The following is a 56,731-nucleotide window of genomic DNA, read 5'->3' as shown; positions in this document are numbered from 1 at the left end:
TCGGCGTAGGTGCGGGGGTCGCCGGCCGCCTCCAGGTCGGCCGGGCGCCCGTCGAGGGAGCCGAGGAGCTGGACCAGCGACAGCCGGGTCCGCCCCGCGAGCCGGCGCAGGATGGTGGTCTCGAACGACATGAGCGACACCCGCGCCCACGGGTGGTCGAGGCCGTGGCGCGCGAGCTCGCGCAGGAGGGGGACGTCGAGCGGCAGCCCGATCGCGTCGTGGTGGGCGGCGTGCTTGAGCTCGAGCAGCACCCCGACGGCACGTCCGCGCCGGGCTGACTCGGCGCCGACCATCGCCAGCACCTCGGTGAGGGTCGCCACCCCCTCGGCTCCGTCGTACGCCGCACTGGCGGGCCGGGTCAGCGGCATCCGCTCACGGGCGGTGAGCGTCTTGAGCTCGCGGAGCGTGAGGTCGTGGACGAACCACCCGTCCTGCTCCTCCCCGTCGACGACGGCGGTGCGGCGGAGGTGGGCGAGCTCGGGGCGACCCGCGACGTCGGTGGTCGCACTGAGCTCGAGGTCGTGACGGGCCACCAGCACCCCGTCACGGGTGGAGACGAGGTCCAGCTCGATGTCGTCGGCGCCCATCCGGATCGCGGTCCGGTAGGCGTCGATGGTGTGCTCGGGACGGTGCCCGCTGGCGCCGCGGTGCGCAACCACGGCGGGCGTGAGGACCAACGACGGGGCCATCTCGAGCGCCTCGCGGGTCACCGTCATGGCACCACCGTGACGGGCGCTCGGGACCGGACGGTGACGCGGACGTGAATGGCGCATGATGGCCGCGTGACACTCCCGCGCTTCCCGACCCTGACCTCCCTGCCGGCCGCCGACCACCACGCGCTGGTGGCGGCCCCCGTCGCAGCGGCCCTCGCCGGCTGGGCCGGGGCGAGCGAGGTCGCGGTGGTCGACATCGACCCCGACCTGGCCGACACGGCGGCGATGAGCGAGGCCTACGACATCCCGATGACGGCCAGCGGCAACTGCGTCGTGGTCGCCGGGAGCCGCGCCGGCGACGAGCGGATCGCCGCCTGCGTGGTCCGCGCCGACACGCGCGCCGACGTCAACACGCTCGTGCGCAAGATGCTCGACGTCCGCAAGGCGTCCTTCCTGCCGATGGACCGGGCCGTGGAGGAGACCGGGATGGAGCACGGCGGCATCACCCCTGTCGGGCTGCCGTCGGGGTGGCGGGTGCTGGTCCACGACGCGCTCCTCGACGAGCCCGTCGTCGTGCTCGGCAGCGGCGTACGCCGCTCGAAGCTGCTGGTGCCCGGCCGGCTGCTGGCCGAGCTGCCCGGGGCCGAGGTCGTGGTGGGCCTCGGCCGCTGAGGGCATGGCCCCGCGCGCTCGGGGTACGGACAGCGGTCAGCAGACCGTCACCCCCGTCCCCGGAGGAACCATGTCCCAGAACACGAACACCCTGTCCCGCTCGCTCCACGACGTCGGCCTCGCTGCGTGGTTCGGCGGCACCCTGGCCAACGCGACCGCTCTCAACCCCGCCGCGGCCCAGGCCGACTCCCCGAGCGGCACCGGCGCGGTGGCCAACGTCGGCTGGGACCGCTGGACCCCGGTGAATGCCGCGGCCATCGCGGCGCACCTCATCGGGAGCATCGGCATGCTCGGCTCCGACGCGGGCCGCGTGGCCGCCCAGAAGGGTGCGATGCGCACCACGATGATCAAGACCGGCCTCACCGCCGCGGCGCTCGGCGTGACGGCCTACAGCCGCGTGCTCGGCAAGCGCGTGTCGGCGCACACGGAGGTGCCTGCGGAGTCCGGCACCGAGCCCTCGTCCGGCACGCCGAGCGACGTCGCCGCGGCCCAGCGCCAGCTCAGCCTGCTGCAGTGGGCGGTCCCGGCGCTCACCGGCGCCCTCGTCGTGATCAGCGCGCAGGCCGGCGAGGAGCAGCGCCCGACCACCGTGCTCGACGGCATCGCCGCCCGGATCCCGGGCCTGCACGGATGACAGACGCCCGGCTCGTCCCCGTCCGCACGCCTCGCGACTCCGAGGGCGTCGTGGTCGTGCTGCACGGCGGGGCGAGCCGGGGCGAGCGCGCGATGGTGAGCCCGACCCAGCTGTCGGTGCTGCGGATGGTGCCGATCGCGCGGCGCATCGCCCGCGCCGGTCGGTCGCGGCTGGCCGTCCACCGGCTGCTCAACTCCCACCGAGGGTGGGACTCGCAGACGACGCCGGTGATGGACCTGGCATGGGCGCTCGACCGGGTCGCCGAGCAGCACGGCGACGTGCCGGTCGCCCTCGTGGGCCACTCGCTCGGCGGACGGGCCGCACTGCTGGGCGGCGACGCCCCGCAGGTCCGTTCGGTGGTCGCGCTCAACCCGTGGGTGCTGCCGAGCGACCGGGTCGACCTGGCCGGTAGGCAGGTGCTGGTGGTGCACGGCACGGACGACCGCATCGCGCTCCCGTCCCGGTCCGCCGGGCTGGCACGACGCCTGGGGCGCGACGCGACTGTCGGCCACGTCTCGGTGCCCGGTGGACGCCACGCGATGCTGCGCCACGGCCGCACCTTCGAGACGTACGCCGCCGACTTCGTCACCGCGACCCTGCTCGGCGCCGAGCCCCGCACCCGCGCCGTGGCGGAGGTCCTCGCCGGGGCCTCGTCCGTGGACGGCTGACGGCTCGATAACCATTCGTCGGCGGGCCGTCGGCGAACCTAGGATCGGGCCAGTGAGGACCCTGCCCGTCGCCGACCCCGGGACGCCGGACCATCGCACCCCCGGCCGCTTCCTGTGGTGGCTGGCCCGTCAGCAGTGGCGCACCCTGCTGGGCGGGATGGCCTTCGGCATCGTGTGGATGTCGTGCCAGGCGGTCATGCCCGCCGTGCTGGGTCGTGCGATCGACCGTGGTGTGGCCGACAAGGACCAGCAGCAGCTCGTCCTCTGGGCCGGGGTGATGCTGCTCATCGGCCTGCTCCAGGCCGTCACGGGGATCATGCGCCACCGCTTCGCGGTGACCAACTGGCTGACCGCGTCCTACCGGATCGTGCAGCTGACCACCCGGCAGTCGGTGCGCCTCGGCGGCTCGCTGCCCCGCAAGGTCAGCACCGGCGAGGTGATCGCGATCGGCACCACCGACCTCTCCCACATCGGCAACGTGATGGACGTGACCGCCCGGTTCGCCGGCGCGATCGTCTCCTTCTTCCTCGTCTCCGCGATCCTGCTCAGCACCTCGGTCCAGCTCGGCCTGGTGGTGCTCATCGGCGTCCCGCTGCTCCTGCTGGTGATGGGCCCGCTCCTCAAGCCGCTGCAGGCGCGCAGCGCCACCGAGCGGCAGATGCGCTCGGACCTGTCCAACACCGGCACCGACATCGTCGGTGGCCTGCGCGTCCTGCGCGGGATCGGCGGCGAGGGCGTCTTCCTCGACCGCTACCGCCGCGAGTCGCAGGCCACGCGGACCGCCGCGGTCAACGTCGCCAAGCTCCAGTCGGTCCTCGACGCGCTCCAGGTCTTCCTGCCCGGCGTCTTCGTCGTGCTCGTGGTCTGGCTGGGCGCCCGCTCCGCGGTGGCGGGCGAGATCTCCGCCGGCGAGCTGGTCGCGTTCTACGGCTACTCCGCCTTCCTCATGCTGCCGCTGCGGACGGCGACCGAGTTCGCCAACAAGCTCATCCGCGGCCGCGTCGCCGCGTCGCGGGTGTGCCGGGTGATGGCACTCTTGCCCGACGTCGTGGAGCCGGTCACGCCCGCTGCTCCCCCGCCCGCGGGCTCGGAGCTGCACGACGCCCGCTCGGGCCTGAGGGTCCGGCCCGGGCAGATCACCGCGATCGTCTCCGAGCAGCCCGACGACTCGGCCCTGCTCGCCGACCGGCTCGGGCTCTGCGCGGCCGAGCAGGACGACGAGGTCTCCCTCGGCGGCGTGCCGCTCACCTCCCTGCGCCACGCCCACGTCCGCGAGCGGATCATGGTCTCCGACACCGGGGCTGCCCTCTTCGCCGGCCGGCTGGCCGACCGCATCGACGAGCGCGGCAACGGCGACGTCGAGAAGGCGCTCTTCACCGCTTCCGCCGAGGACATCCTCGAGGCTCTGCCCGAGGGCCTCGACTCCGTCGTCACCGAGAAGGGCCGCTCCTTCTCCGGCGGCCAGCGCCAGCGCCTGGTCCTGGCCCGCGCCCTCGCCGCCGACCCGGAGGTCCTCGTGCTCGTCGAGCCGACGAGCGCCGTCGACGCCCACACCGAGGCGAGGATCGCCGACCGGCTGCGGGCGCACCGTGAGGGCCGCACGACCGTGGTCACCACCGTCAGCCCCCTGCTGCTGGACGCCGTCGACGAGGTGGCCTTCCTCGTCGACGGCCGGGTCGTCGCGGTCGGCACCCACACCGAGCTGCTCACCGAGGTCGCGGCCTACCGCCGCGTCGTCGTACGTGACGTGGAGGCGGCGGTATGAGCGAGCGCAGCGAGCTCATCATCCAGAGCTGTGCGTCATGTGCCTCATGCGCGCACGGAGCGAAGCGAGTACGCGTATGAGCGTGAGCACCCGCCTGCCGATCGCCGACGGCAGGGCCGTACGCCGCTACGTCGGCCAGGTCGCGCACCGGCACCCCCGCCTGCTGTGGACCGCGCTCGGCCTCCACGTGCTGGCCGCGCTGACCGCACTGGCCGCGCCCCGCCTGCTCGGCGACCTCGTCGAGTCGGTCGAGAACGGCACGACCCGCTCCCACGTCGACGAGATCGTGATGTGGCTGGCGATCTTCCTCGTCCTGCAGTCGGTGCTGACCCGCTACGCCCGCTACCGCTCCCAGGTGATGGGCGAGCTGGTGCTCGCCGAGCTCCGCGAGGACTTCGTCGCCAACACCCTGGCCCTGCCGGTCGGCACCGTCGAGGCGGCCGGGTCCGGTGACCTGCTGACCCGCACCGGCTCCGACATCGACCAGCTGGGGTGGTCGGTGCGGTGGGCCCTGCCCGAGTGGACCATCGCCGTCGTCTCGGCGCTCCTGATCTTCGCCGCCGCGCTGAGCGTCGGCTGGTGGGTGTTCCTCCCCTGCCTGCTCGCGATGCCGCCCCTGGTGGTCGGGCTTCGGTGGTACCTCGCCCGAGCCAAGGACGGCTACCTCGCCGAGACCGCGTCGTACTCCCAGATCACCACCACGCTGTCGGAGACCGTCGAGGGCTCGCGCACGGTGGAGGCGCTCGGCCTCGGCACGAAGCGGGTCGAGCTGGGAGACGACGACTGCGCGAAGTCCTTCGAGGCGGAGAAGTACACCCTGCGCCTGCGCACCGTCTTCTTCCCGAGCATGGAGCTGAGCTACCTCCTGCCCGTCGTCGGCACGCTGCTCTTCGGCGGCTGGCTCTACACCCGCGGCGAGGTCTCGCTGGCCGAGGTCACGACCGCGACGCTCTACGTCCAGATGCTCATCGACCCGGTCGACCGGATGGTGTCGATCCTCGACGAGCTCCAGCTCGGTGCCGCCTCCCTCGCCCGCCTCCTCGGCGTGGCGCAGGTGCCGGACGACCGCGAGGTCTCGGGGCGCACGCCGTCGTCGGAGAAGCTCGACGCGGACGACGTGCACTTCTCCTACGTCGAGGGGCGCGACGTGCTCCACGGCATCGACCTCGACGTCGGCGTGGGTGAGCGGATCGCGATGGTCGGCCCGTCAGGCGCGGGCAAGTCGACGCTGGGTCGCCTCCTGGCCGGCATCCATCCCCCGCGCACCGGCTCGGTGACGGTCGGCGACGTCGGCCTCGTCGAGCTGCCACTGGGCGACCTGCGCGGGCACGTCGCGCTCGTGACCCAGGAGCACCACGTCTTCGTCGGCACCCTGCGGGAGAACGTCGTGCTCGCCCGACCGGGGTCGTCGGACGACGCCGTACGCGCCGCGCTGGGCGCCGTCGACGCGCTCGAGTGGGTCGACCAGCTGCCCGCCGGGCTCGACACGGTCGTCGGCTCGGGTGGTCGGGCCCTGACTGCGGCCCAGGCCCAGCAGATCGCGCTGGCCCGGCTCGTGCTCGCCGACCCGCACACGCTGGTGCTCGACGAGGCGACGTCGCTCATCGACCCGCGCGCGGCACGGCACCTCGAGCGCTCGCTCGCGGCGGTGCTGGAGGGACGCACGGTCATCGCGATCGCGCACCGGCTCTTCTCCGCCCACGACGCCGATCGCGTCGCGGTGGTGGAGGACGGCGTGATCGCGGAGTTCGGCTCGCACGACGACCTCGTCGCCGCCGGCGGGTCCTACGCCGCGCTCTGGGAGTCGTGGCACGGGACGAGCTGACCCTTGCACCGTGACAGTTCCACTGTCACGATTGCTGGCATGCGCCTCGCCTCCCTCCTGATGTACGACGGCAACCCGCGCAAGGCGGCCGACGACGTGGTCGCCCTCGAGCGCGCCGGGCTCGACAGCGTGTGGGTCGCAGAGGCGTACGGCTTCGACTCCCCCACGCTGATGGGCTACCTGGCGGCGAAGACCGAGACGGTGCAGATCGGCTCGGGGATCCTCAACATCTACTCCCGCACCCCTGGTGCGCTCCTCCAGACCGCCGCCGGCCTCGACAACGTCAGCCAGGGACGCGCGATCCTCGGCCTGGGGGTGAGCGGACCGCAGGTGATCGAGGGCTTCCACGGCGTCCCGTACTCCAAGCCGATGGCGCGCACCGCGGAGGTCGTGGAGATCATCCGCAGCGGCCTGAAGCGCGAGCCCCTGGCGGCCGACGGCACGTTCCACCTGCCCCTGACCAAGGAGCACGGGGCGGTCACCGGGCTGGGCAAGCCGCTCAAGCTCCTCACCCGTCCCGAGCGCGACACCATCCCGATCTGGATCGCGGCGCTCGGCCCGAAGAACGTCGAGCAGACCGCCGAGATCGCCGACGGCTGGATCCCGCACCTGTTCCACCCCGAGAAGGCGCACCTGGTGTGGGGCGAAGCGCTGGCCGCGGGCAACGCCAAGCGCATCGACGGGCTCGCGCCCCTGCAGGTGATGGCCGGCGGCATGCTCGCGATCGGCGAGGGCGCGGAGACCAAGGCGCTGCTCGACTTCGCGCGGCCGGTCTTCGCCCTCTACGTCGGCGGGATGGGCGCGAAGGGCAAGAACTTCTACAACGACGTGGCCCGCGCCTACGGCTACGAGAAGGAGGCCGAGGAGATCCAGGACCTCTACCTCTCCGGCAAGAAGAAGGAGGCCGAGGCGCTCGTCCCCACCGAGTGGCTCGAGGCCGCCAACCTCGTCGGCCCGGCGTCGTACGTCAGGGAGCGGATCGCCGCCTTCGCCGAGGCCGGCGTCACCGACCTCAACATCACGCCCGTCGGCGAGGACCCCGCCGCCCTCGTCGCGCAGCTAAAGGAATGGGTGTCCTGACGCCGTGCACGCTCCGGGTCGCCACGACAACCTGCGCCGGATCCGCTCCCTCGACCCGGAGGTCGACCACGACGAGATCCTGCAGCTGACCGCGCGCCACGAGTTCCCCTGGGACTACGTCCAGGGCACCGGGATCGCCTTCATGCGCGACTACGGCATCCCCTCGATCGCGGAGCTGCTCGACCGGACGCGCGAGTTCGAGGACCACGGCGTCAAGCGCTACGACGACACCATCCTCATCGGCGACGAGGCCACGCTGGACGGCATCGACTCCCCGCGCTCGCACGCCGCGCTGCGCCGGCTCAACCGGATCCACGGGCACTACGACATCGCGGCAGAGGACTTCGCCTACGTCCTCGCGACGACGATCGTCGGCCCGGTCCGGTGGATCGAGGCCTACGGCTGGCGCCCGCTCGACCCCCACGAGCTCGCAGCGATCGCGAAGGTGACCACCCGCTTCGGCGAGCTGATGGGCCTCAAGGACCTGCCCACGACGTACGACGGCTACCTCGCGCTGCTGCTCGACCACGAGCGCCGCCGCTTCGCCCACACCCCGGCCGCCACCCGGCTGGCCGAGGCGTCGATCCGGATCGCCCGCGAGGTGTCCCCCGCGCCGATCCGTCCGCTGCTGCGACGCGTGACGATCGCCGTCATGGACGAGCCGCTGCGCGAGGCCCTCGGCCTGCCGCGCCAGCCGCAGTGGTTCGTCCGTGCGGTGCGCGCCGGGCTCCGGCTGCGGGGACGGCTGCTCCGGTTCGCGCCCCCGCGGCGCACGGCGTACGTCCACCGACCGACCACATACCCACACGGCCACCGGCTCGAGGACCTCGGACCGCTGGCGATGCTCGACCACCTGAACGCCCACCCGCACGGAGAGAGATCACATGCCTGAGCGCCCCAGCATCCTCGAGCAGGAGCACGAGGACTTCCGCGCCGTCGCGCGTGCCTTCTTCGAGAAGGAGGTCGCACCCCACCACGCCGCGTGGGAGGAGGCCGGCGTCGTCGACCGCGAGATCTGGCGCAGGGCGGGCGAGCGCGGCCTGCTGTGCTTCGACGTCGACGAGGCCTACGGCGGGCCGGGCATCAAGGACTTCCGCTACAACATGGTGCTCGCCGAGGAGTCCGCACGGGCCGGCGCCTCGGGGCCCGGCTTCGCCGTGCACACCGACATCATCGTCCCCTACATCTCCTCCCTCGGCACGCCCGAGCAGAAGGAGCGCTGGCTGCCCGGCTGCGTCTCCGGCGACCTCGTCACCGCCATCGCGATGACCGAGCCGGGCGCGGGATCAGACCTGCAGGGCATCCGTACGACGGCCGTCGACGCCGGCGACCACTACGTCCTCAACGGGTCGAAGACCTTCATCTCCAACGGCATCCTCTCCGACCTCGTCGTCGTGGTCTGCCGGACCGACCCGGACGCCGGGCACCAGGGCATCTCGCTGCTGGTCGTCGAGCGCGGTATGGAGGGCTTCGAGCGCGGGCGCAACCTCGACAAGATGGGTCTGCATGCCCAGGACACCGCCGAGCTGTCCTTCACCGACGTGCACGTGCCGAAGGAGAACCTGCTCGGCGCCGAGGGCTCCGGCTTCATCTCCCTGATGGAGAACCTCCCGCAGGAGCGGATCTCGATCGGCTGCATCGCGGTCGCGGCCATCGAGCACGTGCTGGACCTGTGCCTGGCCTACGCCAAGGAGAGGGAGGCCTTCGGCAAGCCGATCGGCAAGTTCCAGCACAACCGCTTCGTGCTCGCCGAGATGGCCACCGAGGCCCACATCGCGCGGGTCTTCATCAACGACTGCGTGCTGCGGCTCAACGCCGGCACCGTCGACACCTCGCTCGCCTCGATGGCGAAGTGGTGGACCACCGAGCTGCAGAAGCGCGTCGTCGACGCGGGCGTCCAGCTGCACGGCGGCTACGGCTACATGAACGAGTACCCCATCTCCAAGGCCTACACCGACTCGCGGATCCAGACGATCTACGGCGGCACGACCGAGATCCAGAAGGAGATCATCGGGCGGATGCTCGGGTTGTAGGCGCTGGCTAGGTTCGGGCCATGGACCTCTTCGAGATGGACGAGACCCGCACCATGACCCGCGAGGAGGCCGCTGCCAAGCTGCGCGCCCTCGCCGACTCCCTCGCCAAGCACAACTCGGTCGAGTTCGCCCGTGACGGCGGACGCGTGACCGTCGCCGTGCCGGACGAGGTGAAGCTGAAGGTCGAGGTCGAGCTGGGCGGGGACAACGAGATCGAGATCGAGCTCACCTGGTGACGTGATCCGGCCGCAGAACGTCCCCATCCGGCCCTAGCCTGCGGCCATGACCGACTTCACCGAGCAGGACCTCTCGGACTCCAGCTTCGACAAGGTCCGCCTGCAGCGCTCCACCTTCCGCGACGTCTCACTGGCGGAGGCGTCCTTCACCGATGTCGACCTCAGCGGCGTACGCATCCACTCCGCCTGGCTCGACAAGGTCAGGATGACCGGTGTCGAGGTCCCGGACCTCGAGATCGACGGCGAGATCGGCCGGCTGGTGGTCAACGGCGTGGAGGTCGTCCCCCTGGTGGAGGCCGAGCTCGACCGTCGCCATCCCGAGCGCTCGGCGATGCGACCGACCACCGCCGACGGCTTCCGCGAGGCCTTCGCCATCCTCGACCGGCTCTGGGGCGAGACGCTCGACCACGCACGGGTGCTGTCCCCCGAGCAGCTGCACGAGCAGGTCGGCGGCGAGTGGTCCTTCATCCAGACCCTGCGCCACCTCGGCTTCGCCCACGCCTGCTGGATCAGCGGCGTCGTCTACGGCTTCCCCTCACCGTGGCACCCCCTCGACCTGCCGTGGGACGAGGCGCCCGTCCACGAGGGCGTGCCCTGGGAGCGTCGTGCGCGCCCGGAGCTGCACGAGGTGCTGGCGCTGCGCCGCCAGCGCCGGGCGACGGTGGCCGAGCTGCTCGAGCGCATGGACGACGTCGGCCTCACCCGGAAGGTCACCTCCGCGACGCCCTTCGTGCAGGACGTGCCTGACCTGACCGTCGGCCACTGCCTGCGCGTCGTGCTCAACGAGGAGTGGCAGCACCGCCTCTACGCCGAGCGCGACCTCGCGACGCTGGCGAGCTAGGTGAGCCGCTCCGCCAGCGCCCGCCCCAGTCGTGCGCCCGAGACCCACGCCGTCTCCACCTTGGGGGACGGACCCCACCCGTCGCCGCACACGCCGACCAGCGTGTCCGGGCCGTCGACGAGGGCGTAGGCGTCCTCGCGCTCCCCGACCGGGCGGGCGAAGGTCCAGCGGTGCACGTGAAGGTCGGCGGGCTCGCCGACGTGCAGGTGGCGGCGTACGGACTCGATGATCGCGGGTGCCGCTCCCCCGGGCTCGTGGAGGTGCCGGGCCGCGCGCTCGGGCGTGGAATGAGCCACCAGGACGGGCGCGTCGTCGCCGCGGCGCCTGCCGTCGTCGGCAATCCATGCCACGTCGGGGTCGTCGTTGACGAAGGCACCGTGGAAGCGACCATCGGGGCTGACGTCGTCCCAGGTGCGCTCGGCCCACCGGGCGGCCAGTGCGATGACCGGCTCCCACTCACGCTCGAGGACGGCGGTGACCGGGTGGTCGCCGGTCAGCCGCCGCGCCTGCGGGTCGGGCATGGCCAGCACGACTGCTCGGGCGTCGACGTCGTCCAGCCCGGCGATCTCGCGGCGCTCGACCTCGAGGTCCGCGGCCAGGTCCTCGACGAGCGAGCGCAGGCCACCGGGGGCTCCCCACCGCGTCGGACCCGTCTTCACCTCCGGTGCGTCCGCACCCAGTGCAGTGAACGTGTCGGTCCACTCGCGGGCGAGACCGCGGACGGCCCAGTCGTCCACCACCGCGCGGAAGCCGGCGTCGGAGACGGTGAGGTAGGACGCCCCGAGGTCCACCCGGCGCTCCCAGAGCCGGCGCGAGGCCATCCGACCGCCGGGCACGTGCCCGCGGTCGAGGACGCGTACGTCGATCCCGGCCGCGCGCAGCTCGCGCGCGCAGGCGACGCCGGCCAGGCCGGCGCCGACGACCACCACGTCGGCGGTCATCGCGCACCCGCGGCGAGAACGGCGTCGGCGGCGCGCTGGCCGCTGACGAGGGCACCCTGGATGGAGCCCGTGTCGCGGTGGTCGCCGCAGACGACGAGGTCGCCGACGCGCACCGGCCGCTCGGCGGAGTAGGGCGCCGGCTGGACCGGTAGCGCGTCCGGGACCTCGTGGCGCGCCACCACCTCCCACGTGCTCGGATCGGTCCCGAGCAGGTCGCCGGCGTGGCGGCGCATTGACTTCTCGTCGGTGTCGCGGCCGGGACCCAGCAGGGCGGATCCCTCGACGAGGTGACCCCCGGGAGGTGCGTACGACGGTGCCGCGCGGGACACGACCGCGGCGTTGACGAGCGGGCCGGTGGGGACCCGGCGGGCGTCGACGTGCAGCAGGTCGGTGTCGGGCGCCTCGGGGGCGGACCACCACGTGGTGACGACGCCCTTGGTCGCCGGGACCGGAGCGCCGGTCAGCCCCGCGGCCTCCGGGGCGCCGGTGGCCACGACCACCTGGCGCGCCGACCAGGTGGCGTCGTCGGTGGTCACGGAGGTCCCGGTCACGGACCGCACCTGCTCGCCGAGGTGCACGCGGTCGCCCAGGGTCGCGGCGAGCTGGGCCGGCAGCGCGGCCATGCCCTCGCGTGGCAGCGCGGGCACGCCGCGGACGAACATCCAGGTCAGGAGCAGGGCGAAGCGGTCGGCCGTGCTGCCGTCGTCCTCGAGCAGGACGCCGGCGAAGAACCGGTCCACGACGCGTCGCAGCAGCCCGTCGAGATGGGCATCGTCGAGGGCCGTACGCCGGTCGACGTCCGCGCGCGACTCGAGCACCTCCGACAGCGTGGTCGCTGGTCGCGGACGCAGCAGGGGGGCGGCCCAGCGGGCGAGCGCAGCCACCTCACGCGGGCGACGGGCCACGGCGCGCAGGGTCTGTGGGAGGAGGGCGGGCTCGCGCAGCGGGTGGCCGAGCACGCTGAGCCCGTCGTCGGCGCGCGCCGCGACCCCGGCCCCGAACGGCTGGAGCCCGAGGGCGTCGACGTCCACCCAGCGGCGTACGGCGGGGTAAATGGGGTTCAGCAGCTGGAAGCCGCGGTCGACGAGGAAGCCGTCGACGCGGTCGGTGCGGATCCTGCCGCCGACGCGGTCGGACGCCTCCAGCACGACGACCTCACGACCGGCTGCGGCCAGCGCCTGCGCACAGCGCAGTCCGGCCAGTCCGGCACCCACCACGACGACATCTGTCTCCACAGCTCGACCCTAGTGAGGGCGTCCACGCCGTCGACGCCGCGCGGCGGCCTAGGACGTAGGGAGGGTCCTGGTGTCCACGATCTCCTCGGCCAGGGCGCGCAACTTGACGTTCCTCTGCTGCGAGAGTCGGCTCAGCACCGAGAAGGCACGGTCAGGAGCGAGGTCGAAACGCTCCATCAGAACGCCCGTCGCCTGGCCGATCACCGTCCGGCCCCGCAGCGCGTGCTCCAGGTGCTCGACCTCCTGAGCAGCCGCCAGCGCCACGCCGACGTGGGCGGCGAGCGCAAGACCGTCGGCGATGTCCTCTGCGGTGAAGGCCGAGACGTCCGTGCCGTAGAGGTTGAGCGCGCCGAGGTCCTTCTCGGTGGAGTACAGCCGGTAGCTCACGCTGCTGCGCATTCCCAGCTGCTCGACGACCTGCGGCCCCCAGCTCGGCCACCGGACGTCCGTGGCGAGGTCGTGGCTCGCCACCGTGTGATCCTCGCGCAGCGCGTCGAGGCAGGGGCCCTCGCTCAGCTCGTGCTGGAGGGCGTCGATCCGGCGCACCAGGTCGTCGCTCGCCGCGTGGGTGTCGATGCGCTCACCCCGGTGGACGACGCAGATCCCGGCCGCGTGGCACCCGGGGATGATCTTCGTGGCGATCTGCACCGCCCGCTCCATCGCCTCCTTGGGGCTGTCGTCGTCCTGCATGTCACGCGCAGCCTCGGCCAGCTCGTTGCGGAACTCTTCGTGGGGGGGCACCCGTGCAGCATGGCGGAGATCGAGCGCTCTGACCACATCCCACCGGGGTCGCGGTCGTGCGCCTCCGGTGCGGCAGCAGGGAGACTGTCACCCGTGCCGTTCCCCGACGAGAAGTCCTCGCGCACCGTCGAGGTGGTCCCCCACCGACCGCAGTGGGCCGCCGAGGGGCAGCAGATGGTGGCGGAGCTCGCGCAGATGCTCCCCGACGCCCTCGCCGTCGACCACATCGGCTCCACCGCGGTCCCCGGCCTGCCCGCGAAGGACTGCATCGACCTCATGGTGCGGGTGGACTCGCTCGCGGCGACCGACCTCGGACCGCTCACCGCAGCCGGCTACCGCGAGCGTCCTGAGGAGTGGAACCGCGTCGAGGCCCTCGGCGGCTCCACCCACCCCAAGCGGGTGTTCGCTCCCCCGGTCGGCGGCAGGTCGACGAACATCCACGTTCGCGAATCGGGAGCGCCGACCGCGCGCTACTCCCTGCTGTTCCGCGACTTCCTGCGCAGCAACGACGACCACCGCGACACCTGGGGGCGGCTCAAGACGCGCCTGGCCGAGGAGCACCTCGACATCTACGCCTACGGGCAGGTGAAGGCTGCTGCACCGCCCCTGCTCATGGCACTCGCCGAGCAGTGGGCCGCCGAGACCGGCTGGCACGCCTGACGGCGACTCACCCCTCGTCGACGAGCCGTCGGCGCACCACCCGCCGCCGCAGGGTGGGTGAGGCCACCACCTCGTAGCCGGCCTCGAGGAAGACCTGCAGCAGGCCGACCGAGGCCTCGTCCCAGATCACCGACTTCCCCGGCGGGGGCTCGATCGGATATCCCTCCAGGACGCGGGCGCCGACCTGCTCGCCGTACGCCACGGTGGCGTGGGCGAGCTCGTAGCTCAGCCCCGACCGGCGAAACCCCGGGCGCACCACGAAGCAGGTGACCGACCAGACGCCCTCCATCTCGGGGTCCATCCGCATCCACGCCTGCTTGCGGCTCCACAGCCGGGGGTAGTTCTCCCGCGGCTCGACCGCGACCCAGCCGGCGGGCTCGCCGTCGACGTAGCCCACCAGCCCCGACGTCGGCCCCGCCGTGCCGCAGGCGGTCTGCTCGAGCAGCGCGACGTCGCGCTGCTCCTGCGTGGTGTCGCGCCAGATCCACCCCGGCACCTTCATCGCCTGGCACCGGCACTTGTGCGCGCCACCCGTGGCAAAGACAGCTTCGACGTCCTCGACCGCGGCTCGGTTGGCCGGCAGCCAGGTGAAGTCGGGCATGCAGCGACCCTAGGTGCGCGCGCACCCGTCGGGTAGACATGGCGCACGGCCACCTCGAAGCTCGTCCGCCCCCGTCAGGGCAAGATCATCGCCGGCGTCTGCGCCGGCCTCGCCGACCGCTTCGGCATCTCCCGCGGACTCGTCCGTCTCGCCTTCGTGCTGTTCGGCTTGGTGGGCGCCGGCGAGCTCGCCTACATCATCGCGTGGATCGTCATGCCCAAGGACGCCTGAGGCGACTCAGCCGGGCGCCTGCTCGCGCCGCTCGTGCAGGCGCTGCTGGGCCTCGGCCAGGAAGGCCAGGCAGGGCGCGTCCTCGCCGGGATGCTTCTCCACGAGGTGGAAGGTCCAGCGGTCCATCGCGGCCATGAAGCCGTTGTCACCACCGGCGCGGTGCGTCGACCACGGCGTACGCCCGCGCGCCACGCACGTGGTGCAGCTGATCCGGTAGAGGAACTGCTGCTCGCCGTCGAGGTCGATCTTCGCGCGCGCCAGCGGCCCCGCCTGCACACCCGCCTTGCGCTCGCGCGCGGATCGGCTCGCGACCATGTGGTGTCCCCCGCGTCAGAGCGGGGCGTCCTCCGGGATCACGCGCAGCACGCTGCACGTGCCGGCCTCGCGGCCCAGGACGACCTTCACGCCGTCGAGCCGCTCGAGGGAAGCGCGCACGTCCTCGACCTCGAGGTGGGTGTCGACCGCGATGTCCACGTCCCGGACCGGGACGGCCGTCTCGGGCCAGTCGGCGGACGCGACCTCGAAGGGGTCGAAGTCGGTCTGCGCCGCCGACCACAGCTGGAGCGCTGCCTCGGCGACGATGTCGTCGGTCGTGGAGTCGTCGGGTCCCATGCCCCCGAACCTACCGACCGCCTTGGCCCACCACGTTGACTGGCCCCATGGCGACGCGCGTGCTGCTGGTGGCGGACACCCACCTGCCCAAGCGGGCCCGGGACCTTCCCGAGGAGCTGTGGCGGGCGGTCGACCACGCCGACCTGGTGGTGCACGCGGGCGACTGGGTGGACGTACGCCTGCTCGACGAGCTGGAGGCCCGCGCGCACCGGCTGGTGGCGTGCTGGGGCAACAACGACCACGGGGAGCTGCGCGAGCGGCTGCCGGAGGTGGCCACCCTCGAGGTCGAGGGACTCGCGCTCGGCGTGGTGCACGAGACCGGGCCGGCGACGGGGCGTGAGGCGCGGATGGCGGCGGCGTACCCCGACCTCGACGTGCTGGTCTTCGGCCACAGCCACATCCCCTGGGACACGACGACCACCACCGGGCTCCGGCTGCTCAACCCCGGCTCGCCCACCGACCGCCGGCGGCAGCCGCACTGCACCTACATGACGCTCACCCTCGACTCCGGGGAGCTGCGCGACCTCACGCTCCACCGTCTCCCGCGCCGGCTCCCGGCGACACCCCGGACCGGACCGCTCTAGCCAGCGCTTGGCGCCGCCCACCATGATGTGACCCCCGCCACATCGAGGAGAGCCATGTCGCACGAGATCCCTGCCGATGTCGCCGCAGCGCGCGAGGAGTACGAGGCCCGCATCCTCGGCCTGCACATGCCGGCCACGGTGCGCCAAGCCTCCGAGAGGTACGCCGACCAGCCGGCGTTCTCCGACCGCTACGACGTGCCCGACGGCGAGACCTGGTCGACGATCACCTGGACGCAGACGTGGGAGCAGACCCAGCAGGTCGCCGCGGCGTTCATCGACCTGGGCGTGCAGATCGGCGACCCGGTGGCGATCATGGCCAACAACCGCACCGCCCACACGCTGGCCGACTACGGCGCGATGACGGCGGCCGCGGTCCCGATGTCGATCTACAACACCCTCGCCCAGGACCAGGTGTCGTTCATCGCCGCCGAGTCCCGGCCGGTGGTGGTCGTCCTCGAGGACCACGACCGCTACCAGCGCTGGGAGAAGGCGCTCGCCGAGGTGGACTCGATCCGCCACATCGTGATGCTCGACGACGCCGACCGTGTCGACGACCCGCGCGTGATGACGTGGGCCGACTTCCTCGCCCGCGGCCACGACACCAGCGGCGTCGAGGAGCGGATGGACCGGATCACCCCCGACCTGCCGGCCACCTTCCTCTACACCTCCGGCACCACCGGCAACCCCAAGGGCGTCGTGCTGACCCACCACAACGTCATGTACGAAGCGGTCTCCACCCTCGAGGCGGCCGGCCTGCGCGGCCAGCAGCGCACCGTCAGCTACCTCCCGCTCGCGCACATCGCCGAGCGGGTGCTGGCGACGTACGGTCCCCCGTTCCTGGGCAGCCACGTGCACGCGATCCCCGACCCCGCCGGCCTGCTCGGCGCGCTCGGCGAGGTGCACCCGACGGCGTTCTTCGGGGTCCCGCGGGTGTGGGAGAAGATCAAGACCGGCATCTCGGCCAAGCTCGCCGAGGACCCGGACCCGGCCAACCAGAAGCTCGTCACCGACGCCATGGCGGCGGGCCTGGCATGGACGCAGGCCCACGAGCACGGCAACGAGATGACGCCGGAGGTCGAGCAGGCCTACGCCGAGGCGGATGCCGCGATCCTCGCCTTCCTGCGCCTGCTCCTCGGCCTCGACCAGGTGACGTGGGCGGCCAGCGCGGCCGCACCCATGCCGCTGGAGGTCGCGAAGTTCATGGGTGGGCTCGGCCTCAAGGTCTACGACGTCTACGGCATGACCGAGACCACCGGCGCCTTCACCGCCAACGGTCCCGACGGCTTCCGGCTCGGCACGGTCGGGCGCCCCAACCCCGGCATCGAGGTCCGACTCGCCGAGGACGGGGAGATCCTGTGCCGCGGCCCGGTCAACACCCCGGGCTACTACAAGCAGCAGGCGGCCACCCGGGCGCTCATCGACGACGAGGGATGGATCCACACCGGCGACATCGGCACGATCGACGAGGACGGCTTCGTCTCGATCATCGACCGCAAGAAGGAGCTGATCATCACCTCCGCGGGCAAGAACATCGCGCCGTCCAACATCGAGAACTACCTCAAGGAGTCGCCCATCGTCGGGCACGCCATGGCGCTCGGCGACGATCGCTCCTACGTCGTCGCGATCCTCACCCTCGACGGGGAGATCGCCCCGCTCGTGGCGGCGAAGATGGGCATCGAGTTCACCGACCTCGCCGACCTGTCCGCCAAGCCGGAGATCCGCGCGATGGCGCAGGCCGCGGTCGACAAGGCCAACGAGCGGCTCTCGCGACCCGAGCAGGTCAAGGCGTGGGAGCTGCTGCCCGACGAGTGGACGGCCGAGTCCGAGGAGCTGACCCCGACGCTCAAGCTCAAGCGGCGCGTGGTGAAGACGAAGTACGCCGACGTGGTGGACACCCTCTACGGTCCCTCCGCTGGTTGAGGTGCGAGCGGAGCGAGCCTCGAAACCGGCACCCTTCGACCTCCAGGCCCACCGCGGCGGCGCCGGCCTCTGGCCCGAGAACACCCTCGAGGCTTTCGGCCGCGCCCTCGCGCTCGGGGTCTCGACCCTCGAGCTCGACGTGCACCTCACGGCCGAGGACGACGTCGTCGTCGCCCACGACCCGGTCCTCGACGACACGCGACGCATCCGCGCCCTCACCCGCGCCGACCTGCCACCGACGATGCCGCTGCTGCGCCAGGTCGCCGCGCTGCTCGACGAGCGCGGCGCGGATCCGGTCCGGGTCAACCTCGAGATCAAGTACGACGCCCTCGACGCCTCGGGGCTCACCACGCGCGAGGCGTTCGTCGCCAGGGTCGTGGACGCGCTCCGCATCGACGGGCTCGTGCCCCGCACCAGCATCCAGTGCTTCGACTGGGGAGTGCTGGACCGCGTGGGCGACGCGGAGCCGGGCCTGGAGCGCAACGTCCTCGTGTCCCCGAAGTACCTCCGTGCGGCCGAGGGACCGTCCCCCTGGCTCGACGGGGTGGTGGTCGACGACGACCTCGTCGCGGTCGCCGCTGCGCAGGGCTTCACCGCGATCTCGCCCATCCACGGCTCGCCCTACCGCTCCGGCGTGGACGACCCGGCGTACGAGCCGTACGCCACCGCCGACCTGGTCGAGGCCGCGCACGCTGCCGGGCTCGCCGTCATCCCCTACGTCGTCGACGACACGGCCACGATGCGCCACCTGGTCGGGCTCGGCGTCGACGGCCTGATCACGAACCGCCCCGACCTGCTGCGCGAGGTGCTGGCGGACGAGGGGCTCGCGGTCCCGCCGGCGTACCCAGGATGAAGCACCCGGTCTAGCCCTCGGGGGAATCACCGATGCACGAAGCCCGTCCGGGCTGTTGTGCTTGTCGCATGCATCGACAGGTTGCGGGAGCCCTGACCGGGCGCGTCACGAAGTGGGCCGTGCTCGTCGCGGTCCTGGTCCTCGCCGCCATCATGGGGTTCTTCTCCACCAAGCTGACCTCGGTCCAGAACAACGAGGCGTCCTCGTGGCTGCCCGAGTCGGCGGAGTCGACGCGGGTGCTGGACGAGCTGTCGGAGTCCGTCGACCCCGACGACATCCCCACCCTCGTGGTCTACCACCGCGACGGCGGGCTCAGCGCCGAGGACCTCGCCACCATGGAGGCCGACGGCCAGGAGATCGCGACCATCGACGGCGTGACGGACGCCGGCGTGCTGACACCGGCGGCCGCGGAGGCCGCGGCCGCGCAGGGAGCGCCGGTGCCGACGCTGGTCTCCGACGACGGTGAGGTGGCCTACCTCTACCTCGTGCTCAACTTCGGGTCCGACGGGTGGAACGCGATCCCGGACGCCGCTGACGAGATCCGCGACATCGCCGAGCTCGACGGTGGCGAGGTGCACCTGGCCGGCTTCGGCGGGCAGGCCGCCGACTCGGCCGAGGCCTTCGAGGGCATCGACACCGACCTCATCCTCGCCACGCTCAGCGTGGTCGTGGTGATCCTGCTCCTCACCTACCGCAGCCCCGTGCTGTGGCTGCTGCCGATCATCTGCGCGGTCGTCGCCAACACCCTCGCGACCGGCCTGGTCTACCTCCTCGCGAAGTACGCCGGGCTCACCGTCAACGGGCAGAGCCAGGCGATCCTCAGCATCCTGGTGATCGGCGCCGGCACCGACTACGCCCTCCTGCTGGTCGCGCGCTACCGCGAGGAGCTGCGCCGGCACGAAGACCGGCACGAGGCGATGGCGTACGCCCTGCACCGCGCCGCGCCGGCGATCTTCGCGAGCGCGGCGACCGTCGCGGTCGGCATGCTGTGCCTGTCGTTCGCCGAGCTCAACTCCACCGCCGGGCTCGGCCCCGTCGCCGCGATCGGCGTGGCGGTGACGATGCTGGTGATGATCACCCTGCTCCCCGCGCTGCTGGTGATCTGCGGGCGGTGGGTCTTCTGGCCCAAGCGGCCGACCTTCCGCAGCGCCGAGCCGACCGCCGACGGCGTGTGGGCACGGATGGGTCGCGCGATCAGCCACCGGCCGCGGCGGGTCTGGGTGGTCACGACCGGGTTGCTGCTGCTGGCCTGCCTCGGCCTGTTCCGCCTCGACGCGTCGGGGCTGTCGACCGAGGACACCTACACGAAGGAGTTCGACTCGATCCTGGGCCAGCGGCTGCTCACCGAGCACGGCCTGGCCGACAACTCCAACACCGTCCAGGTGGTCACCGACACCGACGCGGCCGCCGACGTCGTCGCAGCACTCGAGGGCATCCCCGACCTGGGCGCACCCGGCGAGGTGCGGCCGCTGTCGGGCGGGCGTTCGTGGTTCGAGGCGACCATCGACGCCGACATCTCCTCCACCACGGCCGCCGACGTCGTCGAGGCGACGCGCGACGCCGTGGGCGAGGTGGACGGTGCCGATGCCCTGGTCGGCGGCGGCTCGGCGTTCTACCTCGACACCAAGATCGCCTCGGTGCGCGACAGCTGGGTGATCATGCCGCTGGTCCTGCTCGTGGTGCTGCTGATCCTCATCGGCCTGCTGCGCGCCCTCGTCGCGCCGCTGATCCTGATGGCGACCGTGGTGCTGTCCTTCGGCGCCGCCCTGGGCATCTCGGCGCTCATCTTCGAGTACGTCTTCGGGTTCGCCGGGTCCGACCCCGGGTTCCCGCTGTTCGCCTTCGTCTTCCTGGTGGCGCTCGGCATCGACTACAACATCTTCCTGATGACCCGCGTGCGCGAGGAGACCGCTACCCACGGCACGCGCCAGGGGTCCCTCATCGCACTGGCCTCGACCGGCGGCGTGATCACCTCGGCCGGCGTCGTCCTGGCCGCGACCTTCCTGGTGCTCGGGTCGCTGCCGCTGGTGTTCCTGGCCGAGCTCGGGGTGGCGGTGGCGCTCGGCGTCATGCTCGACACGCTGGTGGTGCGCTCGGTGCTGGTGACCGCCCTCAACCTCGACCTGGGCGGCAAGATCTGGTGGCCGAGCAAGCTCGACTCAGTCGACGCGCCGCTCGCCGAGGCCGAGGCGCGGGCTCCCCTGGAGACGGTGCACTAGCGCGACGAGGTGGGCAGCGTCAGGATCTCGACGCCGTCCTCGGTGATCGCGATGGTGTGCTCGCTGTGCGCCGTACGGCACCCGGTGGCGCTGCGCAGCGTCCAGCCGTCCTCGTCGGTGACCAGCTCGTCGGTGTCGACCATGATCCACGGCTCGAGGGCCAGGAGCAGGCCGGGACGGAGCTGGTAGCCGCGGCCGGGGCGGCCGTCGTTGGAGACGTGGGGGTCCTGGTGCATCGTCGTGCCGATGCCGTGGCCGCCGAACTGCATGTTGATCGGGTAGCCCGCGCTCCGCAGCACCGTCCCGATGGCGTGCGACAGGTCACCGATGCGCGCCCCCGGGCCCGCGGCGGCGATGCCGGCGTCGAGCGCGGTGCGGGTGGTCTCGATGAGGGCCACGCTCTCGGCGGGGCGAGACTCCCCCACCAGGAAGCTGATCGCGGAGTCGGCGGCGACGCCGTCGAGGCGTACGGCGAGGTCGAGGGTGAGCAGGTCGCCGTCGCGCAGCGCGAGGTCGCGTGGGCGACCGTGGAGCACGGCGTCGTTGACCGACGTGCAGACGTAGTGGGCGAAGGGGCCGCTGCCGAAGGAAGGGGCGTAGTCGACGTAGCAGGACTCGGCGCCGGCCTCGCGGATCATCTCCGCGGTCCAGAGGTCGAGGTCGAGGAGGTTGGTCCCCACGGCGCTGCGCTCGCGCAGGGACTGGAGGATGTCGGCGACGAGGGCACCCGTACGACGGGCGCGGTCGACCTGGGCGGGGGTGAGGATCTCGATCATCGGATGCCCAGCCTCGCACAGTCCTTCTCGGTCGAGCCGTCGCAGAGCTCGTCGAGGGTCAGCACGCCCTGCGCGACGAGCACGGAGGTGAGGGTGTCGATGGTGACGTCCTGGGCCGGGTAGAGCCAGGACTCGATCCCGTCCACGTCCTCACCGCCCTCGACCGGGTTGTCGGCGAGGTAGGCCACCGCCAGGTCCGCGGCCTGCTCGCTCATCGCGCGGGTCGGGACGTACGTCATCGTCTTCTCGTCGCCCAGCACCAGGTTGCGGGCGGCCTGGATGTCGGAACCCTCCTGACGGACCACCTCGCCGCGCTCGAGGCCCACGAAGCGGTCCGAGGCCGGCACCGGCTCGCCCATCGACACCACCGGCAGGTCGCGGGCGGTCAGCGACGCGAGCTCGTCGACGTCGACGGGCACCACGACGATCACGTCGGCCGAGGCGGCCTCGGCTTCGCGAGCCTGGCTCTCCTGGGCAGCCGCGTCGCCCTCGGCGTCGTACACCGCGACCCGGCACTCGTCGCACGTCGCCTCGACGCGCTCGGTGAAGGCCTCGGCGTCGACCGCGCGCGAGGCGGTGTCGGAGCCGTCGGCGACCAGCAGGGCGATGGTCGGCTCGTCGCCCGCGCACGCCGAGAGCAGGGGGGCGAGGACGAGCAGGACGAGGGTGAGGAGTCGGGCACGCAGCATCGCGAGGAGGTTATCGCCTGCCGGGTTGCCCTCAGTGCGCCGGCGGTCGCTTCCGCTGCGGGGCCGGTCGGGTCGGGTCGTCGTCGGCGCGGTCGACGTCGGGGGGAACGACGATCGGTCGGAGCCTCGCCCAGGCGAAGAAGCCCAGCCCCACCACGAGCAGGGCCAGACCGGTCCAGAGGTTGGCGTTCACCCCGCCGGTCTTCTCCGGCTCGTGCTCCCCGAGGAGGCCGGCCAGCGCGAGGATCACGCCGTACAACGCCATCAGGGCGCCGATGATGTTGCGGATGTCGAACAGGCCGGCCTTCTTGGACCTGCCGTCGGTCTCGGACGTCGTGGACATGCTGGCCCCTCTCAGAAGGCGAAGTTGAGGACGACGACCATCGCGAGCGCGATGCCGGCGAGCGGTGCCGTGCGCCGGTACCACGGGTACGACGCCTCGTTCGGGTCGGTGCGGTCCTCGCGGGGCGTCTCGGAGTAGACCAGGCCTCGGAGCTCCTCGGCCGGTTTGGGCTTGGTCACCAGCGACACCACGACGCTCAGCACGATGTCGACCACGAAGGCGACCGACGCCGCGAGGAACGCCACCCCCTGCCCGGAGAGCTCGAAGACGCCGGCGGCCGCGGTGCGATCGACCGCGATGGCCGAGAGCGTGCCTGCGACCAGACCCACCCAGCCGGCCGTCGGGGTCATCCGCTTCCAGAACATGCCGAGGATGAACGTCGCGAACAGCGGGGCGTTGAAGAACCCGAACAACGTCTGGAGGTAGTTCATGACGTTGTCGTAGCCGAGAGCGATCTGGGCGGTGAAGATCGCGATGACCGTCGCCCCCACCGTGGCCAGCCGGCCGATCCGCAGGTAGTAGTCGTCGCTGTGGTCCTTGCGGATGTAGCGCTGCCACAGGTCGTAGGAGAAGACCGTGTTGAAGGCGGAGATGTTGGCCGCCATGCCGGCCATGAAGGCGGCCAGGAGTCCGGCGATCGCGAGGCCGAGGAGGCCGTTGGGCAGCACGTCGCGCATCAGCAGGAGCAGGGCGTCGTTGTAGGTCACGTCGCCGGAGGCGCCGCCCGCGGGACTGCCGCCGTCCTTGAGCTCGATCATCTCCGCGACCAGGACCGCGGAGACCATGCCGGGCACGATCACGATGAAGGGCACGAACATCTTGGGGAAGGCGCCGATGATCGGCGTCTTCCTCGCGGCGGAGATGGAGTCCGACGCCATCGCCCGCTGGACCTCGACGAAGTTGGTCGTCCAGTAGCCGAAGGACAGCACGAAGCCCAGACCGAAGACGATGCCGACCACCGACAGGAGCGGGGAGTCGAAGCCGGAGAGCGCCTGGCCCGGCCAGGCGTTCAGCTGTTGCGCGGCCGGTGGCGCGTCGGACGCCGAGGACGCACCCGCCGAGGCGGCACTGATCTTGTCGGTCAGGCCGTCCCAGCCCCCGACCCGGTTGAGGCCGATGAGCGTCAGGGGCAGCAGGGAGGCGACGATGACGAAGAACTGCAGCACCTCGTTGTAGATCGCCGCGCTCAGTCCGCCCAGCGTGATGTACGACAGCACCACCGCGCCTGCGACGATCAGCGAGACCCAGATCGGCCAGCCCAGCAGGGCCCGCACGATCCCGGCAAGGAGGGCGAGGTTGACGCCCGCGATCAGCAGCTGGGCGACCGCGAAGCTGATGGCGTTGACCAGGTGGGCTCCGGTGCCGAAGCGCCGGAACATGAACTCCGGCACCGAGCGCACCTTGGAGCCGTAGTAGAACGGCATCATCACGACGCCGAGGAACAGCATCGCCGGGACGGCACCGACCCAGAAGTAGTGGAAGGTCGGCAGACCGAGCTGGGCGCCGTTGGCGGACATGCCCATGATCTCGACGGCGCCGAGGTTGGCGGAGATGAAGGCCAGACCCGTCACCCACGCAGGCAGCGACCGGCCGGAGAGGAAGAAGTCGATCGAGTCGGACACCGACCGGCGGGCCATCACGCCGATGCCGAGGACGAATCCGAAGTAGATCGCGACCAGCAGGTAGTCGAGCCAGTTGGCGTCGATCAGGGTGTCCGAGCTCATGCGTGCCTCCCGAGGTTCATCTGGGCCCCCGTCAACCTAGACCCCCGCAGCGGCCTGCGAACCCACCCCTGGGGGTCAGTCGCCGACGACGACCTCGACCTCGAACCCCTCCGAGCTCTCCACGTAGAGCGCCACGTGCTGCTCGCCGCCGGCATGCGGGTAGCGGTCGGCGTACATCTCCTGCCAGCCGTGCCCGGCCGCCTCGGTCCGCATCCGGTCGAGCTCGTCGCGCGTCGCGACGGTCAGGGCGAGGTGGTTGATGCCGGGGCGCAGCCGGTCGTGGTCGCCGTGCTGGTCGGGCGAGTGCTCCATGAAGACGTAGGTGCCGTCGGGGTGCACCCACGACCGTACGCCGTCCTCGCGCCGCCACCCGCACGCCGCGAGCAGCCAGCCCCACTCCCCCTCGGCGCGGGCGACGTCGTCGACCCAGAGGTCGAGGTGGTGCAGTGCGCGGGTCACGCGGGCCAACCTAGACCCGCGGTCCGCCCCTGGCCGACGTGACGAGGACCGTCGCCGTCGCGGCGAGGGCGAGGCCTGTCCAGACGTAGCCGTCGAGGGTGGGGCGGTGGTCCATGATGTAGCCCTGCGAGAGCGCCCACGCCGACCACACCGCGGTCATGGCGCTGACGAGCAGGGCGGCCGTGGTCCAGGCACGGGTGACAGCGACGTAGATCGCCACGGCCACGACGAGCACGGTGATCCCGAGCGCCGGCCAGTAGACCGAGAAGGCGGCCGCGAAGCTCCCGCCGCCCTCGAGGTCCGCCTCCGGGTCCACGGACACCGGCGCCAGCCGGAGACCGCACAGGACCACCAACCACCCGGCGAACGCGACGAGGACCGCCCAGACCTGCGTCCCGGGCTTCATGGCAACCCGGCGGGGCTGGAGACGAGGCATGGGCCGACCCTAGCCAGCCCTGCTCCCGCCCTGCCTCCCTTCGCTGGTTGAGGTGCGAGCGCAGCGAGCCTCGAAACCATGCCCCCATCAGTGGTCGAGCAGCCACGCTCCCATCGGTGGTCGAGTAGCCCGCGAGGAACGAGCGGGCGTATCGAGCCCCACTGTCGGTGGTCTTCCCTATCATCGAACGCATGATCGAGTTGCTGGAAGCAGGACCGGAGGCCGGGGCAGACGCCCTCGGCCCCACCGCGCTGCTCGCCTCGATCAAGGCGTCCCGCTCCATCGAGAACACCGAGGCAGCCCGCCAGCTCGACCTCGCCGCCCGTTGGGCCGACCTCCACCCGCCCGAGTCCATCCACACTGCAGCGACCTTTGCGGTCGCGGGGTGTGAGCACGAGGAGCCGATCGCCGGACCGGGTACGCCGCTGGTGGCGGAGTTCTGCGTTGCCGAGCTCGGCACGGTCCTGGGCATCTCCTCGGTGTCGGCGAAGAAGCTGATCGGTCATGCCCTGGAGCTGCGCCACCGACTGCCGCGGCTGTGGGCGCAGGTCCATGCCGGACGGGTGTCGGCTTGGCGGGCGAGGGCGGTCGCCGAGGTGACGATCCACTCGGCCCCAGCGTTGACGGTCGAGGCAGCGGCATTCGTGGACGCCCAGGTCGCCGCCGTGGCGGGGAAGATCGGGCCCGCACAGCTCGACCGCCTCGTGGCCGAGACCATCAAGCGCTACGACCTCGCAGACGCCGACCCGGCCGCGGACCCGGAGGACGGGTACCTCCACGTCGACCCGCGCCACGTGACGATCCACGACCAGGACGTCCACTTCGCCGGCACGATCCGGCTCGAGGCCGAGATCGATCTCGCCGACGGGCTCGACCTCCACCAGGCCCTCGCCCACAACGCTGCCGCGCAGAAGGCCCTCGGGTCGACCGAGGCGCTCGACGTCCGCAGAGCGAAGGCCCTCGGCGACCTCGCCCGTACTCAGACCGCGCTCGACCTCCACGACTCTGATGGCGGTCGAGTAGCCGGCGAGGAACGAGCCGGCGTATCGAGGCCAGACCTCCCCGCCGCACGGGAGGTCGTGCTTCACGCCCACTTCGACGCAAGGTTCTCCGACGACTCCGCCGTGTTCGGTCCGACGGGGCGGCTCGAGGAAGGCCAGCGACTCGTCCTCCTGGAGCAGCTGATGACCTGGTGCGCCGACTCCCGGACCGAGATCACGATCAAGCCCGTCGTCGACCTCAACCAGCCCAAGTCCGCGCCCGGCTACGACATCCCGGACCGGATCCGCGATCACGTGATCTTCAGGGATCGCACCTGCGTGTTCCCGTTCTGCTCACGCCCCGCACGGGGGTGCGACGTCGACCACGTCATCGAGTACGACCACGACGCTGAGGCAGAAGGTCGGCCGCAGCCCGGGCCCACGCACACCGACAACCTCGCAGCCCTGTGCCGGTTCCACCACCGGCTCAAGACCCACAGTGCTTGGCGTTACGCAATGACTGCGCCCGGGATCTTCGAGTGGACCACCCCCCACGGGCACCGCTATCGCCGCGACCGCACCGGCACCACCGCCCTCGACCCACCCGAGCCCGGCCCACCCCGGATCCCGTCACCTCGAAGATGACCCCGCCCCACACCCCCGCCACCCACCAGGAGGCGGGGCCACAGGCGCGTTCGCGCAGGCCGTGAGAGTGTCGAGCGGTGTCCCTGCCTGTCCTCCGAGCTCGTCGGCTCGTGTTGAGGCCCGCTCGGCGTCCGCTCCTCCCCGGACGAGGGCTTGGGCTACTGGATCGGCTCGCTGGCCGAGGAGACGGTCGGATGGTGGGGCCTCGGCCGTGCCGCCGACAAGCCCGGAACGGGCGAGCTCGGCTTCAGGCTCCTCGCCTGCGTCCTGGCGCCAGGGTCTCGCCACGGAGGGCACGCACGCCCTTCTCCACCACGCGTTCGTCGATCGCGGTGTCGGGCACGTCTGGGCGGGAACCTCGACGGCCAACACGGGGTCGAGGCGGACCCTCGCCGCGGTCGGCCTGTCGTGCATCGACGAGCCGTTCCCGGGAGTCCTGACCTACGAGGTGACGGCCCGCACGTGGCGGGACCGCCTCACTCCCACTCGATCGTGCCCGGCGGCTTCGAGGTGATGTCAAGCGTGACCCGGTTGACCTCGGCCACCTCGTTGGTGATGCGCGTGGAGATCCGCTCCATCACCTCGTAGGGCAGACGGGCCCAGTCGGCGGTCATGGCGTCCTCGGAGGTGACCGGACGGATCACGACGGGGTGGCCGTAGGTGCGGCCGTCCCCCTGGACACCGACCGAGCGGACGTCGGCGAGCAGCACGACGGGCATCTGCCAGATGTCGCGGTCGAGCCCGGCGCGGGTGAGCTCCTGGCGCGCGATCGCGTCGGCGCGGCGCAGGATGTCGAGCCGGTCGGCGGTCACCTCGCCGATGATGCGGATGCCGAGGCCGGGGCCCGGGAAGGGCTGGCGCCAGACGATCTCGGCGGGCAGGCCGAGCTGCTCGCCGACGAGGCGGACCTCGTCCTTGAAGAGCGTGCGCAGCGGCTCGACGAGCGCGAACTCGAGGTCCTCGGGCAGGCCGCCGACGTTGTGGTGGGACTTGATGTTGGAGGTGCCGGCACCGCCACCGGACTCGACTACGTCGGGGTAGAGCGTGCCCTGCACGAGGAAGCCGACCTTCTCGCCGTGCTCGGCCGCCTCGCCGAGCACCTCGACCTCGGCGGCCTCGAAGGCACGGATGAACTCGCGACCGATGACCTTGCGCTTCTCCTCCGGGTCGGTGACGCCGGCCAGCGCGGCCAGGAAGGTCTCGCGGGCGTCGTAGACATGGAGGTTGACCCCGGTCGCGGCGACGAAGTCGCGCTCGACCTGCTCGGCCTCGCCCTCGCGGAGGAGCCCGTGGTCGACGAAGACGCAGTGGAGGCGGTCGCCGATCGCGCGCTGGACGATCGCGGCGGCCACGGCGGAGTCGACGCCGCCGGAGAGGCCGCAGATGGCCAGCCCGGTGTCGCCGATCTGCTCGCGCACCCGCTCGATCTGCTCCTCGGCGATGTTGAGCATCGTCCAGGTCTGTCGCGCACCCGCGATGTGGTGCAGGAAGTGCTCGAGGACCTTCTGGCCGTGCTCGGAGTGCAGCACCTCGGGGTGCCACTGCACGCCCGCGAGACCACGCGCGACGTCCTCGAAGGCCGCGACCGGCGTGTCCTCCGTCGAGGCCAGGACCGTGAAGCCCTCGGGCGCCTGGGCGACCGAGTCGCCGTGCGACATCCACACCTTGTGCTCGGCGGGGATGCCGTCGAGCAGCGTGCCGGGCTCGGAGACCACGACCGGCGTACGCCCGTACTCCCGCGCGCCGGTGTGGGCGACCTCGCCGCCGAGGCCCTTGGCCATCAGCTGGAAGCCGTAGCACATGCCGAAGACCGGCACGCCTGCCGTGAAGACGGCGGTGTCGATGCCGGGGGCGCCGTCGGCGTACACGCTGGACGGGCCACCGGACAGGATGATCGCCTTGGGGTTGCGCGCCAACATGTCGGCCACCGGCATCGTGTGGGGCACGATCTCGGAGTAGACCCGCGCCTCGCGCACGCGCCGCGCGATGAGCTGGGCGTACTGCGCCCCGAAGTCGACGACGAGGACCAGGTCGTGCTCTGCAGGCTGCGTCACGCGGCGAGTCTATCGATCGCCCGCCCCCGACCCGGCCCTCGCCCCAGGGCCCGATCGGGGAGGGAGGGTGACCGGGCCCTGGAGCTTGCTCCCAGCTGCTGCGGACAGCGCCGAGACCCGAGGCCCGACCCTTGGGAGGGAGCATGACTGCCGGGCCCCTTACCCGGGCAACGACCTCGCGGGGGGCTGGTTACGGCCTGCGGCCGACGTTTTCAGCTGACCCCGACGATCGGCAGGCGCAGGGCTCCCGGGGCCGCCTCCGGCACGACCGGGTTCTTCGGCTCCACCGGCGCGAGCCGACGGTAGGTCGAGCCGAGCGCGGGCCGCGGGTCGGCCTCGCCCTTGTTGGGCCAGAAGGCCATCGCCCGCTCGGCCTGCGCGGTGATCGTCAGCGACGGGTTCACCCCGAGGTTGGCCGAGACCGCCGACCCGTCCACCACGTGGAGGCCCTCGTGGCCGTAGAGGCGCTGCCACGGGTCGACGACGCCCGTCTCCGGGGAGTCGCCGATCGTGCAACCGCCGATGAAGTGCGCGGTCAGGGGCCGGTTGAAGGCCTCGCCCACGTTGCCGCCCGGGGTGCCACCGAGGACGTCCGCCATGCGGCGGGTGGCCTCGTAGGCGATCGGGATGTAGGTCGGGTTGGGCAGGCCGTGGCCCTGCTCGCTGGTCATCCGCCAGCCGAGGCGGCCCTTGACGCCCTTGGTGGTGATCGAGTTGTCCAGCGTCTGCATCACCAGCGCCACGATCGTGCGCTCCGACCAGTGCCTGAAGTCGTAGAGGTCGAGCGCGGTGCGCCGCTGCGCCCACAGCTCCTTGAGCCAGGTGCGCACCCGCGAGGTGCCGGGGGTGTCGTCGGCCAGCACCGTCTGCATGAGCGCCATCGCGTTGGAGCCGTGGCCGTAGCGGCACGGCTCGATGTGGGTGACCTCGTCGGGGTGCCACGACGAGGTGATCGCGACGCCGCGGGAGTAGTCGACGGACGTGTCGGGGGCCAGCGCCCCGAGGATCGCCTCGGAGTTGGTGCGGGTGAGCACGCCCAGCCGGTCGCTGATGCGCGGCAGGTCGCCCTCGCCCTTGAGCTGGTGGAGCAGCTTCTGCGTGCCGAGCGCGGCCGCGGAGAAGACGACCTGGTCGGCGGTGAACGTCTTGGTGGCAGTACGCCGTGACAGCTTGGCCTTGGTCCAGCGGGCCTTCACCTCGTAGCCGCCGCCGGCGCGGGGGCGTACGCGCGTCACGGTGGTCAGCGGGTGGACCACCGCTCCTGCCTGCTCGGCGAGGTGGAGGTAGTTCTTCACCAGGGTGTTCTTGGCGTTGTGGCGGCACCCGGTCATGCACTCGCCGCAGTTGAGGCAGGCGTTGCGGGCCGGGCCGGCACCACCGAAGTAGGGGTCGGCGACCTCCTCGCCGCCGCGGGCGTCGGGACCGCCGAAGAAGACCCCGACCGGGGTCGGGTGGAAGGTGTGGCCCACTCCCATGTCGTCGGCGACCTGCTTCATCACCTCGTCGGCCGGGGTGTGGAGCGGGTTCTCGACGACGCCGAGCATCCGCTTGGCCTGGTCGTAGTAGGGCGCGAGCTCGCCCTTCCAGTCGGTGATGTGCGCCCACGACGGGTCGCGGTAGAAGGCGTCGAGCGGCTCGTAGAGGGTGTTGGCGTAGACCAGGGAGCCGCCGCCGACTCCCGCGCCGGCCAGGATCATGCAGTCCTTGACCATGTCGATGCGCTGGATGCCGTACATCCCGAGCGCCGGCGCGAAGACGAACCGCTTGGCGTCGAAGGAGGTCGCGGGGAAGTCGTCGTCCTCGAAGCGCGCGCCGGCCTCCAGGACGCCCACGCGGTAGCCCTTCTCGGTGAGGCGCAGTGCCGTGACAGAGCCGCCGAAGCCGGATCCGACGACGAGGACGTCGTAGTGCTGGGCCTCGGGTCGGGTGCTCATGCGCGACCCAGCTTGTTGAGCACGCGCAGCGCCCGGGTCATCACCCGGGCGTTGGTCTCCTCCGACATGCCGAGCACCGGCGCGATCGGGAGGAGGCGCTGGGTGGCCACGGACTGCGCCTCGGTGTAGCGCAGGACGCCCTCAGCGCCCTGGCGCCGCCCCATGCCCGACTCGCGCATGCCGCCCATCGGCGCGCCGAGCGAGCCGAACGTCGCGCCGTACGGCTCGTTGACGTTGACCGTGCCACAACGGATCCGGCGGGCGAGCGCGCGGCCGCGGGCGGCGTCGCGCGTGTAGATCGAGGCGTTGAGGCCGTAGGTGCCGTCGTTGGCGCGGGCGACGGCCTCGTCCTCGCTGTGGAAGCGGTAGAGCGCGACGACCGGGCCAAAGGTCTCCCGGGCGAAGCACTCCATGTCGGCGGTGACGCCCTCCAGCACGGTCGGCTCGAAGACGTACGGCCCGAGGTCCGGGCGCGCCGTGCCGCCGCAGAGGACCGTCGCACCCTTGGCGACCGCGTCCTCGAAGTGGGCGGTGACGGTGTCGAGCTGGGTCTGCGAGATCAGCGAGCCCATGTCGACGTTCCAGTCGTGGCTCGCGCCGAGCGTCAGCGCCCGGGTGCGTGAGACGAAGGCGTCGACGAACCGGTCGTAGACCTGGTCGGCGACGAAGAGCCGCTCCGTCGACACGCACAGCTGACCGGCGTTGGCGAACACGCCGCGGACGGCGCCCTCCGCCGCGCGGTGCACGTCGGCGTCGCGCAGCACCAGCATCGGGTTCTTGCCGCCCAGCTCGAGCGAGCACCCGATCAGCCGGTCGGCGCACTGGCGGGCGATGAGCCGCCCGGTGGCGGTGGAGCCGGTGAAGCAGACGTAGTCGGCCGCGCCCACGACCGCGCCGCCGATCTCGGGCCCGGGGCCCGCGACGACCTGCCACAGCTCCGACGGGAAGCCCGCCTCGTCGAGCAGCTGGGCGGCCAGCAGCGCGGTCAGCATGGTCTGCGCGTCGGGCTTCGCCACCACGGCGTTGCCGGCCAGGAGGGCGGGCAGGCCGTCGCACAGCGCCATCGAGAGAGGGTAGTTCCAGGGCGAGATGATGCCGACGACGCCCTTGGGCACGCGGTTGACCTCGGCCCGGGTCAGCACCGGGAACATCCCGCCGACCCGACGGGTGTCGAGGTGCTCGTGGGCGGTGCGGGCGTAGTAGCGCGCGGTCAGCGCGAGGTGCGCGACCTCGAGGTAGGCGTCCTTGCGCGCCTTGCCCGACTCCCACACCACCAGGTCGATCAGCTCCTCCTGCCGGTCGAGCAGGAGGTCGTGCAGCCGCAGCAGGGCGGCGGCGCGGTCGTCGAGCGACGTGGCGGCCCAGGCCGCCTGGGCCGTACGCGCCCGCGCGAAGGCCTCGGCGACGTCGGCGGGGGTCGACTGCGGCACGTGGGCGAGCGGGGCGCCGCCGATCGGCGAGGAGACGGCGTGGGTCCGACCGGAGCTGCTCACCACGCGGCGGGTGAGGGAGGCGACGTACGAGCGGTCGAGGGCGTAGGCCGCGGTGCTGTCGTGCTCGGGGTCCGCGGGGCCGTCGGTGATCGGGCCTGAGACGGGGCTCTGGTCACTCATCCCAGCAGCGTAGGTCGACCCCCGCGCGCTTGCTACCGATCAGTCACTTCGTCCCAGCATTTGACACTTCGGGGTGATTTGTCCAACCCCGCCCCGGCGCCGTCAGACGATCTCGGGAGCCTTCACCCGCGCCTCGTCGGCCTCCTGGTCGGTCGACATGAGCTGGCTCTGCCGCTCCGCCTCCACCCGACGCAGGTAGTGGTCCACCTCGTCATCGACCTGGGCTGCGTCCCAGCCCAGCGCCTCGCCCATCAGCTCCGCGGCCGGGCGGGCGGCGTGGATGCCGCGGTCGAAGGTCTCGATCGAGACCCGCGTCCGGCGGGCGAGCACGTCGTCGAGGTGGCGCGCCCCCTCGTGCGTGGCGGCGTAGAGCACCTCGGCGCGCAGGTAGTGCTCGGCTCCGGGGAGGGGCTCGCCGAGCTCGGGACGCTGGTGGATGAGGGCGAGGACCTCGTCGACGAGGCCGCCGTAGCGACCCAGCAGGTGGTCGATCACGCCGATCTCGAGGCCGGACGCCCGGCTCAGCGCCACGCGCTGGTTGGTGCGGGCCTCGAAGCCCCATGCACCCATCAGCGGCACCCGGTCGGTGATCGAGGCCGGCGTCGGACCCGAGCTGCTGGAGGCGTGCTCCAGCGCGTGGTCGACCGCGTCGCGCGCCATGACGCGGTACGTCGTCAGCTTGCCGCCGGCGACCAGCACGAGGCCCGGCACGGGGCTGGCGACCGTGTGCTCGCGGGAGAGCTTGGTGGTCTCCCCCATCTCGCCCTCCTTGCGCATCGGCTTGAGCAGCGGCCGCAGCCCCGCCCAGACGCCGATCACGTCCCGGTGGTCGAGCGGGTCCTTGAGCAGCCGGTTGACGTGGCCGAGGAGGTAGTCGATGTCGGTCTTGCTCGCCGCCGGGTGGGCGAGGTCGAAGTCCCAGGCGGTGTCGGTGGTGCCGATGATCCAGAAGTCGTCCCACGGGATGACGAAGAGCACCGACTTCTCGGTCTTGGTGATGAAGCCGCACTCCGAGCGGATCCGGTCCTTCGGCACGACGAGGTGGATGCCCTTGCTGGCGTCGACGTCGAGCTGGGCCTTGCCACCGATGAGCTCCTGGACCTCGTCGGTCCACACGCCGGCCGCGTTGATGACCACCTTGGCCCGGATCTCGAGGTCGCGCTGGCCCTCGAGGTCGCGGGCCTGCACGCCGACGACGCGGTCGCCCTCGCGCAGGAAGCCGGTGACCTTGGTGCGCGTCGCGACGTGGGCGCCGTTGTTGGCGGCGGTGCGGGCGATCATCATCACCAGCCGGGCGTCGTCGACCTGGCAGTCGTAGTAGCGGATCGCGCCGTGCAGCTTGTCGGTCCTGATGTCGGGGGCCATGCGGGCCAGCTGCTTGCGGAAGACGTGCTTGTGCTTGGGCACGCCCATGTCGTACTTGCCGGTCATCGCCATGCCGTCGTAGAGCGCCACACCGGCACCGACGTAGGGCCGCTCCCACGCGTGCTCGAGCGGGTAGAGGAACGGCACCGGGCGCACGAGGTGGGGCGCGAGCCGCGTCAGCAGCAGGCCGCGCTCCTCCAGCGCCTCCTTGACCAGCGCGAAGTCGAACATCTCGAGGTAGCGCAGGCCGCCGTGAACCAGCTTGGACGAGCGCGAGGACGTGCCGGAGGCGAGGTCGCGCTGCTCGACCAGGCCGACCTTGAGGCCGCGGGTGACCGCGTCGAGGGCGGCGCCGACCCCGACGATGCCGCCGCCGACCACGAGGACGTCGAGCTCACCTGCGGCGAGGTGCTCGAGGGCGTCAGCGCGTTGGTCGGCGTCGAGGGCCTTGGCGAGGGTCATGCCCCCAGTGTCTCAGGGCGGCCCAGCGCTCGGCAGCCTCCGGCTCAGTGCTGGACGACGACCTCGATGCGCTGGAACTCCTTGAGCTCGGTGTAGCCGGTGGTGGCCATCGCGCGGCGCAGGGCACCGATGAGGTTCATGGTGCCGTCAGCGGTGCGCGAGGGGCCGAACATGATCTCCTCGAGCGTCCCGACCGGGGCGAACTCGACGCGCTGGCCGCGCGGCAGGTCGGCGTGGGTGGCCTCGCTGCCCCAGTGGAAGCCGCGCCCGGGCGCCTCGGCGGCGCGGGCGAGCGGGGAGCCGATCATCACCGCGTCGGCACCGCAGGCGACCGCCTTGGCGATGTCGCCGGAGCTGCCGATCGAGCCGTCGGCGATGACGTGGACGTAGCGGCCGCCCGACTCGTCGAGGTAGTCGCGGCGGGCGGCGGCCACGTCGGCCACGGCGCTCGCCATCGGGACGGCGACACCGAGGACGGTGCGCGTGGTGTGGGCCGCACCCCCACCGAAGCCGACCAGGACGCCGGCCGCGCCGGTGCGCATCAGGTGCAGCGCGGCCTGGTAGGTCGCGCAGCCACCGACGATGACGGGGACGTCGAGCTCGTAGATGAACTCCTTGAGGTTCAGCGGCTCGGCCTGGCTGCTGACGTGCTCGGCGCTGACGGTGGTGCCGCGGATGACGAACATGTCGACGCCGGCGTCGACGACCGCCTTGACGTGCTCCTTGGTGCGCTGCGGCGAGAGTGAGCCGGCGACCGTGACGCCCGCCGCGCGCACCTCCTTCAGGCGCGCGGTGATGAGCTCGGGCTTGATCGGCTCGGTGTAGATCTCCTGCATCCGGCGCGTGGCGTCGGCGCCCTGGAGCCCGGCGACCTCCTCGAGCAGGCCGGTCGGGTCGTCGTAGCGCGTCCACAGGCCCTCGAGGTTGAGCACCCCGAGGCCGCCCATCTGCCCGAGCGCGATCGCCGTGGACGGCGACATGACGGAGTCCATCGGCGCGGCCAGCACGGGGATGTCGAAGCGGTAGGCGTCGATCTGCCAAGCGGTGCTGACCTCCTCGGGGTCGCGGGTGCGCCGCGAGGGCACGATCGCGATGTCGTCGAAGGAGTAGGCGCGGCGACCGCGCTTGGCACGGCCGATCTCGATCTCGGTCACCGGGTCAGCCTATCGGCGGCGGTCGTTGGGCAACGAGTCGTGCACAAGTCGGCCAAGTCGCCACGCGGACGCAGCGGCCTCCCTACCGTCGACCGGGTGGGGAAGAGATGGCTCGCGCGCGTCGTCGCGGCGGCCTGCCTGGCCGGTGGGGTGTCGGGCACGGTCGTCGCGACGGCACACGCGTCGGACGACTACCCCTGGGCCTGGCAGGGCCAGTGCCCGATCGAGCCGCAGGTGCCGATCGACGAGCCGACGCCCACGCCCGTCCCCACGCCGACCCCTACCCCGCCGAAGCCGGGTGAGACCCCGGCGCCCGTGCCACCGCCTCCCCCGCCTCCCCCGCCGCCCGTGCTCGACCCGGTCTCGGGGCACCTCTACGACCCCCGCGGCCCGAAGCCGACGTGCGCGCGCCGGGTCTGGTCGATCGACGGGTCGATCGGCGACCCCTGGGGCTTCGTGCTCCGCAACTGCACCAGCTTCGTGTCATGGCGCCTGCACGAGCGCAACGGCATGGCCGGCTTCTCCAACCACTTCCGCGGTGAGCACTGGGGCAACGCCGCGAACTGGGACGACGTCGCGCGTCGCCTCGGCTATCGCGTCGACTCCGTCCCTGCCATCGGCGCCGTCGCGCAGACCGACGCGGGACGTGTCGGCCACGTCGCTTGGGTGACGGCGATCGGTCGCGGCACGGTGACGATCGAGGAGTACAACCACGCCCTGCCCGGTGGCTACGGCAGCCGCACCGTCCCGGTCGGCGAGTTCCGCTACCTGCACCTCGCCGACGTCACCCCGTCGCCACTCATCGGCTCGGACCGCCCCGCCGTGTCGGCCCCGGACGGGCTCGGCGGGTCGTGGACCGCCCGCGTCGACGACCGCGGCACGCTCTGGGTGGCGCGACCGGGTCGCCCCGCGCGGGCGGTCGGTCCGCGCCGCACGTTCTCGACCCTCGCCGCCCCGTCACTCGTCCTGTCCCGCGCCGGGCTGCCGTGGGTCGCCGCCACCACGCAGGACGGACGCGTGCTCGCCGGCCCGTCCCGTCACGGCCGCCTCGTCCTGCGACCGCGCGCCGTCTCGGCTACCACGGCCAGCCCGGCGCTCGCCCTCTCGCGCACCGGTCGGCCGCTGCTGGCCAGCGTGACGCCCGACGGCACCCTCGTGGTCCGGAGGCTGACCCTCCGGGCGGGCTGGAGCCGACCCGACCGCATCGGCCGACCGGGATCGTGGGGCACCCACACCGCACCCGTCCTGGGCAGCGACGCGGACGGACGGACGTGGCTGGTCGCGGTGAGCGCCAGCGGCACCAGCTTCGCCCAGCTGGTCGGGCAGGGACGCCTCCACCGCCTCCCGGGTGCCGCGGCGTCCGCGACCTCGACCCCGACCCTGAGCACCGACCGCGCCGGCACCACCCGCCTGCACCAGGTGACCGCCTCCGGTCGTCTCGGCGTACGCACCCTCGCCGACGGTCGCTGGAGCCGTCCGGAGTGGCTGCCCGGCCGGTGGTCCCCCTACGCCTCCCCTGCGGTCGCCGACGTCGCGGGCAGCCTGCACGTGGCGGGCACCGACGCCGACGGCGCGGTCGTCGTGCGCAGCGCGGTGCCCGGCGAGCCCTCGCGGTTGCCGCGCGGCGTGCGCTCGGCGCGGGACCTCACCAGTTCGCCCGGCCTCGTCACCCGCCGCGGCGCAGGCGTGTTCGTGGTGACCCGCACGGCATCGCGGCTGCTGACCCGCCCGGCGGCGGCGGTGGTCGGCGACTCGATGCCGACCAGTGCCGGCTTCACCCCGTGAGGTCCACGGCCCGGGCGATCCTGCGACGCAACCAGGCGGCGTAGCGCTCGACGCTCCAGCCGAGCTCGCCCGAGAGCACCAGGTAGGTCTCCGAACGCGTCAGCACGACGATCTCGTCGATCGCGTCCGGGTGGACCGGACCGGTGGCGAGCAGCGGCACCACCTCGGTGACGACGTCGACGTGCCCGCGGCGCGCGCCCTGGAGGAGGGTCCGCATGCCGAGGTCCTCCGAGGCGCCCTGGACCATCGCCGGGACGAAGGGCGCCATCGGCACCACCGACGCGCACACGAACTCGACGAACCGGTCGAGCCTCACCGAGGGGTCGGGCTCCTCGGCCAGTCGCAGTGCGGCGAAGGACTCGCTCAGGGACGCGGTGCCCGCGAAGGACGCGGACCGCATCGCGAGCATGAGCAGCGCCTGCTTGGCCCCGAAGGTCTTGCTGACGTACTCCGGTGAGACCCCGGCCTCGCGGGCCACGCCGGCGATGGTCGTGCCCGTCCATCCGTGCTCGGGGAACAGCCGCGACGCGGTCGCCACGACGTGGGCGCGCCGACGCTCGGCGGCGGCGCGGCGGCCGCTGGCGTCGTACGCCCTGCGCGGGGCCACCCTCGTGCCCGTGGTCGCGGCACCCGCGATCGACGCCGGCCGTGTGGCCGGCGTCGACGCGGGTTCGTCGGCCGGTGTTGGTGCGTCCCTCGCCTCAGCGAGCGGACCACGAGCCCCACGCCCGTCCACTACCGGCCACCCCCTGTTTGGATACAGGCACACCGTAACCAATGACGCCCAACCCGCACCCGGGATGCACAGGTGGTCTGGACCAGTGCCGCGAGGTGCGGGCGAGGCGTGATCAGCGCCCGGCGTACGCCCAGGAGGTCACGTTCTCGGTGTCCTCGAGGCCGGTGAAGCCCTCGACCGGCGCATAGGTGTCGGTCTCGAACTCGATGTTCTCGTCGTCCGCGGTGCCTCCGACGTTGTCCGGGCCGACCCCGTAGAGGTTGAGCCCGAAGTTGGCGCCGCCGGAGTCCATCATGTTGTGGATCTCGTCGGCGTTGTCGGTGTGGTAGCTGCCGATGGTGTGGCCGACCTCGTGGGCCGTCACGTTGGCCACCGCGGCGGTCACGAACGCGATCTTGTCGCTGCTGGCGTTGATGTAGGTGTTGAGCGACGACGCCGGTCCGGCCGGCGCGCTAAGCACGTCGAGGAGCACGATCGCCTCGTCCTCCTGGCCGAAGTTGCCCGGGTCGATGTACTGCGCGATGCCGATCGTGCTGATGCCGGTCTCGGCGATCGTGCCGGCGACGTAGATCCGCGAGACGTTCTCCTGCCCGATCAGCTCGGGGTTGGTGCGGGCATTGAGGACCTCGACGTTGACGTCGGGGTTGGTGCCCGCGATCTCGGCCTGGAGGTTGCGGCGCACCTGGTTGAGGATGCGGTTCTCCATCCGCCGCGCCTCGGTGCGGGCGATCCCCCACTGCGGGACGAACGCCGCGAACGGCGACACCGACCGGGTGCCCGGACCGCCCCACGTCGCGGTGTTGACCCGGCCGGGTGCGAAGTCGAGGAGGACGGTCTGGGTGCGTCCGCGGTCACCCTGGGTCCCGGGCCGGTAGCCCTCGACCGTCACGTCGTAGGCACCCGTGCCGCCGGAGACCTGGACGGTGTACCAACCGGCCTCCTCGGCGACGTAGGCGATCGCGGTGTTGCCGCCGCCGATCAGCGGCGAGGTCGGCGGGTAGAGCGAGGACGCATCGGTGCCCACTCCCCCGACGCGCTGCTCGCCGGAGGGCGTGCGCACCGTCAGTCCGGTCGCGGCGCCCTCGGCGCCCGCTCCGACCACGTCGCCCGGACGCAGACGGACCGAGAAGAAGTCGGCGTCGAGCTCCTGGCTGGCGATCGAGACGCGGTAGGCACCCGTGTCAGCACCACCAGCACCGCTGCCGGAGTCGAACGGGTCGCCCGGCAGCGGGTCGAGGGCGTAGCCGCCGACCATCACGTAGTAGGTGCCGGGGGTGGCGGGCTGGTAGGACAGCGAGCTCAGCACGCCCGTGCCGCTGTCGTCGTCGGCGACCAGCGGCGTGCCCTCGGCGTCCCAGACGACGAGGATCGTGTCGACACCGGCGGCGCTGCCCTCCGTGTCGGCGGTGAGGGTCTCGCCCGCACCGACCTCGACGGAGTAGAAGTCGAAGTCGTTGGTGCCGTCGCCGCCCGACCCGATCGGGCCGTGCGGGCCGTCGCCGAGCACCGAGTCGGTGACCGAGGCGCCACCCCCGGTGATGCCCGTGGAGGTCGCCAGCGGGATCGCCCCCTGGTCCTCGGCGGTGGTCACGACGCGAGGCGTGGCGCCCGCAGTGGCGGCCAGCTCACCGAGGATGCGTACGGCGGGCATCCGGGCCGCAGCGGTGCCGAAGCCCGGGATCGGCTCGGCGTCGGGGTGCGAGTCGTTGGACCCCGCTGTCCCGGCGGGCTCCTCCTCGTCGTGGACGAAGGGGGTCAGCACCCCGCGGGCGTTGACACCCCGGCCGCTGGCGCCGAACGCGGCGCGCCGGTTGGAGGCCAGCCTGGCGGAGTCGGCGCGACTCTCGGCGCGCTCGTGCATCACCTTGTTCCAGGCGAAGTAGTTGGCGTCGCCGATGTCGGGCAGGTTGGCCAGGTAGGGGTTGGGGTTGGTCCGTGCCGTGAGCGCAGCAGCGTCGGACTCCTTGGGCGCGACCTGCAGCCCGAGCCCGAGGGCCTCCTGCTGGGCCGGGGTGACGGTGTCGTCGCCCGCCGGCGCGGCGGTCGACACGGCGGGTGCTACGAAGGCCAGCAGACCGGCTGCACCGGTCACGACCACATGGTTTCTGCGCACTGAAGCGCTCCTCCCGAGAGAAATCGGGATCGAGCGCCCGCAGGCGATGGATCACACCGTCGTCGTGGGGCCCGATCCCCTGACCCTCGTCAACGTAGGCCCTACCGGTGGGTTGCGGAACGCTACTTTCGACCGATCGGTGCGGCTCAGCGGCCGGAGTAGTTCGGCGCCTCGACGGTCATCTGCACGCCGTGCGGGTGGCTCTCCTTGAGCGAGGCCGACGTGATCCGCACGAAGCGCCCCTTCTCCTGCAGCTCGGGGATGGTGCGCGCACCGACGTAGAACATCGACTGGTTGAGACCGCCCACGAGCTGGTGGGCGACCGCGGACAGCGGGCCGCGGTAGGCGACCTGGCCCTCGATGCCCTCGGGGACGATCTTGTCGTCGCTGGCGACCTCGGCCTGGAAGTAGCGGTCCTTGGAGTAGGACTTCTTGCCGCGGCTGCTCATCGCGCCGAGCGACCCCATGCCGCGGTAGGACTTGAACTGCTTGCCGTTGACGAAGACCACGTCGCCGGGCGACTCCTCGCAGCCGGCGAGCATCGAGCCGACCATCACCGCGTCCGCGCCGGCGACGAGCGCCTTGGCGATCTCCCCGGAGTGCTTCATGCCGCCGTCGGCGATCAGTGGGACACCCGCGGGCTTCGTGGCCAGCGACGCCTCGTAGACCGCGGTCACCTGCGGCACGCCCACGCCGGTGACGACGCGGGTGGTGCAGATCGAGCCCGGCCCCACGCCCACCTTGACGGCGTCGGCGCCTGCGTCGACGAAGGCCTGCGCGCCCTCGCGGGTCGCGACGTTGCCGCCGATGACCTGCACGTGCTTGGTGGCCGGGTCGGACTTGAGCCGGCGGACCATGTCGAGGAGGAGGTGGACGTGGCCGTGGGCGGTGTCGGCGACGAGCACGTCGACGCCGGCCTCGACCAGCGTCGTGGCCCGCTCCCAGGCGTCGCCGAAGTAGCCGATGGCCGCGCCGACCAGCAGGCGCCCGTCGGCGTCGTACGACGCGTGGGGGAACTGCTCGCCCTTGACGAAGTCCTTGACCGTGATGAGGCCGCCGAGGCGACCCTCGTCGTCGACGAGGGGCAGGCGCTCGCGCTTGTGGGCGCGCAGCAGGGCGGTGGCGTCCTCGCGGGAGATGCCGATCCGGCCGGTGATCAGGCCCTCGCTGGTCATCACCTCGGTGACCTTGGTGGTGGCCCACTCCGCCACGGGGGTGAAGCGCAGGTCGCGGTTGGTGATGATGCCGAGCAGGTGGTCGTCGACGTCGACGACGGGCAGTCCGGAGACGCGGTACTCGCCGCAGAGGCGGTCGAGGTCCTCCAGCGTCGCGTCGGGACCGATCGTGACAGGGTTGGAGATGATCCCGGTCTGGGTGCGCTTGACCAGGTCGACCTGGCGGGCCTGGTCCTCGATGGAGAGGTTGCGGTGCAGCACGCCGAGGCCGCCCTCGCGGGCCATCGCGATGGCCATGCGCGCCTCGGTGACGGTGTCCATGGCGGCGCTGATCAGCGGCACCCGGACGGAGATCTCACGCGTGAGGCGCGTGGTCGTGTCGATGTCGCTGGGGGCGAGGTCCGACTCCCCCGGCAGCAGCAGCACGTCGTCGTAGGTGAGGCCCAGCGCGGCAAACTTCTCAGGGATCTCCACGCCCCTCATTCTACGGGCGTACGACGGGTGCTCTGGGACAGTGTCGCCATGGGCTTCTCCCGCGTGGTCTGGCTGGCTGCCGCAGCCGCCCTCCTCGCCCGGTTCCCCTCGCTGCTGTGGCCGTTGCGACCGGACGAGGCCGGCTTCCTCATGGTCGCGCGCAGCTGGGACCCCGGACCCGACTCGCTCTACGGGCCCTACTGGGTCGACCGGCCCCCGCCGATCATCTGGCTGATGCAGGCCACCGACGCCGCCGGAGGGGCGTACGCCCACCGGCTGGTCGGCGCCGTCGGGTGCGCGCTGCTGGTCCTGGCGGCCGCCGCCGCGACGCGCGAGGTGGCGATCCGCGCGGGCGTGCTCGGCCACTCCTCGGTGCGACGACTCTGCGGCTGGGTCGCGGTGGCGACCGCCGCGATGGTGGCCAACGCCCAGATCGACCCGGTCGCCGCCAAGGGCGAGCTGTTCGGCATCCCGCTGGTGCTGGCGTCGTGCTGGCTCTCGCTGCGCGCCGTGCGCCGCGTCTCGGTCGGCGACGCCTTCTGGGCGGGCCTGCTGGCGATGACGGCCGTCGGGCTGAAGCAGAGCATCGTCGGCGGGCTCGTCTTCGGAGGGGTGCTGCTCCTCGCCTCCGCCCTGGCCCGCCAGCTGCCGCCGCGTGCCGCGCTGCGGTGCGCTGCGGGCGCCGTGGCCGGCGCGGTCGTGCCGGTGGCCGTCGTCGTGGGCTGGGCGGTCGTGGCCGGCGTACGGCTGGAGGTGCTGTGGTACGCCACGGTCTCGTTCCGCTCCGATGCCAGCCGGGTGATCGCGACCCAGAACGCCGAGGGCGCGACCGGGCGGATCTCGGTGCTGCTCCTGGTGTTCGTCGGCTCCGGGATGGTGCTCGTGCTGGCCGCCTACCTGTGGCGCCTCCCCTCGATGCTGCGCCACGACGCGGTGCCGGTCGTCGCGACCACGACGATGCTCGCCGTCGACCTGCTCGCCGTGGCGCTGAGCGGCAGCTTCTGGACGCCGTACCTCTTCGTGCCGATCCCGGCGCTCGCGCTGGCGCTCGCCCTCCTCGTCGCCCACGACCACCTCGGGCTCGCGCCCCACCGGGTGACGGTGGCGACCGTGGGCCTCGTGGTCGCCTCGAGCGTCGTCGCCCTGGTCGGCTGGACCGTCGGCTGGGTGGCGGGCCGCGTCCCCGTCGAGGTGCGGACCGGCCAGGCCATCGCCGCGGCCGAGCGGCCCGGCGACCGGGTGCTGGTCTACGGCGGGCGGGCCGACATCCAGTGGGCCACCGGCGCGCGCTCGCCCTACCCCCACCTGTGGTCGCTGCCCATGCGCACCCTCGACCCGGGCCTCACCGACCTCGAGGCCGTGCTCACCGGGAGCGACCCGCCGACCTGGTTCGTCGAGGCGACCTTCATCAACACCTGGAGCGAGCTCGGCACCCGGCCCATCGAGCGGTCACTCATCCGCAAGTACGAGTTCGTGCGCACCGCCTGCGACCGCTACCGCGTCTACCACCTCAACACCGTCGACCCGGTCCGGCTCGACGTCGACTGCAGCACGCCCTGGCGCACCATCTGGGGGCGGTGAGGCGCGCTCAGACCCCGACGAGGCGGCGTACGGGGATCCGGACCGTCAGGTCGTCGGCCCCCATCCGGATCCGCCCGCGCAGGCCCGAGCCGAGCACCAGCGGGAGCACGGCCTGGTTGTCGGCGCTCGTGCGCACGACGAGCTCCTCGGCACCGCCGGCGCGGGCGGCCCGCACCGACTCGATGAGCAGGCGCGAGCCGATGCCGCGGCGCCGCCAGGCGGGGTCGACCACCAGGTCGAGGTGCCACGCACGCTCGTCGTCCACGGTCCACGAGGCCGAGCCGACCACGGCGCCACCGACGTACGCCGACACGGCTGCGTTGCCCGTCTCCAGGGTCGGCGCTCCGTCGTCGCCGTCGCCGGGCACGGGGGCGGACCGGGGCTGCGCCGCCGCCAGCACGTCGGTCACCAGCTCGGCCAGCGCCGCGCCGCGGGCGTGCTCGGCCGCCGTGAACGGCACGGTGCGACGCAGCTGCACCGACACGTCGCCGATCTCGAGGTCCATCGCGTCCAGCAGCGGCTCGAGCGGCGAGCCGGCCGGGTCGGCCTCGGCATCGAAGAGGTGGGCGACCACGTCCGGGAAGGACGCCGGCTGGGCCAGGATGCTGCGCGCCGCGAGGACGTAGCGGGTGGGCTGGTCGCCCAGCGTCGCCTCGGTGCACGGCAGCACGCTGACCCGGCTGCCGCCCGAACGCTCGACCAGGTCGGCGAGATCGGCGAGCTCCCACTCCTCGGGCGTGCGCAGCACCAGCTCGTCGGTCACGCGGTCGACGCCGGGGAAGACCTGCAGCGCCAGGATGTTCACCCCGGCAGCGCCGCACGCCGTCGTCAGCTCGGCCAGGGCCCCGGGACGGTCCGCCAGGGTCGTACGCACTCTCCACAACATGGCGCCCAGCCTGCCGGGCCGGTGTTTCGGGAGGTCGACCCAGGCGTTTCGGCCCGATCACATCTGCGGCGCGACGACCTCTGCGCGAGAAGGCAGCAGGCCCGCACCGGAGTCCGGTGCGGGCCTGCTGGGTGGAACGGGTCGATCAGTGGCCGTGGCCGTGACCGTGGCCGCCGCCGGCAGCAGCCGGCTCCTCGTCCTCGGGCTTCTCGACGATCAGCGTCTCGGTGGTGAGCAGCATCGCCGCGATGGAGGTCGCGTTGACGAGCGCCGAGCGGGTGACCTTGACCGGGTCGAGCACACCCTGGGCGACCAGGTCGCCGTAGGTGTCCTCGGCGGCGTTGTAGCCGTTGCCGACGCCGAGCTCGCGGACCTTGGCGGTCACGACGTAGCCGTTGACGCCGCCGTTCTCGGCGATCCAGCGCAGCGGCTCGTCGCACGCCTTGCGGACCACGCGCACGCCGTAGGCCTCGTCACCGGTCAGGCCCAGGTCGCCGTCCAGGACGGAGACCGCGTGGATGAGCGCGGAGCCACCGCCGGGGACGATGCCCTCCTCGATCGCGGCGCGCGTCGCGGAGACGGCGTCCTCGATGCGGTGCTTCTTCTCCTTCAACTCCACCTCGGTGGCGGCGCCGACCTTGATCACGCAGACACCGCCGGCGAGCTTGGCGAGGCGCTCCTGGAGCTTCTCGCGGTCCCAGTCGGAGTCGGTGTTCTCGATCTCGGCCTTGATCTGGTTGACGCGACCCTCGACGGCCGTGCGGTCGCCCGCACCGTCGACGATGGTGGTGTTGTCCTTGGTGATGACGACACGGCGCGCCTGGCCGAGGACCTCGAGGCCCACCTGGTCGAGCTTGAGGCCGACCTCGGGGGCGACGACCTGGCCGCCGGTCAGGGTCGCGATGTCCTGCATCATCGCCTTGCGGCGGTCACCGAAGGCGGGGGCCTTGACCGCGGCGACGTTGAACGTTCCGCGGATCTTGTTGACCACCAGGGTCGAGAGCGCCTCGCCGTCGACGTCCTCGGCGAGGATGAAGAGCGGCTTGCCGGTGCCGATGACCTTCTCGAGGACCGGGAGCAGCTCCTGGATCGAGGAGATCTTGCCCTGGTGCAGGAGGATGTAGGGGTCGTCGAGGACGGCTTCCATCGACTCCGGGTCGGAGACGAAGTAGGCCGAGATGTAGCCCTTGTCGAACTGCATGCCCTCGGTGAACTCGAGCTCGGTGCCCATGGTGTTGGACTCCTCGACCGTGATCACGCCGTCCTTGCCGACCTTGTCGAAGGCCTCGGCGAGCAGGTCGCCGATGTGGCTGTCACGGCTCGAGATCGTGGCGACGGACGCCATGTCCTCACGGGACTCGACCTCGCGGGCGGCCTCGCGCAGGGCGTCGCCGACGGCCTCGGCCGCGGCGTCCATGCCCCGCTTGAGACCCATCGGGTTGGCGCCGGCCGCGACGGCACGGAGGCCCTCGTGGACCATGGCCTGGGCCAGGACGGTGGCGGTGGTGGTGCCGTCACCAGCGATGTCGTTGGTCTTGGTGGCCACCTCCTTGGTGAGCTGGGCACCGAGGTTCTCGAAGGGGTCGTCGAGCTCGATCTCACGGGCGACGGTGACACCGTCGTTGGTGATGGTCGGCGCGCCCCACTTCTTGTCGAGGACGACGTAGCGGCCCTTGGGGCCGAGCGTCACCTTGACGGCGTTGGCGAGGGCGTCGACGCCGCGCTCGAGGGCGCGGCGGGCGTTCTCGTCGAACTCCAGGATCTTGGGCATCTATGTGCTCCTAGGCAAATGTGTGTGTCGTACGGGCCTGACGTGCCTGGCGCCCGGCTGGCAAGGCGCCGCCGCGAAGGCGACCTTCGAGCGAAGCGGGTCGTCGAGCGGCGGCAACGCCGCCAGCCGGGATGCCAGGTGCGTCAGGAGACGACGGCGAGGATGTCGCGGGCGGAGAGGATGAGGTACTCCTGGCCGGCGTACTTGACCTCGGTGCCGCCGTACTTGCTGTAGATGACCTTGTCGCCGACCGCGACGTCGAGCGGGACGCGGTTGCCGTTGTCGTCGATGCGACCGGGACCGATCGCCACGACCTCGCCCTCCTGGGGCTTCTCCTTGGCCGTGTCCGGGATGACCAGGCCGGAGGCCGTGGTCTGCTCGGCTTCGAGCGTCTGGACGACGATGCGGTCCTCGAGGGGCTTGATGTTGACCGACACTTCGGATCAACCTCCACTTTCTCTGCGCGAGATTCTTCAGGAGCCCGGACTCATTCGTCCGGGGCTCCCAGGACGTGGGCCCGGGACCTGGTCGGCACGCCGTCGCGGGGATCGCGCCGGGTCTCGGGCATTGGCATTCTCGGGGTGAGAGTGCCAGCACAGACGCTAGCACTCTCCCCAATCGAGTGCTAGCCGGTGGTGCCGCTGACAGGATGGCCGGGTGGAGATCGAGACGCTGGACTGGCTGCAGACCCCCGAGGGTGGTCGCCTGCTGGTCCACGCCGCCCAGGCCTGGGCCGACCACCCGGGCGACCCGGTGCGGGTCGCGAGCGTCGTACGCCGCCTCGAGCCCGACGCGGAGAAGGCAGCGGCGGCCACCACCCAGGCGCGGCTGCGCGAGCGCGCGGTCGCGAAGTTCGGTGACGCCGCTCCCCTGATGTTCTTCACCCCCGACGCGCTCGAGCAGGCCACCCGCTCCCGCGTCGCCGACCACCGTGCCGCCCGGCTCGCGGCCGCGATCCCCGAAGGCAGCGTCATCGACCTCGGCTGCGGAATCGGAGGCGACCTCCTGGCCTTCTCCCGCGCCGGGCTCGTGGCGGCCGGGATCGACCAGGACCCCGTCCGGGTCGCGATGGCGCGGGCCAACCTGGCGGCCCTCGGGCTTGCCGGCGCGGTCCAGGTGGGCGACGCCACGACCGTCGACCCGAGCGGGTTCGGCGCCGCCTTCGCCGATCCCGCCCGCCGGAGCGGGCGCGGACGGGTCTTCGACGTCGACGGCTGGACTCCCCCGTGGCCGTGGGTCCTCGACCTGCTGCGACGGCGCGCGCTGGTCAAGGTGGCCCCCGGGATCGGCCACGACCTCGTCCCCCAGGGCGTCGAGGCGGAGTGGGTCAGCGACGGCGGCGAGGTGAAGGAGGCCGTGCTGTGGTCCCCGGACCTGTCCACGACCGACCGGCGCGCGACCGTGATCGGCGAGGGCGGTCTGGCGACCCTGACGCAGGAGGACGACCCCGGCGCCGAGGTCCGCCCGGTCGGCGACTACCTCTACGAGCCCGACGGCGCCGTGATCCGCGCCGGCCTCGTCACCGCCGTGGCGGCCGGTGTCGGCGGCGGGCTCATCGACCCGCACATCGCCTACGTCACCGGCGACGCCCCGTTCCGTACGCCGTTCGCGCGGGGCTACCGCCTCGTCGAGCACCTTCCCTACCGCGAGAAGCAGCTGCGCGCGGCGCTGCACGAGCGCGGCATCGGTCGCCTCACGATCAAGAAGCGCGGCGTGCAGGTCGTCCCCGAGGAGCTGCGCAAGCGGCTTGCCCTCAGGGGGGACGCGGAGGCGACGCTGGTCATGACGCGCGTGGCCGGGCAGGGCACGGCGTTGCTGGTCGAGCCGTTCTGAGCCGTCTCAGCAGCCGGGGCGCGAGACGCCGGCGACCGTGACGGGCAGTCGTCCCGGCGCGGGAGCCTGTCCGAGCAGCACCTCGACGAGGACCGCCATCGCTGCGGGGGTGTCGCCGTACGTCGCGATGCGGGTGGGCGCGCTGACCCGCCCCAGCACCCACGGGCTGTCGGTGGCGACAGCCACCTCGCCGTCGACCGGCGCGTCCCGGAAGCCGGTGAACCCGATCCCGGTGCCGACCGACAGGCGGGCGTCCTCGCGTGCGGTCCACGCCGCGAGGCGGCGTTCCCGGCGCGTCTCCGCCTTCTGCCACGCCGCCAACCGCTGGCGGTAGGCCTTCTTGCGCTCCTTCTTCCGACGCTCGGGCCGCGGCCTCGCCTCGGTCAGGGCCGCGGGGGACGAGCGGCGGGCCAGGACGGTGAGCCCCGCAGCACGGGCAGCCGGGGCGAAGGTCGCGACCGCGCCGGGATCCCCGTAGGGGTGGATGGTGTCCTCGACCAGGCGGCCCGAGCACGCGCCGTCGGTGACCGTGACAGCAGCGGCCGACAGTCGGCGCGAGGCGGCGCGCGCCGAACCGACGGGCTTTCCCTTCTGGCCGGCCAGGTGGGTCAGGAGTGCCACCTGGCGCGCCGCGGACTGCTCCAGCCGGCGCCGCGTCAGCTCGCCGGCGCGCACCGCACGGACGACCGCTGCGCGTGCGGCGGCGGGCGAGGGCGGCATGAGCAGCACGTCGGAGCCCGCACGGAGTGCCTGGACGGCAGTGCGTCCCGCATCGCGGCCGCGCGTCACCGCAGCCATCGCGAGCGAGTCGGTCACCACCAGCCCCGCGAAGCCGAGCTCGGTGCGCAGCACCTCGGTGACGACCTTGCGCGAGAGCGAGGACGGCACGCGCGGGTCCACGGCCCGCACGTCGAGGTGCCCGACCATCACGGCCGGGAGTCCCGCCTCGACCGCGGCGCGGAACGGCACCAGGTCCGACTCCTCGAGCCCGGCGCGCGTCTTCGTCTGCACGGGGAGCGTCAGGTGGCTGTCCGCGGGCACCGAGCCGTGGCCCGGGAAGTGCTTGATCACCGGCAGCACGCCCGACGACGTGAAGCCCTCGGCCGCTGCGACCACGTGCTCCGAGACCGCTCGGGGTCGGGACGACGGTGAGCGTGAACCGATCGTGGGGTCGCCCGGCCCGGACGTGACGTCGGCGTCCGGCGCGAAGTCCACGGTGAATCCGAGGCCGCGCAGCTCGGCCCCGCTCGCGGCGTACGCGGTGCGGGTGAGCGCGGCGTCGCCTGCGGCACCGGCGCTCATGAAGGTGGGGAACCGCGTCGCGGCGCCGCGCAACCGCTCGACCACCCCGCCCTCCTGGTCGACACCGAGGAAGAGCGGCCACTTCCGGCCCGCCCGTCGGCTCAGCGCGGCGTTGACCCCCTTGACCTGCGCAGCCGAGACCACGTTGGAGTCGAACGCGATCACGCCCCCGAGGTGGAGGTCGCGGACCATCGCCACGGGCGCGGTCGTGCCGCGCCACCCGGCCACGATCAGCTGGCCGGCCAGCTGGGGCAGGCTCAGCCGCTCGACGAGGCGCGCGGCCCGGTCCAGCTCGGCCCGGTCCGGCCCCCATCCCTCGGTCAGCCCGAGCTCCTCCGAGGGGCTGGGTGGCGTCGGCGGGGCCGGGCTCGGCGTACCGCTGGCAGCCGCCTGCCCGGCGTCCGGCTGCGCGTCCGACGGATCGTCGCCACCGGTGCAGGCCGCCAGGGAAGCGACGAGCGCGACCGCCGTCAGCGCCGATGCCGCCGAGCGCCGGCGGGCGCTCCGCGGACTCGTCAGCGCGACCTTCGACAGCATCCCGCCATGGTGGCACGACGTCACCTCCACGCCCCTGCCGGTCCGGGATCGACCGAGGGTCCGGCGCCTGCGCGGGCTGACTCCCTCGGGCCCCTTGCCCTTGAGTCTCCCAGCGACTCAAGCGCAAGGGGAGAGACGAGGGCACCGACCACACGGACGTCGCAGGCCCCTGTGGAGAACCCCCGCTCGGTGTCGGTGGCCGCGGATGCAATGGGAGGACGACACGGACCGACGAGGGGGAAGCAGTGGACGCAGTGGAGACGGAGAAGGACTGGGCGCAGATGGACGGGTGGACCGCGGACGAGGTGGCTTGGTACGTCATGGGCCCCTTCGACGGGGAGGTCCCAGGGCTCGTGCGCAGGATCAGGCGCATCCTGGACGTGTCTCAGCGAGGGCTGGCGGCCGCCCTGGGCGTGTCACAGTCGGTCGTCGCACGATGGGAGACCGGCCGCACCAGTCCGCGCGCCTCGGTCGTCCAGCGCCTGCTCGAGATGGCGGGCCTGCGGGTGCGCTTCCACGACGCGGAGTCGGACGAGGTGGTGGAGCCGATGCGCGACGACGGGGCGCGGGACCGGGGCAACCGTCGCTACCCCGCCCACGTCGACCTCCGGGTGATCGGCTGGTGGATGCCGCGCGGCACCGAGTGCACCGCCGACGTCCTGCTCTGGCGGCGGATCTCTCGCAAGCGACGCAACCCGGCGATCCGCTACCGGACCTCGCGGTCGCTCCGTGCGATCCACCGACTGCTCAGCGGCACCCCTGACGACCACCCGTCGGGCATCCAGCTCGTCGCCGAGGCCGAGCACCTCGACGAGGTGCGGGAGCAGCGCCGACGGCAGATCCTCCAGGCATCACCCTGGTTGCGTCCGCCGCCGGCGTGGCTCACCGCCTGAGGGCGCGGCGCCTCAGACGTTCTCCCGCTCGGCGCCGATCGTGGTGTCGGGACCGTGGCCGGTGTGCACCACCGTCTCGTCGGGCAGGTCGAGGAGCCGCCGCCGGATCGAGTCCTTGATGACGTCCGCATCGCTGTAGGACCGACCCGTCGCGCCGGGCCCACCCTCGAACAGGGTGTCGCCGGTGAAGACGCAGCCCAGGTCGTGGACGTAGAGGCACACCGCGCCGGGCGCGTGGCCGGGCGTGTGGATGACCGTCACGGCAGCGCCGCCGATGGTGAGCGTCATGCCGTCGGACAGGTCGACGTCCCAGAGCTCGGCGCCCTCCTCGTCCCCTCCGTGGGTCAGCTCCCACAGCGGACGGTCGTCGGGGTGGAGCAGGATCGGCGCACCGGTACGCCGCCGCAGCTCGGGCGCCACGCGTACGTGGTCGTCGTGGGCGTGCGTGCAGACGATCGCCTTGACTGCGCGCCCGGCGACGAGCGCGAGGATCGCGTCGACGTCGTGGGGGGCGTCGACGACGAGGCACTGCTCGTCGTCGCCGATGACCCACACGTTGTTGTCGACCTCGTGGGTCTCCCCGTCGAGGGAGAACGTGCCGGAGACGACGGCGTGGTCGACCCGCGCGCTCACAGGACCACGACCGAGCGCAGGACGTCGCCGCCGTGCATCTTCTCGAAGGCAGCCTCGACGTCGCCGATGCCGATCTCCTCGGTCACGAAGGCGTCGAGATCGAGCCGGCCCTGCTGGTAGAGGTCGACGAGCATCGGGAAGTCGCGCGAGGGCAGGCAGTCGCCGTACCACGACGACTTCAGCGAGCCACCGCGACCGAAGACGTCGATGAGCGGGATCTCGGGGATCGACATGTCCGGGGTCGGCACGCCGACCAGGACGACGGTGCCGGCCAGGTCGCGGGCGTAGAACGCCTGCTTCCAGGTCTCGGGACGTCCCACGGCGTCGATCACCACGTCCGCGCCGCCCTCGTGGCCGGTGCTGTCGGCCGGCGGGGTCAGCGCCCGGATCGCCTCGACCGCGTCGGTCTCCTTGGAGTTGACCGTGTGGGTGGCACCGAGCTTCTTCGCGGTCTCGAGCTTCCGGTCGTCGATGTCGACGGCGATGATCTTCGAGGCGCCGGCCAGGGCCGCACCTGCGATCGCTGCAGCGCCCACGCCTCCGCAGCCGATGACGGCTACGGTCGAGCCGCGCCCGACGTTGCCCGTGTTGATGGCGGCCCCGAGCCCGGCCATCACGCCGCACCCGAGCAGGCCGACGGCGGCGGCACGCGCCGAGGGGTCGACCTTGGTGCACTGACCGGCAGCGACGAGGGTCTTCTCGGCGAAGGCGCCGATGCCCAGCGCGGGCGAGAGCTCCGTGCCGGCGAGGTCGCCCTCGGCGAGCGTCATCTTCTGGGTGGCGTTGTGGGTGGCGAAGCAGTACTGCGGCTCACCGCGGTTGCAGGCCCGGCAGTCGCCGCACACCGCTCGCCAGTTGAGGACGACGAAGTCGCCGGGCGCCACCGACGTCACGTCCGGGCCGACGGCCTCCACGACCCCTGCAGCCTCGTGGCCGAGCAGGAAGGGGAACTCGTCGTTGATGCCGCCCTCGCGGTAGTGCAGGTCGGTGTGGCACACGCCGCAGGCCTGCACCTTCACGACCGCCTCCCCCGGGCCCGGGTCCGGGACGTTGATGGTGGTGAGCTGGACCGGCTCGCCCTGGGCGAGTGCGACCACGGCCTTGACCTGCTGCATCGATGACTCCTGTACGTCGGGGATGCGAGGAGCCTGTCAACGCGACCCAAACAGATGCAACCCCTGCCTGCGCGGTCGCGTCCTCACCACGACACGCCACACAGAGACGAACGGGGGTGGCACGTGGGCACGACACTCGAGGCGATGGGCACCACGCACGACCGACACAGCGACAAGGACGCCGACTTCTCGGCGTACATGGCCGCACGCCAGGTCGCGCTGTACCGCACGGCGTACCTGCTCGCGGGCGACCACGCCGGCGCCGAGGACCTGCTGCAGAACGCCTTCGCCAAGCTCTACCTGTCGTGGGACAAGGTCCGCGACCGCGAGGCCCTCGACGGCTACGTCCGGCGGATCATGGTCAACGAGCACAGCTCCCTGTGGCGCCGCGCCTGGAGGCGGCGCGAGCACTCCTCGGACACGCTGCCCGACAGCGGCGTCGTCGACGCCTACGACGACGGGATGGGCGGGGTGCTGTGGTCGTTCGTCCAGACCCTCCCGCCCCGCCAGCGCTCGGTGGTGGTCCTGCGCTACTACGAGCAGCTCAGCGAGGCCGAGATCGCCGACGTGATCGGCATCTCCGTCGGGACGGTCAAGTCCCAGGCCAGCCGTGCCCTCGCGGGCCTGCGCGCCCGCGCCCCGCAGTCACTGAACCCCCACCAGTCCGGAGATGACGTCCGATGAACCACACTCCCCTCGAGGACCAGGTCCACGACGCCCTGCACCGCCGGGTGGACCCCCTCCAGCACGCTCCCCTCACCGTCGCCGACGTACGCGGTCGCGCCCGCCGCATCCAGCGTCGGCGAGCCGTAGCCGCCGGTGCGGCCGTCGCCGCGGTGCTCGCGATCGCCGTCCCGTTCGGTCTCGCCACCACCGGTCCCGCGCAGCGCACCGAGGTGCCGCCGGTGACCCAGCCTCCTGCGCCGACCATCGCCTCGGGCACCGTGCTGGTGGACCCCAGCAGTGCCGAGACGCTCGCGGAGACGCCCGTCCCGCTTCTCGACGTCGACGCCCCCAGCCTCATCACGCCGGTCGGCACGACCGACCTGCCCGGACCGTTCTCGGTGCTCACCCCCTACCTCGACGGCTGGGTCGGCATCCAGATGGACGAGGGGACGGGCACCCTCCGGTTCCTGGACGCCGACGGCCCCGCCGAGGACGGCGCGAGCCCGACAGGCGGCCTGGTCGCGAGCCCGGACGGCACCCGGGTCGCCTGGTCGACGTACACGGGCTCCGAGTGGGAGGTCGTCGTCGCCGACCCGTCCGGCAGCACCGAGCCGGTCCGTACGACGTTCCCGCCAGCTCCACAGGAGCACCGGGTCGAGCCGGTGGGCTTCGTCGCCGGGGACGAGGTCGTGGTGCGGACGTTCGACGACAGCGTCGAGACGAAGACGTACGTCGTGCGCGGTGGCCGACCGGTCGAGGTGACCGCCCTCCTGCAGGCCGAGTCGGCCTCGGCCGCGACCGGACTGGTCGCCGGCCTGTCGAGGCTCACCGCGGACGGCGCCTGCTCAGGCGCCGTGAACGGTGCGGGCACCCCCGTGTGGGAGACCTGCGAGCACAGCATCGGCGCGTTCAGCCCCAGCGGGGCGTACGTCGTCGGCACCGACCCCGAGGCCGATGGCTACGGGTCGCCCACCGTGTCGGTGCTGGACGGGAGCACCGGGGAGGAGATCGTCACCTTCGAGGCCGTCCTGCCGCGCCGCACCGTCGGCGGGTTCTGGTCGCAGGTGGCCTGGGAAGGTGACGACGCGCTCATCGTCCGGCTGTTCCGCGGAGAGGAGTACGACATGATGCGGCTCGGCCTCGACGGCACGGTCCGGCGCATCGACATCGACAGCGCCGGTGCCTCGGGGCTGACGGTGGCCCAGCCCTGGTAGCCCGGGGTCAGTCCAGGTCGGTCTTGAAGGTCGCGAGCAGGCTGTCGATCACCTGCTGCTGCTCCTCCTCCGTCAGCGTGTCCGGCACGCCCGGGAGGTAGAACGTGATGTCGATGAGCCACGCGGAGTCGAGGAACATGATCCCGAAGTCGTGCTCGACCTGCGAGGGGTCCGAGGTGGTGTCGACGACGTGCCAGGCGGTGTACTTCCCGCCGGCCACCGCGTCGTCCTGGCGGACCTTGACCTTCGGACCGCCGTGCTCACGGATCCACTCACGGGCGAAGGCGTCGAGCGACCTCGCCCGCGTGAGGCTGGGCGAGAACGTCATCGCGCTCTGGCCGTCGTTCCACCCCTGCACGATGCCGTAGTCGTTGAGCTGCTTGTAGGTGTCCAGTGCCCGCATGCTGGCGCCCGGGACCTTGACCCGACCGCCGCTCGCGGGCTCGACGGCCGCGGTGCTCGGCACGGTGACAGGGGCCGACGACTCCTCTGCGGGGCTTTCCGAGGCGCTCGCCGCCGGGTCGGGGGCGTCGTCCGCCGACGAGCCGCCGCACCCGGCGGTGAGGAGAAGGGTGGCGAGCGCCGTGGCGGCCGCGATCGAGCGCTGACGAGTCCCCCGAGAAGTCATGGGACCAGAGTAGCCGTGGGCATCGATGCGGTCGGCGGCAGATCGACCATCTAAAGTGGGTTTTGGCTGTGTGACACGGGGGAAAGGACAGACCATGCTGCCGCTCGAAGACAGGGAACTGCTCAACCAGACGATGGTCGGGTTGAACATCGACCCCGAGACCATCGCCTCGCTGATGTCGTCCTTCGACAAGGCCGCCGAGGGGGTCGAGTCCGACCCGATCCTGCCGGTGCAGAGTGCGTCGTTCGGCGAGTCCTACACCGGGGGCTACCGCCTCGGCACCAACGCCGAGATGGCCCACCAGGCGGTCAAGGACGAGCTGGACAAGGTCGCCGCCGGCCTGCGCGGGATGGGCAGCTCCGTCGAGGCCTTCCGTCAGGACATGGAGACGACCACCGAGCAGACCACCGCGACGATGGCGCTGATCCAGTCCGCCACGGACTGCGTGGCGGCGCCCGACTTCGCCACCGACCAGTGCACGCTGCCGACCGAGGGGGACTGAGACCGTGACCAAGGGACCCAACCGCATCGTCCTCGATCAGTACCTCGACTCCGCCGCTGACGGCTGGGTCCGCAGCGCCGGCCGGGACTGGAAGAAGAAGGCCGACGACCTCCAGACGCTGGCGGAGGGACTCCAGCAGGCCGCCGCGCAGGCAGAGCTCCGCATCGGCGAGCAGACCCTCACCGGACCGGCCCTGCGCAAGAGCATGGAGGAGTCGTCGGTCTCGTTGTCGACCAAGGCCGACCAGCTCCGCGCGGCCGGCGAGGCGCTGCGCCAGGTCGGCCAGCAGATCTCCGACACCAAGGACCTGCGCGACACCATGGTCGACCTCGGCCCGAAGCCGTCGCCCTACCAAGCGCCTGCCAGCACCACCGGCATCGAGCCCACGGACGAGGAGATCGCCGCGCAGGCGGCCGCCTCGGCCGCGCGACAGCAGGAGCGCAGCTCCTGGCAGACGGCGTACGAGAAGCAGGAGGCCCGGTCCCTGGCCCTCACCAAGCAGATGGACGCCGCCTTCCTCGCCGCCATCCCGCCGATGAAGGAGATCCACGGCCAGCAGGACCCGACCGAGCCCCCGCCGAGCGCCCCCTCGGCCCCGGGCGGCCCCTACCTCCCCGGCACCCAGGCGCCGCCGGTCACCGGTGGCGGCGCGGGCGGCAGCGGCGGTGGCGGCGGTGACGGGTTCGTCCGGACCGGGCTGGTCCAGGTGGGCAACGAGAACAACCCCACCCTCATCACCCAGCCGCCGAACACCACGCCCATCACCACCCCCATCACCACCCCGATCACCACGCCGACGACGGTGCCCACGACGCTGCCGACGCACGTGCCGACCGAGGTCCCGTCGACGTCGGTGGGCGGCACCTCGCAGAGCGGCATCGCCTACCAGTCCCCCGGCTCGGGCATCTCGACGCCGACCACGTCCGGCGGCTCCGCCGGCGCCTCGGCGGCCGCGCTCGGTGCGGCCGGAGCGGCCGGCGGCGCGAGCGCGATGACCGGCGGCGTGCGCCCCGGCGCGCTCTCCACGGGCACCGGCGGCAGCGCGGTCCGCCCGATCGGCTCGACGGGCCGTGCCGGTGCCCCCGGCGCGCTGTCCCGTGCCGCCACCGCCGGGTCTCCCACCACCGCTGCCCGCAGCGCCGGTGCCGCCGGCAGCCCCACCTCGCGTGCGGCAGCCGCTGGCTCGACGGCGGGTCGCGGCGCGGCCGGCGGTCGTGGCGCCGCCACCGGCGCGACCGGCTCGTCCGCC

Annotated in this window: 52 protein-coding genes and 2 pseudogenes (1 of these 54 cut by a window edge); 26 read left to right on the top strand and 28 right to left on the bottom strand. The window is 72.3% G+C overall.

The annotated features are described in order from the left end of the window. A protein-coding gene (locus tag IRX98_RS06765) for a glycerophosphodiester phosphodiesterase family protein (RefSeq protein ID WP_224275039.1) crosses the window boundary here: on the bottom strand, window positions 1–716 show its 5' portion. 346 nt of this gene lie to the left of the window's left edge; 716 of the gene's 1,062 nt are visible here — the first part of the coding sequence; its start codon is at window positions 714–716; its stop codon lies off the left edge, out of view. Window positions 717–782: 66 nt separating this feature from the next. Here IRX98_RS06765 and IRX98_RS06760 point away from each other — a divergent pair, with 66 nt between their 5' ends. The 10 genes from IRX98_RS06760 (at window position 783) to IRX98_RS06715 (ending at window position 10,407) form a co-directional block, all read left to right on the top strand. After that, entirely contained in the window at window positions 783–1,325 is a 543-nt protein-coding gene (locus tag IRX98_RS06760) for a YbaK/EbsC family protein (protein WP_224275038.1), read from the top strand. A 70-nt stretch (window positions 1,326–1,395) separates the two neighbouring features. Further along, window positions 1,396–1,959 carry a hypothetical protein gene (locus IRX98_RS06755; RefSeq protein WP_224275037.1) on the top strand — a complete coding sequence of 188 codons (564 nt, stop codon included), beginning with the start codon at window positions 1,396–1,398 and terminating at the stop codon, window positions 1,957–1,959. Further along, the gene (locus tag IRX98_RS06750; RefSeq protein ID WP_224275036.1) at window positions 1,956–2,627 is read left to right on the top strand and encodes an alpha/beta hydrolase; all 672 of its coding nucleotides are present in this window, start codon (window positions 1,956–1,958) and stop codon (window positions 2,625–2,627) included. The genes IRX98_RS06755 and IRX98_RS06750 overlap by 4 nt, the downstream gene beginning before the upstream one ends. 52 nt (window positions 2,628–2,679) lie before the next feature. Beyond that, on the top strand, window positions 2,680–4,392 hold the full coding sequence (locus tag IRX98_RS06745) for an ABC transporter ATP-binding protein (protein ID WP_224275035.1): 1,713 nt from the start codon (window positions 2,680–2,682) through the stop codon (window positions 4,390–4,392). An 82-nt stretch (window positions 4,393–4,474) separates the two neighbouring features. Next, a complete protein-coding gene (locus tag IRX98_RS06740; RefSeq protein ID WP_224275034.1) occupies window positions 4,475–6,217 on the top strand; it encodes an ABC transporter ATP-binding protein in 1,743 nt (580 codons plus the stop codon). A gap of 39 nt (window positions 6,218–6,256) precedes the next feature. Continuing rightward, window positions 6,257–7,297, top strand: coding sequence for an LLM class F420-dependent oxidoreductase (locus tag IRX98_RS06735; RefSeq protein WP_224275033.1), 1,041 nt, complete (start codon window positions 6,257–6,259; stop codon window positions 7,295–7,297). A gap of 4 nt (window positions 7,298–7,301) precedes the next feature. Further along, window positions 7,302–8,189 (top strand): oxygenase MpaB family protein, encoded by an 888-nt coding sequence (locus IRX98_RS06730; protein WP_224275032.1) that lies wholly within the window; start codon window positions 7,302–7,304, stop codon window positions 8,187–8,189. After that, complete coding sequence (locus tag IRX98_RS06725) at window positions 8,182–9,330, top strand: acyl-CoA dehydrogenase family protein (protein ID WP_224275031.1); 1,149 nt, start codon at window positions 8,182–8,184, stop codon at window positions 9,328–9,330. The genes IRX98_RS06730 and IRX98_RS06725 overlap by 8 nt, the downstream gene beginning before the upstream one ends. A 20-nt stretch (window positions 9,331–9,350) precedes the next feature. Next, window positions 9,351–9,566, top strand: a complete 216-nt coding sequence (locus tag IRX98_RS06720) for an amphi-Trp domain-containing protein (protein ID WP_224275030.1) — start codon at window positions 9,351–9,353, stop codon at window positions 9,564–9,566. A 46-nt stretch (window positions 9,567–9,612) separates the two neighbouring features. Beyond that, window positions 9,613–10,407 (top strand): DinB family protein, encoded by a 795-nt coding sequence (locus tag IRX98_RS06715; RefSeq protein WP_224275027.1) that lies wholly within the window; start codon window positions 9,613–9,615, stop codon window positions 10,405–10,407. Here IRX98_RS06715 and IRX98_RS06710 read toward each other — a convergent pair. The 3 genes from IRX98_RS06710 to IRX98_RS06700 are packed head-to-tail and all read right to left on the bottom strand — an operon-like array spanning window position 10,404 to window position 13,324. Then, the gene (locus tag IRX98_RS06710) at window positions 10,404–11,348 is read right to left on the bottom strand and encodes an NAD(P)/FAD-dependent oxidoreductase (RefSeq protein WP_224275025.1); all 945 of its coding nucleotides are present in this window, start codon (window positions 11,346–11,348) and stop codon (window positions 10,404–10,406) included. The genes IRX98_RS06715 and IRX98_RS06710 overlap by 4 nt on opposite strands. Next, window positions 11,345–12,583: an NAD(P)/FAD-dependent oxidoreductase gene (locus IRX98_RS06705; protein ID WP_308044407.1), complete on the bottom strand. Its 1,239-nt coding sequence runs from the start codon at window positions 12,581–12,583 to the stop codon at window positions 11,345–11,347. The genes IRX98_RS06710 and IRX98_RS06705 overlap by 4 nt, the downstream gene beginning before the upstream one ends. 48 nt (window positions 12,584–12,631) lie before the next feature. Continuing rightward, entirely contained in the window at window positions 12,632–13,324 is a 693-nt protein-coding gene (locus IRX98_RS06700) for a GAF and ANTAR domain-containing protein (RefSeq protein ID WP_224275023.1), read from the bottom strand. Window positions 13,325–13,417: 93 nt separating this feature from the next. On the opposite strand from IRX98_RS06700, the gene IRX98_RS06695 reads away from it, so the two are divergent. Continuing rightward, window positions 13,418–13,984: a GrpB family protein gene (locus IRX98_RS06695; RefSeq protein WP_224275020.1), complete on the top strand. Its 567-nt coding sequence runs from the start codon at window positions 13,418–13,420 to the stop codon at window positions 13,982–13,984. A gap of 7 nt (window positions 13,985–13,991) precedes the next feature. Here IRX98_RS06695 and IRX98_RS06690 read toward each other — a convergent pair whose 3' ends face one another. Then, a complete protein-coding gene (locus IRX98_RS06690; protein ID WP_224275018.1) occupies window positions 13,992–14,585 on the bottom strand; it encodes a GNAT family N-acetyltransferase in 594 nt (197 codons plus the stop codon). Window positions 14,586–14,654: 69 nt separating this feature from the next. On the opposite strand from IRX98_RS06690, the pseudogene IRX98_RS06685 reads away from it, so the two are divergent. Further along, a pseudogene (locus IRX98_RS06685) lies at window positions 14,655–14,816 on the top strand (PspC domain-containing protein); the annotation flags it as partial. Between the two features lie 6 nt (window positions 14,817–14,822). On the opposite strand, the gene IRX98_RS06680 reads toward IRX98_RS06685, so the two are convergent. Together IRX98_RS06680 and IRX98_RS06675 are read right to left on the bottom strand one after the other, a co-directional pair. After that, the gene (locus IRX98_RS06680; protein WP_224275016.1) at window positions 14,823–15,131 is read right to left on the bottom strand and encodes a hypothetical protein; all 309 of its coding nucleotides are present in this window, start codon (window positions 15,129–15,131) and stop codon (window positions 14,823–14,825) included. A 15-nt stretch (window positions 15,132–15,146) separates the two neighbouring features. Beyond that, on the bottom strand, window positions 15,147–15,428 hold the full coding sequence (locus tag IRX98_RS06675; protein WP_224275014.1) for a hypothetical protein: 282 nt from the start codon (window positions 15,426–15,428) through the stop codon (window positions 15,147–15,149). 47 nt (window positions 15,429–15,475) lie between these two features. On the opposite strand from IRX98_RS06675, the gene IRX98_RS06670 reads away from it, so the two are divergent. From IRX98_RS06670 to IRX98_RS06655, 4 genes are all read left to right on the top strand, one after another. Then, complete coding sequence (locus IRX98_RS06670; protein ID WP_224275012.1) at window positions 15,476–16,012, top strand: metallophosphoesterase family protein; 537 nt, start codon at window positions 15,476–15,478, stop codon at window positions 16,010–16,012. A 54-nt stretch (window positions 16,013–16,066) separates the two neighbouring features. Then, a complete protein-coding gene (locus IRX98_RS06665; RefSeq protein ID WP_224275010.1) occupies window positions 16,067–17,932 on the top strand; it encodes an AMP-dependent synthetase/ligase in 1,866 nt (621 codons plus the stop codon). Window position 17,933: 1 nt separating this feature from the next. Next, window positions 17,934–18,785 carry a glycerophosphodiester phosphodiesterase gene (locus tag IRX98_RS06660; protein WP_224275008.1) on the top strand — a complete coding sequence of 284 codons (852 nt, stop codon included), beginning with the start codon at window positions 17,934–17,936 and terminating at the stop codon, window positions 18,783–18,785. Window positions 18,786–18,853: 68 nt separating this feature from the next. Further along, a complete protein-coding gene (locus tag IRX98_RS06655) occupies window positions 18,854–21,004 on the top strand; it encodes an MMPL family transporter (protein WP_224275005.1) in 2,151 nt (716 codons plus the stop codon). Here the strand turns inward: IRX98_RS06655 and map are convergent. From map to IRX98_RS06625, 6 genes are all read right to left on the bottom strand, one after another. After that, on the bottom strand, window positions 21,001–21,780 hold the full coding sequence (map, locus tag IRX98_RS06650) for a type I methionyl aminopeptidase (protein ID WP_224275003.1): 780 nt from the start codon (window positions 21,778–21,780) through the stop codon (window positions 21,001–21,003). The genes IRX98_RS06655 and map overlap by 4 nt on opposite strands. Next, a complete protein-coding gene (locus IRX98_RS06645; protein WP_224275000.1) occupies window positions 21,777–22,469 on the bottom strand; it encodes a type 1 periplasmic-binding domain-containing protein in 693 nt (230 codons plus the stop codon). The genes map and IRX98_RS06645 overlap by 4 nt, the downstream gene beginning before the upstream one ends. 31 nt (window positions 22,470–22,500) lie before the next feature. Then, window positions 22,501–22,812 (bottom strand): hypothetical protein, encoded by a 312-nt coding sequence (locus tag IRX98_RS06640; RefSeq protein WP_224274998.1) that lies wholly within the window; start codon window positions 22,810–22,812, stop codon window positions 22,501–22,503. Between the two features lie 11 nt (window positions 22,813–22,823). Then, complete coding sequence (locus IRX98_RS06635) at window positions 22,824–24,536, bottom strand: sodium:solute symporter family protein (RefSeq protein ID WP_224274996.1); 1,713 nt, start codon at window positions 24,534–24,536, stop codon at window positions 22,824–22,826. 75 nt (window positions 24,537–24,611) lie between these two features. Next, window positions 24,612–24,995, bottom strand: a complete 384-nt coding sequence (locus tag IRX98_RS06630) for a VOC family protein (RefSeq protein WP_224274993.1) — start codon at window positions 24,993–24,995, stop codon at window positions 24,612–24,614. Window positions 24,996–25,005: 10 nt separating this feature from the next. After that, window positions 25,006–25,431, bottom strand: a complete 426-nt coding sequence (locus IRX98_RS06625; protein WP_224274991.1) for a hypothetical protein — start codon at window positions 25,429–25,431, stop codon at window positions 25,006–25,008. 191 nt (window positions 25,432–25,622) lie between these two features. Between IRX98_RS06625 and IRX98_RS06620 the strand changes: the two genes are divergently transcribed. Further along, a complete protein-coding gene (locus tag IRX98_RS06620) occupies window positions 25,623–27,056 on the top strand; it encodes an HNH endonuclease signature motif containing protein (RefSeq protein WP_224274988.1) in 1,434 nt (477 codons plus the stop codon). A 61-nt stretch (window positions 27,057–27,117) separates the two neighbouring features. Further along, complete coding sequence (locus IRX98_RS23720; RefSeq protein ID WP_372456038.1) at window positions 27,118–27,570, top strand: GNAT family N-acetyltransferase; 453 nt, start codon at window positions 27,118–27,120, stop codon at window positions 27,568–27,570. Here IRX98_RS23720 and guaA read toward each other — a convergent pair. From guaA to IRX98_RS06590, 5 genes are all read right to left on the bottom strand, one after another. Continuing rightward, window positions 27,533–29,110 (bottom strand): glutamine-hydrolyzing GMP synthase, encoded by a 1,578-nt coding sequence (gene guaA / locus IRX98_RS06610; RefSeq protein ID WP_224274984.1) that lies wholly within the window; start codon window positions 29,108–29,110, stop codon window positions 27,533–27,535. The two genes, IRX98_RS23720 and guaA, sit on opposite strands and share 38 nt — an antisense overlap. A 212-nt stretch (window positions 29,111–29,322) precedes the next feature. Beyond that, window positions 29,323–31,044: a GMC oxidoreductase gene (locus tag IRX98_RS06605; RefSeq protein WP_224274981.1), complete on the bottom strand. Its 1,722-nt coding sequence runs from the start codon at window positions 31,042–31,044 to the stop codon at window positions 29,323–29,325. Further along, window positions 31,041–32,657, bottom strand: a complete 1,617-nt coding sequence (locus IRX98_RS06600) for a succinic semialdehyde dehydrogenase (protein WP_224274979.1) — start codon at window positions 32,655–32,657, stop codon at window positions 31,041–31,043. The genes IRX98_RS06605 and IRX98_RS06600 overlap by 4 nt, the downstream gene beginning before the upstream one ends. Before the next feature lie 102 nt (window positions 32,658–32,759). Then, complete coding sequence (locus IRX98_RS06595) at window positions 32,760–34,484, bottom strand: glycerol-3-phosphate dehydrogenase/oxidase (RefSeq protein ID WP_224274976.1); 1,725 nt, start codon at window positions 34,482–34,484, stop codon at window positions 32,760–32,762. 44 nt (window positions 34,485–34,528) lie between these two features. Then, window positions 34,529–35,638 (bottom strand): GuaB3 family IMP dehydrogenase-related protein, encoded by a 1,110-nt coding sequence (locus tag IRX98_RS06590; RefSeq protein ID WP_224274974.1) that lies wholly within the window; start codon window positions 35,636–35,638, stop codon window positions 34,529–34,531. Between the two features lie 96 nt (window positions 35,639–35,734). Between IRX98_RS06590 and IRX98_RS06585 the strand changes: the two genes are divergently transcribed. Then, entirely contained in the window at window positions 35,735–37,423 is a 1,689-nt protein-coding gene (locus IRX98_RS06585) for a CHAP domain-containing protein (protein ID WP_224274972.1), read from the top strand. Here IRX98_RS06585 and IRX98_RS06580 read toward each other — a convergent pair. From IRX98_RS06580 to guaB, 3 genes are all read right to left on the bottom strand, one after another. Next, window positions 37,413–38,030 carry a TetR/AcrR family transcriptional regulator gene (locus IRX98_RS06580; RefSeq protein WP_224274970.1) on the bottom strand — a complete coding sequence of 206 codons (618 nt, stop codon included), beginning with the start codon at window positions 38,028–38,030 and terminating at the stop codon, window positions 37,413–37,415. The genes IRX98_RS06585 and IRX98_RS06580 overlap by 11 nt on opposite strands. 241 nt (window positions 38,031–38,271) lie before the next feature. After that, window positions 38,272–40,251, bottom strand: coding sequence for a pre-peptidase C-terminal domain-containing protein (locus IRX98_RS06575; protein ID WP_224274967.1), 1,980 nt, complete (start codon window positions 40,249–40,251; stop codon window positions 38,272–38,274). Between the two features lie 167 nt (window positions 40,252–40,418). Beyond that, window positions 40,419–41,930, bottom strand: a complete 1,512-nt coding sequence (guaB, locus tag IRX98_RS06570; RefSeq protein ID WP_224274965.1) for an IMP dehydrogenase — start codon at window positions 41,928–41,930, stop codon at window positions 40,419–40,421. 39 nt (window positions 41,931–41,969) lie between these two features. Here guaB and IRX98_RS06565 point away from each other — a divergent pair, with 39 nt between their 5' ends. Beyond that, window positions 41,970–43,502 (top strand): hypothetical protein, encoded by a 1,533-nt coding sequence (locus IRX98_RS06565; protein ID WP_224274963.1) that lies wholly within the window; start codon window positions 41,970–41,972, stop codon window positions 43,500–43,502. A 7-nt stretch (window positions 43,503–43,509) separates the two neighbouring features. Here the strand turns inward: IRX98_RS06565 and IRX98_RS06560 are convergent, their stop codons facing one another. The 3 genes from IRX98_RS06560 to groES form a co-directional block, all read right to left on the bottom strand. Further along, complete coding sequence (locus IRX98_RS06560; protein WP_224274960.1) at window positions 43,510–44,388, bottom strand: GNAT family N-acetyltransferase; 879 nt, start codon at window positions 44,386–44,388, stop codon at window positions 43,510–43,512. A gap of 145 nt (window positions 44,389–44,533) precedes the next feature. Next, on the bottom strand, window positions 44,534–46,159 hold the full coding sequence (gene groL, locus IRX98_RS06555; protein WP_224274958.1) for a chaperonin GroEL: 1,626 nt from the start codon (window positions 46,157–46,159) through the stop codon (window positions 44,534–44,536). A 143-nt stretch (window positions 46,160–46,302) separates the two neighbouring features. Then, window positions 46,303–46,596 carry a co-chaperone GroES gene (groES, locus tag IRX98_RS06550; RefSeq protein ID WP_056605525.1) on the bottom strand — a complete coding sequence of 98 codons (294 nt, stop codon included), beginning with the start codon at window positions 46,594–46,596 and terminating at the stop codon, window positions 46,303–46,305. Between the two features lie 220 nt (window positions 46,597–46,816). On the opposite strand from groES, the gene IRX98_RS06545 reads away from it, so the two are divergent. Then, window positions 46,817–47,992: a class I SAM-dependent methyltransferase gene (locus tag IRX98_RS06545; RefSeq protein WP_224274956.1), complete on the top strand. Its 1,176-nt coding sequence runs from the start codon at window positions 46,817–46,819 to the stop codon at window positions 47,990–47,992. A gap of 6 nt (window positions 47,993–47,998) precedes the next feature. On the opposite strand, the gene IRX98_RS06540 is transcribed toward IRX98_RS06545, so the two are convergent. Then, entirely contained in the window at window positions 47,999–49,831 is a 1,833-nt protein-coding gene (locus IRX98_RS06540) for a glycoside hydrolase family 3 protein (RefSeq protein WP_224274953.1), read from the bottom strand. Between the two features lie 245 nt (window positions 49,832–50,076). Between IRX98_RS06540 and IRX98_RS06535 the strand changes: the two genes are divergently transcribed. After that, on the top strand, window positions 50,077–50,724 hold the full coding sequence (locus IRX98_RS06535) for a helix-turn-helix domain-containing protein (RefSeq protein WP_224274950.1): 648 nt from the start codon (window positions 50,077–50,079) through the stop codon (window positions 50,722–50,724). Between the two features lie 12 nt (window positions 50,725–50,736). Here IRX98_RS06535 and IRX98_RS06530 read toward each other — a convergent pair whose 3' ends face one another. Then, window positions 50,737–51,357, bottom strand: a complete 621-nt coding sequence (locus tag IRX98_RS06530; protein ID WP_224274947.1) for an MBL fold metallo-hydrolase — start codon at window positions 51,355–51,357, stop codon at window positions 50,737–50,739. Beyond that, on the bottom strand, window positions 51,354–52,472 hold the full coding sequence (locus IRX98_RS06525; protein WP_224274945.1) for an S-(hydroxymethyl)mycothiol dehydrogenase: 1,119 nt from the start codon (window positions 52,470–52,472) through the stop codon (window positions 51,354–51,356). Before IRX98_RS06525 ends, IRX98_RS06530 begins: the two co-directional genes overlap by 4 nt. Before the next feature lie 144 nt (window positions 52,473–52,616). On the opposite strand from IRX98_RS06525, the gene IRX98_RS06520 reads away from it, so the two are divergent. Together IRX98_RS06520 and IRX98_RS06515 are read left to right on the top strand one after the other, a co-directional pair. Continuing rightward, window positions 52,617–53,156, top strand: a complete 540-nt coding sequence (locus tag IRX98_RS06520) for a SigE family RNA polymerase sigma factor (protein ID WP_224274942.1) — start codon at window positions 52,617–52,619, stop codon at window positions 53,154–53,156. Beyond that, window positions 53,153–54,352, top strand: coding sequence for a TolB-like translocation protein (locus IRX98_RS06515; RefSeq protein ID WP_224274939.1), 1,200 nt, complete (start codon window positions 53,153–53,155; stop codon window positions 54,350–54,352). Before IRX98_RS06520 ends, IRX98_RS06515 begins: the two co-directional genes overlap by 4 nt. A gap of 7 nt (window positions 54,353–54,359) precedes the next feature. Here IRX98_RS06515 and IRX98_RS06510 read toward each other — a convergent pair whose 3' ends face one another. Further along, window positions 54,360–54,980: a hypothetical protein gene (locus IRX98_RS06510; protein ID WP_224274937.1), complete on the bottom strand. Its 621-nt coding sequence runs from the start codon at window positions 54,978–54,980 to the stop codon at window positions 54,360–54,362. A 94-nt stretch (window positions 54,981–55,074) separates the two neighbouring features. On the opposite strand from IRX98_RS06510, the gene IRX98_RS06505 reads away from it, so the two are divergent. After that, window positions 55,075–55,482, top strand: coding sequence for a hypothetical protein (locus IRX98_RS06505; RefSeq protein WP_224274935.1), 408 nt, complete (start codon window positions 55,075–55,077; stop codon window positions 55,480–55,482). Between the two features lie 4 nt (window positions 55,483–55,486). Then, window positions 55,487–56,731, top strand: a pseudogene (locus IRX98_RS06500) (hypothetical protein); the annotation flags it as partial.

Source organism: Nocardioides lacusdianchii (assembly GCF_020102855.1).
GTDB lineage: Bacteria > Actinomycetota > Actinomycetes > Propionibacteriales > Nocardioidaceae > Nocardioides > Nocardioides lacusdianchii.
The sequence above is the reverse complement of the archived record's forward strand: the minus strand, read 5'-3'. Positions and strand labels throughout refer to the sequence as shown.

Coding starts and splice junctions, on each gene's coding strand:
- IRX98_RS06525 (WP_224274945.1), bottom strand. CDS start 52,472: ATGCAGCAGGTCAAGGCCGTGGTCGCACTCGCCCAGGGCGAGCCGGTC.
- IRX98_RS06605 (WP_224274981.1), bottom strand. CDS start 31,044: ATGAGCACCCGACCCGAGGCCCAGCACTACGACGTCCTCGTCGTCGGA.
- IRX98_RS06520 (WP_224274942.1), top strand. CDS start 52,617: ATGGGCACCACGCACGACCGACACAGCGACAAGGACGCCGACTTCTCG.
- IRX98_RS06680 (WP_224275016.1), bottom strand. CDS start 15,131: ATGGTCGCGAGCCGATCCGCGCGCGAGCGCAAGGCGGGTGTGCAGGCG.
- IRX98_RS06560 (WP_224274960.1), bottom strand. CDS start 44,388: ATGTTGTGGAGAGTGCGTACGACCCTGGCGGACCGTCCCGGGGCCCTG.
- IRX98_RS06725 (WP_224275031.1), top strand. CDS start 8,182: ATGCCTGAGCGCCCCAGCATCCTCGAGCAGGAGCACGAGGACTTCCGC.
- IRX98_RS06565 (WP_224274963.1), top strand. CDS start 41,970: ATGGGCTTCTCCCGCGTGGTCTGGCTGGCTGCCGCAGCCGCCCTCCTC.
- IRX98_RS06515 (WP_224274939.1), top strand. CDS start 53,153: ATGAACCACACTCCCCTCGAGGACCAGGTCCACGACGCCCTGCACCGC.
- IRX98_RS06720 (WP_224275030.1), top strand. CDS start 9,351: ATGGACCTCTTCGAGATGGACGAGACCCGCACCATGACCCGCGAGGAG.
- IRX98_RS06735 (WP_224275033.1), top strand. CDS start 6,257: ATGCGCCTCGCCTCCCTCCTGATGTACGACGGCAACCCGCGCAAGGCG.
- IRX98_RS06665 (WP_224275010.1), top strand. CDS start 16,067: ATGTCGCACGAGATCCCTGCCGATGTCGCCGCAGCGCGCGAGGAGTAC.
- IRX98_RS06750 (WP_224275036.1), top strand. CDS start 1,956: ATGACAGACGCCCGGCTCGTCCCCGTCCGCACGCCTCGCGACTCCGAG.
- IRX98_RS06645 (WP_224275000.1), bottom strand. CDS start 22,469: ATGCTGCGTGCCCGACTCCTCACCCTCGTCCTGCTCGTCCTCGCCCCC.
- IRX98_RS06715 (WP_224275027.1), top strand. CDS start 9,613: ATGACCGACTTCACCGAGCAGGACCTCTCGGACTCCAGCTTCGACAAG.
- IRX98_RS06510 (WP_224274937.1), bottom strand. CDS start 54,980: ATGACTTCTCGGGGGACTCGTCAGCGCTCGATCGCGGCCGCCACGGCG.
- groL (WP_224274958.1), bottom strand. CDS start 46,159: ATGCCCAAGATCCTGGAGTTCGACGAGAACGCCCGCCGCGCCCTCGAG.
- IRX98_RS06675 (WP_224275014.1), bottom strand. CDS start 15,428: ATGGGACCCGACGACTCCACGACCGACGACATCGTCGCCGAGGCAGCG.
- IRX98_RS06505 (WP_224274935.1), top strand. CDS start 55,075: ATGCTGCCGCTCGAAGACAGGGAACTGCTCAACCAGACGATGGTCGGG.
- IRX98_RS06710 (WP_224275025.1), bottom strand. CDS start 11,348: ATGACCGCCGACGTGGTGGTCGTCGGCGCCGGCCTGGCCGGCGTCGCC.
- IRX98_RS06620 (WP_224274988.1), top strand. CDS start 25,623: ATGATCGAGTTGCTGGAAGCAGGACCGGAGGCCGGGGCAGACGCCCTC.
- IRX98_RS06595 (WP_224274976.1), bottom strand. CDS start 34,484: ATGACCCTCGCCAAGGCCCTCGACGCCGACCAACGCGCTGACGCCCTC.
- IRX98_RS06625 (WP_224274991.1), bottom strand. CDS start 25,431: ATGCCTCGTCTCCAGCCCCGCCGGGTTGCCATGAAGCCCGGGACGCAG.
- guaB (WP_224274965.1), bottom strand. CDS start 41,930: ATGAGGGGCGTGGAGATCCCTGAGAAGTTTGCCGCGCTGGGCCTCACC.
- IRX98_RS06640 (WP_224274998.1), bottom strand. CDS start 22,812: ATGTCCACGACGTCCGAGACCGACGGCAGGTCCAAGAAGGCCGGCCTG.
- IRX98_RS06690 (WP_224275018.1), bottom strand. CDS start 14,585: ATGCCCGACTTCACCTGGCTGCCGGCCAACCGAGCCGCGGTCGAGGAC.
- IRX98_RS06755 (WP_224275037.1), top strand. CDS start 1,396: ATGTCCCAGAACACGAACACCCTGTCCCGCTCGCTCCACGACGTCGGC.
- IRX98_RS06540 (WP_224274953.1), bottom strand. CDS start 49,831: ATGCTGTCGAAGGTCGCGCTGACGAGTCCGCGGAGCGCCCGCCGGCGC.
- IRX98_RS06635 (WP_224274996.1), bottom strand. CDS start 24,536: ATGAGCTCGGACACCCTGATCGACGCCAACTGGCTCGACTACCTGCTG.
- IRX98_RS06670 (WP_224275012.1), top strand. CDS start 15,476: ATGGCGACGCGCGTGCTGCTGGTGGCGGACACCCACCTGCCCAAGCGG.
- map (WP_224275003.1), bottom strand. CDS start 21,780: ATGATCGAGATCCTCACCCCCGCCCAGGTCGACCGCGCCCGTCGTACG.
- IRX98_RS06600 (WP_224274979.1), bottom strand. CDS start 32,657: ATGAGTGACCAGAGCCCCGTCTCAGGCCCGATCACCGACGGCCCCGCG.
- IRX98_RS06655 (WP_224275005.1), top strand. CDS start 18,854: ATGCATCGACAGGTTGCGGGAGCCCTGACCGGGCGCGTCACGAAGTGG.